Here is a 57,671-nt window from a genome sequence, read left to right as displayed (position 1 = left end):
GGACCGTGCTCAGCCGGTGGGCGATCACCACACAGGCGCAGCCGCGCCGCCGCAGGTTGTCCATCACGGCCAGCTCGGTCTCCGCGTCCAGCGCGCTGGTCACCTCGTCCAGCACCAGGATGCTCGGCCGGCGCACCAGCGCCCGGGCGATCTCCAGGCGCTGGCGCTGACCACCGGAGAAGTTGCGGCCGTCCTGCTCGACCTTGCTGTGGATGCCCCCGGGCCGGCGCGTCACCACGTCGTACAGGACCGCGTCCTTCAGCGCCTCCACCACGGACTCGTCGGGGATCGACGGGTCCCACAGCGCCACGTTGTCGCGGACCGAGCCCTCGAAGAGGAACACGTCCTGGTCGACGAAGGAGACGGACGCGGCGAGCGCGCCGCGGGGGATGTCCTCCAGCCGCCGCCCGTCGATCCGGATCACCCCGTCCCACGGCGCGTAGAGGCCGGAGATGAGCCGGGACACCGTGGACTTGCCGCTGCCGGAACCGCCGACCAGCGCCACCTGCTGCCCCGGGCCGACCGTCAGGTCGAAGCCGGTCAGCAGGGGCTGGTCCAGCGGGCTGTACCCGAAGGTGATGTTCTCCAGCTCGACGTGCCCGTGCAGCCGCCGCGTCGACTCGCCCCCGCCCGGCCGGGCGTAGAGCGGGTCGGCCTGGAAGTTCTCCACGTCCTTGAGCCGGGCCACGTCGGCCGCGAAGTCCTGGATGCGGCCCGCCACGCCGTTGAGCCGGGTGAGGGGCGCGGTGAAGCGGGTGACCAGCGCCTGGAACGCGACCAGCAGACCCACCGAGATGTGTCCCTCGACCGCCCGCATGCCGCCGATCCACAGGATGAGCCCGCTGTTGAACGTGGCGAGCGCCGGCGCGACCACGCCGAGCCAGGCGCTCGGCACGCCCAGCCGCTGCTGCTCCTCCAGCGTGGACGCGTGCTGTCCGGCCCACTTGCGGAAGTAGCCGTCCTCACCGCCGGTCGCCTTCATCGTCTCGATCAGCTGCAGACCGGTGTACGAGGTGTTGGTCAGCCGTGCGGTGTCCGCCCGCAGCTTCGCGGTACGGGTCGCGCGCAGCCGTACGACGAGGCGCATCGCCACGACGTTCAGCAGGGCCACGCCGATGCCGACGAACGTGAGCTGGGGGTCGTAGGTGTACAGCAGCACCGCGTACAGCACGACCACGATCGCGTCCACGCCGGCCGCCGCGAGGTCCCGGGCGAGTGTCTCGGCGACCTGGTCGTTGGACTGGAGCCGCTGCACCAGGTCTGCGGGGGAGCGCTGGGCGAAGAACGTCACCGGCAGCCGCAGCAGGTGGCGCAGGAAACGGGCGCTGGAGAGGGTGGAGGAGATGATCCGGCCGTGCAGCAGGTTGACCTGCTGGAGCCAGGTCAGCGCCAGCGTGAGCAGCACGCAGGTGGCCATGGCGGCGAACAGCACACCGAGCAGCGAGGTCTGTCCGCCGATGAGGAACATGTCGATGTACGTGCGGCTGAGCGCCGGCAGGGCCGCGCCGACCGCCACCAGCAGCAGGCTGGCCAGCACCGCCGCCGGGAGGGTGCCGGCGGTCCCGCGCAGCCGGGCCGGCATGGCGCCGAGCACGCCCGGCCGGCGCCCGCCCCTGGTGAAGCCGTCTCCGGGTTCCAGCACCAGCACGACACCGGTGAAGCTGCCGTCGAACTCCTCCATGGGCACGAAACGGCGCCCCTTGGCGGGGTCGTTGACGAAGACACCGCGCCGGCCGAAGCGGCGGCCCATGCCGTCGTAGACGACGTAGTGGTTGAACTCCCAGAAGAGGATGGCCGGTGCCCGGACCTCGGCGAGGGCGGCCAGGTCCATCTGCATGCCCTTGGCCGTCAGGCCGTAACCGCGGGCCGCCTTGAGCAGGTTGGAGGCGCGGGAGCCGTCGCGGGAGACACCGCAGGCGATGCGCAGTTCCTCCAGCGGGACGTGCCGGCCGTAGTGGCCGAGGACCATCGCGAGGGAGGCGGCGCCGCACTCGACGGCCTCCATCTGGAGCACGGTGGGGGTGCGGACCGTGCCGGTACGGGACTTGGGCGCCGGCCGCTTCGGGGGCGCCGCCCGTCTGCGGCCACGGGTTTCCTGGGCGGTGGTCACGGGAGGAGCCAATCGACGGGATGCTGGTCGGCGAGCCGGACGGAGGCGGTGGCGAGGGTCATGGAGTCCAGCCGGAACGGCGGCCCGTCGCTGGTGGACCACCGGTGACCGCTCTTCGTGGCCGCCTTGTCGAGCCGCACCAGGACGGCCACCGGGCGCCCCTTGCGGGTGAACTGCCGGCCGAGCTGGCTGTCGCCGAGGAACGCGGCGATCGACTGGGCGGACTGCGCGCTGCGGTCCACCGCCTGCACCTCGCCGCGCAGCACCCCGTACCGCTGCGCCGGTACGGAGGACACGGTGAGGTCGACCGAGGCGTGCGCCGGGACGGCGGCGGCGTTCTCGGCCGGCACGTACACGGTCGCGTACAACGGGTCGGAGGCGTGGGCGACCTTCTCGACCGCGGCGACATCGGCGCCGGTCCGGATGATCTGCCCGATGGTGGCGGCGAGCGTGGTGACGCGGCCGGCGGCGACGGTACGGACCACGGCTTCGCCCTGCTCCGTACGGACTTTGAGGACCGGGGCGTTCGCGGGCAGCCGGTCGCCCTGCCGGGCGAGGACGGCCGTCACCTGGCCGGACACCGGGCTCTGGAGCAGGTAACTGCCCTGACCGTGGGTGAGGACGGCGGGCGCGCTCACCGTGGAGGCGACCGAGCCGGTCACGGCCCACACGGAGGCCGCCGCCATGACGACGACGGTGACGCCGAGCGCGAGCCAGCCCTGCGGGCGGGCGAGCCGTACCGGAAGGTCCAGCTCCTCCGGCGACTGGAGCTTGGCGAGGGCCTGTTGGCGGAACTGCACGGAACTTCCCTCACCTGTGGGAGAGACGCAAGTGTTTCAGGGCATCCGAGAGCCCCGGAGCCGCAGGACGGCTCCGGGACTTCGGTGACACCAAGGTGCGATCAGAGGCCGGCGACGACGCCGTTGATCGGGGCGGTGTTCAGACCGGTGACACCCTCGACGGTGCCGACGACCGTGTTGACCAGGCCGTTGACGCCCGGGGCAACCTCGTTCACGGTGCCGAGGGTGCTGTTGAGGGTGTTCACGGACAGACCGCCGGAAACCTGGTCCAGCTCGGCGTCCGAGATCTCGACGGTCTCGACCTGGGGGGTGGAGTTCATGGTGGAACTTCCCTTCGTATGGATATTTCACAAGGGGGAGAGCGGCCCCCTCTGGGGACAGACGGACGGCCGCCGACCGCGGGCGCCGGGCACCCGTCTCCGGGGACCCGCCGGACCCCCGCGGTGCGATGGATCAAAGCACGCACGCGGGCCCCGCTTCCAATCAATCAGGCCCCTCACCTGGGCACTTGGCGTACGAGGGGACTCATCCGTGCAGGTGTGCGCACGTCACGTCGGCGACTCCTTCACATGCCGCACGGCATCGTCGCGTCCGCTGCCTTGCCCACCGGGCCGCGAATCCGGCACTCCTCGCCAAAGGCGTCGCAGGGGGCGTGCGGATGTGCAGATCCGCCGACGCCGGTGACGCGGGTGGGTATTGGATGTGCAGATTCCCTGAAGGGGAGATTCCGCTTCGTGTTCGGAGCTGACCGTTACCGATCGGTAGCCGAGTGTGTCAGCCCAGAATCGCGTAGACCGTGCTCGCGCGGGCGGCCAGCGCCCCTGAGACGGCGTCGGTCATGGTGACGTCCGCGAACGCCATCCGGCGGCCCAGCTTCGTCAGGACCGCCTCGATCAGGACGTCCGCGCCGGTCACCGCCCGCTGGAACGAGGTCGACTGCTGCACGGTCGTCATCGGCACGAATCCGCCCCGGGCCGCTGACACCGCGATCACCGTCGCCGTGTCCGCCCCCGCCATCAGCGCCTGACCCGACAGCCCCCCGCCCTCCCGGGCCAGCCGGTCCGACCAGGGCAGCCGCAGCACGGCCCGGTCCTCGCCCACCGCCTCCACGGTCAGCCCGAGATCGAGCACCCAGGGGGCGAAGTTGGCGGAGAGGATCTTGTCGGCTTCGGCGCTGGTCATCGTCATGGGACGGATTGTTCCCGGCCGTTCGCCGCGACACGCGCAGCACGGCCGGTCCACCGCTCCGATCCGGCCTCCGGAAAACGGAATTGAACACACCACGCGGCCGGTGCGTACCTACGGCCATCCAGGCGCCGCGATGACCACCCCCCGATACGAACTGCCCCAGCGGCAGACCCTCGCCCCCAGGAGGTCGAGAAGTTTGAGTCACAAGCGAATGCCCAAGCGCAAGGCAGCGATAGCGGTGGGCGGTGTCGCGGCCCTCGGAGCAGCGGCCCTCCTGCTGCCCAACGCCAACGCATCGCAGGACCAGAACGACGCGACCGCGGGCGGCGCGGCCGGTGCGAAGACGCTGAAGGCCTCCGACGCCTCGGACCTGGCCGCCCAGCTGCAGAAGATCCTCGGCGAGGCCTTCGCCGGGTCCTACTACGACAGCGGCAAGCAGCAGCTCGTCGTCAACGTGGTCAACGGCGACGACAACGTCGTCGTACAGGCGAAGAAGGCGGGCGCGGTCGTCCGCCAGGTCGAGAACAGCACCGCCGAACTCAAGGCCGCCGCCAGGACGCTCAAGACCAAGGCGACCATCCCCGGCACCTCCTGGGCCGTGGACCCGCGGACCGACAAGGTCCTCGTCACGGCCGACAGCACGGTCACCGGCGCCAAGTGGGACCGGCTCGAGTCCACCGTGCAGAGCCTCGGCTCCGGCATGGCCACCCTGAAGAAGTCCTCCGGCACCTTCAAGACCTTCGTCTCCGGCGGCGACGCCATCTTCTCCCAGGCGCAGGGCGGCAACGTCCGCTGCTCCCTCGGCTTCAACGTCACCGCCTCCGACGGCAGCCCGGCCTTCCTGACCGCCGGTCACTGCGGAGTCGCCGCCAAGGACTGGTCCGACTCGCAGAACGGCCAGCCCATCGCCACGGTGGACCAGGCGAAGTTCCCCGGCAACGACTTCTCGCTCGTCAAGTACAACGACCCCAACACCCAGGCGCCCAGCGAGGTCAACGTCGGCAACGGCCAGACCGTGCAGATCGGTCAGGCCGCCGACGCCACCGTCGGCGCGACCGTGTTCCGGATGGGCTCGACCACCGGGCTGCACGACGGCCAGGTCACCGGCCTGGACGCCACCGTCAACTTCCAGAGCGAGACCGACCCGAACGGCGTCGACACCGTCACCGGCCTCATCCAGACGAACGTGTGCGCGGAACCCGGCGACAGCGGCGGCTCCCTGTTCACCCAGGACGGCAGCGCCCTCGGCCTCACCTCCGGCGGCAGCGGCGACTGCACCAGCGGCGGCGAGACCTTCTTCCAGCCCGTGACCACCGCCCTCCAGGCCACCGGTGCCACCCTCGGCAACGGCGGCGCCGGCGACGGTGGCAACGGTGCCGGTGACGGCGGCAACGGTGCCGGTGACGAGGCGGGCGCGGGTGACGATGCGGGTGCCGGTGACCAGGCCGGTGCGGGTGACGATGCGGGTGCCGGTGACCAGGCCGGTGCGGGTGACCAGGCCGGTGCCGGCGATGGAGCGGGCGCGGGCGACCACGCCGGTGCGGGCGACCAGGCGGGTGCCGGTGCCGGTGACGAGTCGGGTGCCGGCGACCAGGCCGGGGCCGGCGGCGACCAGGCCGGCGGCGGTGCCGACCCGGCCGACCAGTCCGGCTCGGCCGGGCACCAGTCCGGCAACGGCGCGGCGGGCGACGGGTCGTCCTCCCTCACCGGCTCGCACTGAGCAGTCCGGACCCCACACTCCCCGACGGCCTCACCTCGGTTCCGACCGGCGGGGAACGGCCCGGCCCTCCTACGGGAGGGCCGGGCCTCGGCCGTGTGCGCCCGCGCGCCATCTCCGCCACCGTCCGGGCCTTGCTGATGGGCACGCTCAACCCGGTCCGGCTCGGACGCATCCGGAACGACAGCCACTGGCCGGGCGGGCGGACCGCGACGAACGACGTCACCTGCCGGCTCGGCAGCGCCGCCCGGTAACGGTCCTCGTACGCCGGGTCGTTCGGTGAGGGCACCGACACCCGGAGCGGGATGCCGAGCAGTTCGCCGGCCGGTCTGCCGGGCCTCCCGGCGGCGGCAAGCATGCCCGCGCGCGTCCTCCAGCGGCGTACCGGCGCGAGCGACAGCGCCGGCCGGCCGGGCGGCGCCACGCCGACCGCCGGGCGTCGCGGCACCGGTCCGTCGGACACGCCGACCACCTCCCTCGTCCGGCCGCGCGCCGCATCCGGGGACCAGACTCCCCCGCCGCGGGCGCCCCGCGCCAGGCGAACGTCCATGAGACTCACCCCCGCGCCAGGCGAACGTCCACGAGACTCACCCCTGCGCCCGGCGAGCGGCATGAGGCTCACTCCTGTGCCAGGCGAACGTCCACGAGACTCACCCCTGCGCCCGGCGAGCGGCATGAGGCTCACCCCTGTGCACGGCGAACGTCCATGAGGCTCACCCTTGTGTCCGGCGAGCGGCATGAGGCTCACCCCCCTGCCCGGCGGCGTCGCGGCACGGGACGCGGCCGGGCCCTCCGGGCGGTGCCGACCCGGCGTGCTCCGGCGTGTCGCGGTCGTCGGCCGAGGCGCACGGCCGTGCGGGAGAAGCACGGGTCGGTGTACGGACGCTTCATGTGCGCCCCCGCCGCGCCAGGATGGCCGATTCTGTGCGGTGGGCGAGGGAACCCGGTGTTCCGCGGGCCCTGAACGGCCGGGCGGCGCGCGGGCGGTACGCCGGGTGGCAAAGGCGTGTCGGCCGCGGACCGAAGCCCCCCGGAGCGTGTCGCTCAGCGCCCCGGCGGCGACGTACGGAGTGCCCGTTGGCCGAACGTCGCCCCAGATCAGGGAAGGTCCCGGCCAACCCGTCGAACAACCGAGCGGAGCGCCGGCCCGGCGCGGCCGGCAGCGGGACGGACCGTCCGCCGGAGCACCAGTGGCGCCTTTCTTCCCCCATCTTGTTTACGGATGCGGCGCCGGGGCACACGCGGGGCGATGTTGGGCCGTGGGTCCCTCCATGGAGGGTGGGCGAAGTGGCCGAGTCGTGACGCAAAAGCACCGCCAGAGTACGCTCCGTTCAACTTCAGGGGGTTGCTTGCATGTGACTCGCCGTGAAGACTGTGGCCGAGTTCCATCGAAACGAAGGTGTCGAGCGGTGTGCTTCATGCCAATCGTGGGGCGGCATGAGCTGTCACTGCGTATATTCACACCTCGTTCCGAACGGCCGGGGCAGGGGGCCTCGCTGTCCGTCGAAGAACCGGGAGGGTCCCGCGTGATCGTTGCGCGGGAGGAATCGCTGAGGGGATGGGGTTATGTCGGGTTGGCGTGCCGCACGACAGGGCTCACTGCGGGGCCGTGGCCGGCCGCGCGGCCGCCGCGTCCTGCGCCGCATGTGTCGAGAGCCGTGAACCCACCCCCGCATCAGACCGACGCCGGCTGACCGCGCACGAGGCGGGGCGCGTCCGCGCGCTGCTCCCGCCCGGTGCCCGGACGACCGTGCCGCAGTCGCGTCCCGGACCGCCCACCCCTGGCCGGCCGGGTCCGTCACACGTCCGCGCGCGTGACTTCTCCGTGCCCGCACGCGCCGGCCGATAGGAAGGAGGCAAGGTGATCAGCAAGCAATCGACGGGCGAACGCCTTCTCTTGGAGGAGTTGGCCGACCGCTGGCGGTGCTTACCCGAGGCCGGGCCGGTGCGGTACGACGAGACACAGCGGGTCTGGCAGGTGCTGGACCACGAGACCGTCGCCACCGTGCTCGCCGACCCGGCGACGTACTCCTCCGAACTCTCCGCCCTCGCCCCCACCCAGTCCGACTTCGAGACCTTCACCCAGGGCAACTTCGTCGCCATGGACCCGCCGGAGCACCGCAAGCTCCGCACCCTGGTGAGCCAGGCGTTCACCCCGCGGGTCGTGCAGGGACTCGGCCCCCGTATCGAGGCCGTCTGCGCCCGGCTGCTGGACGCCGTCGCCGACCGCGACCGGTTCGACCTGGTCGACGCGCTGGCCTATCCGCTGCCCATCATCGTGATCGCCGAACTGCTCGGCATCCCGGCCGGGGAACACCGGCTCTTCCAGGAGTGGGCGAGCGTCCTGTTCGGCGGCGACCAGCTCGGCGAGGCGCCCGACATGGCCGACCTGGAGCGGGCGCTGGAAGCCATCGCCCCCACGGTGCGCGAGATGAACGGCTACATGCTGGACCACATCCGCGCCCGCCGTGCGAACCCCGGGGACGACCTCACCAGCAGACTCATCGCCGCCGAGGTGGACGGCGTCCGCCTCGCCGACCAGGAGATGGTCGGCTTCGTGGCCCTGCTGCTGGTGGCCGGGCACATCACCACGACCGCACTGCTGGGCAACGCGGTCGTCACCTTCGACCGGCACCCCGGCACGGACGCCGCGCTGCGCGCCGACCCGTCCCGCATCCCGGCCGCCGTCGAGGAGGTGCTGCGCTGGCTGCCCCCCTTCCCGGAGCTGGGCCGCCGAGTCACCCGGCCCGTGGTCCTCGGCGGCCACGACATCCCGGCCGACACGATGCTGATGGCGCATCTGGGCGCCGCCAACCGGGACCCCGCCCGCTTCACCGCACCCGACGTCTTCGACGTGACCCGAAGTCCCAACCCGCATCTGACCTTCGGACACGGCATCCACTTCTGCTTCGGCGCGCCGCTGGCCCGGCTCGAGGCGCGGATCGCTCTTCACATGTTGCATGAACGATTCCGCACCCTGGTGATCCCCTCCTACGAGGACGTCGCCTACCAGAACCCGGCCGTCATCGTCGGCGTGCGTCATCTGCCCGTCGAGGTCAGCAGACCGTAGCCCCGGCGCGCGCAGCGCCCTCGGCCGGCCCCCACACCGCTCGGCGGGCCGGACCGGCACACCCGCACATGAGACCCACCCAACGGGAGTCCCCTTCTCATGCCGTACACCATCCCCGCCGCTCCGGCCGCCTCCCGGACGCCGTCCCTCTTACACCGGCAACTACAGGACCGCCTCGACGCCCTCGCCCGGATCCACCGGGTGCCCGGCGCCCAACTCGCCGTGCACACCGGCACCGACGTCTTCGCCGCGCACACCGGAACGGCCGACGTCACGACCGGCAGCCCGTTCACCGCGGACACCGCGGTCCCCCTCGGATCGCTCACCAAGCCCTACACCGCCGCGCTCGTCATGCTCCTGGCCGACGACGGCGACGTCGAACTGGACACACCAGTGGCCGAGTACCTCCCCGAGCTGAGCGGAACGCCCCGTGTGACGGTCCGTCAACTCCTCAGCCACACCGGCGGACTGCCCACCGGACCGGACTCCGACACCGCCGCCACGACCACCGCGACGCGCTACCTCACCGCCGTCTGCACCGACCGCGACCTGCTGTTCACGCCCGGAACCGACTTCTCCTACTCCAACGCCGGCTACGTCGCCGCCGGACGGCTGGTGGAGACGGTCACCGGCATGCCGTGGCACGAGGCGGTACGGGCGCTGCTCCTCGAACCCCTCGGTGTCCTCGCCGCGTTCGTCGACGACGCCTCACCCGGCCGCCCGGTGGCCGCGGGACACGCCGTCAACACCGCCACCGGACAGGCCGTTCCGGCCCGGCAGAACCTGGCCCCGCTGGAGGCGCCGGCCGGGGCGCTGCTCGCGAGCGCCCTGGACCTGGCCGCGTTGGGCAGCGCGCTGACCGGCCGCTCGGATCTGCTGCCGCCGGCCGTCGCCAAGGAGATGCGCCGGCCCGAGACCGCCGCCCGTCCCGGTACGCTCGCCGACGGCTGGGGCACCGGGCTCGCCCTGTACCAGAAGGACGGCCGTGTCTGGTGCGGCCACGACGGCAATGCCCAGGGCACGTCCTGCCATCTGCGCGCCGACCCCGAGAGCGGCGTGGTGGTCGCCTTCACGGGTAACGCCGGAGGTGCCACCGCACTCTGGCGCGACCTGGCCGGGGAACTCGGCCCGCTCACCGGCATTCGGGTGCCCGCCGCGGCGGACGTCGCGGACCGGGGCAGGCCCGTCGGCCCGCCCGACTGCACGGGCACCTACCGCAACGGCACCACGACCTACCGAGTCGCGCCCGGACCGGACGGCGCGCCGGCCCTGTCCGTGGACGGCGACGTGCCCCTTCGGCTGGTCTGCTACGCCGACCTGTCCTGCGATCTGCGCGATCCGGCCACCGGGCGCCTCGAACCCGGGGGCCGGTTCCACCGGGATCCGGCCACCGGCCGAGTCGACCGGATACAGATATCCGGGCGCACGGCACGCCGTACCGACGACGGCTGACCCGCGACCGGCACCGGCCCGGCCCGCCCCCACGTCCGGTCCTGCTCGCCCCGGCCACGGCCGGCCGGGATCCCGCTCCTTTCCTGCCGGCCCGCTCGTGCTCGGCAGGGGCTGCGTTCGGGATCCTGTGCGGTTCGGTCGAGGCCGTCGGGGGTCCGCTCCGGTCCTGCCCGGCACGCTTGTGGCCGGCTGGGGCGGAGTTCGGGTTCCGGTTCGGTTCGGTCGTGGTCGGCCGGGGTCCGCTGCCGTTTCGGCCGGTTCGGTGGAGGCAGGCCGGGGTTCCGCTTCGGTTTCGTTCGGCCCGGTCGTCGGCCGGCCGGGGCAGCGGCGGCACGCTCGGTCCGGTCGCCGTCGGCCCGGGCTCCGGTGCGGTCCCGCGCGGCACGGCCCACCCGGGCCGGGAGATCCGTGCCGGTCGGCTCCGTGGCCGGGAGCGGTCCCGCTCACGGTCCCCGCCCACGTCGGCGGGGGAGAGGCCGTCGGCCCCGACGGCCCGGACACCGCGGCGGACCACCGTCCGTACTCCGGCAGCGCCCGGCGGTCCCCTCGCCGCCCGGACGAGCCGCCCCGGCCCACCGGACACCGACCGCGGCCGCCGGAACAGGTCACCGACCGGCGGGCGTCCAGCCCCCACCCACAGCCACCACCACACAGCCACGGCCCTCGCACCAGGCCGCCGTCCCGGCCACCGCACCGCAGCACCGTCCACCGTCGCGCACACCCGGCGTGTCACCTCCGATCCGGCGCACCGCCCTGCGGCGATGCCGGGTTCGCCGCGTGGCCCGCGCCGTATCGTCCCGCTCTCCAAAGGACTTCACCCATGACGGACCTGCACGACAAGCCCGCACCGGCGTCCTCCCTGCCGCAGGCCACCCCCGCGGCCGGCGCGCCGGAGAGCGCGACGGCTCCGGTGGCCTCGACACTCGGGGAGCTGTTCACCGCGTGGGTGGCACGCACCCCGGAGGCACCGGCCCTCACCGACGGCCGACGGACCTGGACCTACCGCGAACTGGCCATGCGCGCCGACCGGTTGGCCGGGCACCTCATACGTCGGGGCGCAGCACCCGACCGGGTGGTCGCCCTGGTCCTGCCGCGCTCCATGGAACTGATCGCGGCGGAGCTGGCCGTGGCCCGGGCGGGCGCCGCCTTCCTGCCCGTGGACCCCGCCTACCCCGCGGAGCGCAGAGCGCTGATGCTCGCCGACGCAGCGCCCGCCGTCACACTGGACGACCCGCGCCGGGTGGCCGAGCTGCTCGACACCGGCGAACTGCCGGCGCCCGGCGAGCCGCCGCACACCGGGCACGCCCGGAGGCATGCGGTGGACGCCCACCATGCGGTGGACGCCGGCCGATCGGATGACACCGCACGCGGCGCTGCCGCCGACCGTGGTGCTGCCGTCGTCCACGAGGCTGTCGCCGACCACGCTGCCTACGTCATCTACACCTCCGGTTCCACCGGTACCCCCAAGGGCGTGACCGTCACCCACCGGGGCATCGGCGGATTCACGTCGGCCGCCGCCGAGCGCTACGCGGTGGGTCCCGGCGACCGGGTGCTCCAGTTCTCCTCGCCGAGCTTCGACGCCTCCGTGCTGGAGCTGTGCGTCTCCGTCCTGTCCGGTGCCACGCTCGTCGTACCACCGCGGGGGCCCTGGCTGGGTGACGAACTCGCCGCGGTCCTGGACGAGCACCGGATCACCCACGCCCTCATACCGCCCGCCGCGCTGGCCACGCTGCCCGGACCCGACGAGGGCACCGCCCGCCACCTGCGCACGCTGATCGTGGGTGCCGAGGCCTGCCCGGCCGGGCTCGTGGACCGCTGGGCCCCCGGTCGCCGGATGATCAACTCCTATGGTCCGACCGAGGCCACCATCGTCGCCACCTGGACCGGGCCGCTCACCGCCGGCCGCGGCACGCCGACGATCGGCAGCGCCCTGCCGCACACCCGGGTGTACGTCCTCGACACCGCGATGCGGCCCGTGCCGCCCGGCGCGGACGGCGAGTTGTTCGTCGGCGGCGACGCGGTGGCCCGCGGCTACCTGGGCCGTCCGGGCCTGACCGCCGCACGGTTCGTCGCCGACCCCTTCGGGCCGCCCGGTGCCCGGCTGTACCGCACCGGGGACCGGGTCCGGTGGACGGCCGAGGGGGAGCTGGAGTTCCTGGGCCGGCTGGACCGGCAGGTGAAGATACGCGGCTTCCGGATCGAACCGGGCGAGATCGAGGCGGCCTTGCGCCGGGCCGGCGCCGGCGCCGTCGGTGACACCGTGGTGGTGGTACGGGAGGACGAACCGGGCCACCAGCGCCTCGTCGGCTACGTCACCCCGGCCGTCCGTCACACCACCCCCGCCGCGACGCCGTCCGCCGAGCCGGCCGCGACGCCGTCCGCCGCCCCCGCCCCGGCGCACTCCCCGGAGGACACGACGACGTCCCCCGCCCCCGCCCCGGCGCACTCCCCGGAGGACACGACGACGTCCCCCGCCCCGGCGCACTCCCCGGAGGACGCGACGACGTCCGCCGCCCCGGCTGCATCAGCCCCTGCCCCGGCGCGCTCCCTCGACGGCGCCGACGTGTCCGCGGCGGACCCCGCCGCCTCCGCCCCCGGCCCGGTCCGCTCCCTCGACCCCGTCGCCCTGCGTGCCGCCGTCGCCGCTGTGCTGCCGGGGCACATGGTGCCCTCCGCCGTCGTGGTGCTGGACCGGATGCCGCTGACGCCGCAGCACAAGATCGACCGGAGGGCCCTGCCCGCTCCGGAGCGCACGGTCCCGACGGGCCGTGTCGCACCCCGGTCGGCCGAGGAGCGGGCCCTCGTCCGGATCTGGGCGGACGTCCTGGGCGTCGACGAGGTCGGGGTCACCGACGACTTCTTCGACCTGGGCGGCGAGTCGATACTCGCCGCGCGTGTCCTCGCCCGCGTCCGGGACGAGTGGGGCGTCCGGCTGACGGTGCGGGACGTTTTCACCGCGCGGACGGTCGCCGCTCTCGCCCCCCTGCTCGCCGACCCGTCGGCCGCCGCACCGCAGGAGCCGATCCCGCCGGCCCCGCACGGGGACACCCTGCCGCTGTCCAGCGCGCAGCGCCGGCTGTGGTACCTGGACGACCTCACCGCGGGCGGAACCGAGTACAACACCGGTGTCGCCCTGCGGCTGCGCGGCGCCCTGGACCAGGACGCACTGCGCCGCTCCCTGCTCCGGCTCGCGGCCCGGCACGCCACCCTGCGCACCACGTTCCCCACGGCCGACGGCCAGGGCGTCCAGCGAGTCGCGGCGGAGCCGGACCTGCCCCTGCGGACGGCCGACGTCTCCGACGTACCCGGTGCGCGCCGCACCGAGGCCGCCGACGCACTGCTCGCCGAGGAGCTGAGCCGCCCGTACGACCTGGCGGCCGGACCGCTCACCCGGGCCCTGCTCGTCCGGCTCGCCCCCGACGACCACCTGCTGCTCCTGGCCCAGCACCACATCGTCACCGACGGCTGGTCGGTGGGCGTCCTCACCCGCGAACTCGCCGCCCTCCACCACGCGGAGACCACCGGCGAGCCCGACGCCCTGGCGGAACCCGCCGTGCAGTACCCGGACTTCGCGCTGTGGGAGCGGGCGCAGCGGGCCGGTGACGCGGACACCGCCGACCTCGCCTACTGGAAACGGCATCTGGCGGGCATCCAGCAACTGGAGCTGCCCACGGACCGGCCGCGCCCCGCCGTGCGCACCACCGCCGGCGCCGCCCACCGGCACACCCTGCCCGCCGAGTTGACCGCCCGGCTGCGGCAGCTCGCCGCCGGCCGCGGCACCACGGTGTTCACCCTGTTCGCGGGCGCCGCCGCGCTGCTGTTCTCCCGCTACTCGGGACAGCGGGACATCGCGTTCGGCACCGTCACCAACGGGCGCGGCCGACGGGACCTGGAGGACGTACCGGGCTTCTTCGCCAACACGGTCGTGCTGCGGGGCGAGGTGGACGAACGCGCGACCGTGGACCGTTTCGTGGAATGCATGCGGACGACGGTGCTGGACGCCTTCGCCCACGACGGCGTCCCGTTCGACCGGGTGGTGGAGGAACTGGCTCCGGTCCGTGACCCCAGCCGCACCCCGCTGGTCCAGGCGCTCGTCGTGCAGCAGACCGCCCTGTCCCTGCCGCCCCTCTCCGGCGGCCTGCGCCTCACCGAACACCCGCTGCCCCGCCCCGCCGCCCGCTTCGACCTGGTATTGGAGTTCACACCGGACGCGGACGGCGGCTGGGTGCTGACCGCCGAGTTCAACACGGACCTCTTCGACACGGCGACCGTGGCACGGATGACCGCCCATCTGCACCGGCTGCTGCAGGGCATGGCGGACGGCCCCGGCCGCACGCTGGCCGAACTGCCCATGCTCTCGGCCGAGGAACAGCGCACCCTGGTGGACAGCTGGAACCCGCCCGCCCGCCCGGCACGGGAGACCGGGTACGGCACACTCCCCGGGCTGCTGCACGCCCAGGCGGCCCGCACCCCGGACCGTACCGCCGTCGTCTGCGGCCCGGAACGGCTGGACTACGCCGAGGTCGCCCGGCGCGCCAACCGGCTGGCCCGGCTGCTCGTCGCGCGCGGCGCGGGCCCGGAGACCCTGGTCGCGCTGTGCCTGCCACGCTCCGCCGACCTCGTGCCCGTGCTCTGGGCGGTGCTCACCTCGGGCGCCGGCTACCTCCCCGTCGACCCGGGCTATCCCGCCGAGCGCGTCCGCCTCATGCTCGACGACGCCCGGCCCGCCCTCGTCGTCGCCACCCGGGAGACCGCCTCCGCCCTGCCGGAGTGCGAACCGCTGCTCCTGGAGGACTGCGCCGCCGCCCCGGACGAGGCCGGGACCGCGCTCACCGACGCCGACCGGCTCCGTCCACTGCTGCCGGACCATCCCGCGTACGTCATCTACACCTCCGGTTCGACCGGCCGCCCCAAGGGCGTCGTGGTCACCCACCGCAGCGTCGCCGCGCTGGCGGAGTGGGCGGCGGAACGGTTCGGTGCCGAGGGGCTGTCCCACGTCATCGCCTCCACCTCCCTCAACTTCGACGTCTCGGTCTTCGAACTGCTCTGCCCCCTGGTGGCCGGCGGCACCGTCGAGGTGGTCGCCGACCTGCCGGCCCTCGCCGACGGCGCCGGACCCCGGCGGGCCGGGCTGCTCAGCGGGGTGCCGTCCGTCGTCTCCCGGCTGATCGCGGGCGGCACCGCGCCCGTGACCGCCGACACCGTCGTCCTCGCCGGTGAGGCCCTGCCCCTGCAGACGGTCCAGGAGCTGCGGGCCGCCATGCCCGGCTGCCGGATCGCCAACATCTACGGCCCCACCGAGGCCACCGTGTACGCCACCGCCTGGTTCGCCGGCGACCGGCTGCCCGAGCAGGCCCCGCCGATCGGCGGTCCGGTGGCACTCACCCGCGCCTACGTCCTCGACGGCTCCCTGCGGCCCCCGCCCGTCGGCGTCACCGGCGAGCTGTACCTCGGGGGCGGCGGCCTGGCCCGCGGCTACCTGAACCGGGCCGGACTGACCGCCGCCCGGTTCGTCGCCGACCCGTTCGGCGCGCCGGGGGAGCGCATGTACCGCACCGGCGACCTCGTGCGCCGCCGCCCCGACGGCCGGCTGGAGTACGTGGGCCGCATCGACCAGCAGGTCAAGGTGCGCGGCTTCCGCATCGAACTGGGCGAAGTGGAGGAGGCGCTGCGCGGCTGCGCGGGCGTGGCCGAGGCCGCGGCCGCCACCACCGACGGCGACGGCCCCCGGCGCCTGGTCGGCTATGTGGTCCCGGCCGCCGGCGAGCGCGCCGAACCCGAGGCCGTACGCCGGGAACTCGGCCGCACCCTGCCCGACTACATGGTCCCGACGGCCGTCGTCGTGCTGGACGCCCTCCCGCTCAACCCCAACGGCAAGCTGGACCGCGGCCGGCTCCCCGACCCCGGCCCCGCCGTCCGCGCGGTACGGCACGTCGCACCCCGCACGCCCACCGAGCGGACCCTCGCCGCGATCCTGGCCGACGTGCTGCGCCTGGAGCGGGTCGGCGTCGACGACAACTTCTTCGAACTGGGCGGCGACTCGATCCTCAGCATCCAGGTGGTGGCCCGTGCCCGGCAGGAGGGCCTGCCGCTGACCTCCCGGGACGTCTACCGGCACCAGACGGTGGCCGCCCTCGCGCGCTGCGCCGACGCAGCCGCGGGCCCGCGCGAGACCGTCACCGCACCGGAGGCGGCCACCGGCACCGCACCCCTGACCCCCATCCAGCACTGGCTGTTCGGCACCGCCGGCGCGCGCGCCGGCCACTTCTCCCAGGCGCTGTCCGTCCGGCTGCCCGACGACCTGGACCCGGCGGCCCTGGAAGAGGCACTGAACGACCTGGTCGCCCACCACGACGCCCTGCGCTCCCGCTTCACCCCCGGCGACGCGCCCGGCGCGGCCGGCTGGTGCATCGACGAGCGGGCGCCGCGCCTGACCCTGGCCCGGCACACCGGCCCGGAGACGGACACCCCGCACTTCGGCCCGTTCGACCTCGCCCGGGGACCGCTGCTGCGGGCCGTGCTGCACGACCACGGCACCGGCCGGCCCGCCGTGCTGCACCTCGCCGTCCACCACCTCGTGGTCGACGGGGTCTCCTGGCGGATCCTGCTGGAGGACCTGGACCGCGCCTACCGGGCCCGCCGCGCCGGCGCGGACGGCGCCGCGGCACTGCCCGCGAAGTCCTCGCCGCTGCGCCAGTGGGCCCGCAGGCTGAACGCCCACGCGGCGGACGGCGGCTTCGACGACGAGCGCGACTACTGGGCCGCGGCGGTCCCCGGCACCGAGCCCGCACTGCCCGCCGAACTCACCGGCGGCCCCGGCACCTACGCGGAGCAGCGCTCGCTGACCGTCCGCCTGACCCCCGAGGCGACCTCCGCCCTGCTGCGCACCCTGCCCGACACCTACCGCACCCGGGCCAACGACGTCCTGCTCAGCGCCCTCGGCCGGGCCCTGTGCGGCTGGAGCGGACGGACCCGGGTCGTGGTCGACGTCGAGGGACACGGCCGCGAGGAACTCTTTCCCGAGCTGGACATCAGTCGCACGGTCGGCTGGTTCACCACCCGCCACCCCGTCGCCCTGTCCGTCCCCGAGGACGCCGGCTGGGACGCCGTGCTGAAGAAGGTCAAGGAGCAGCTGCGCGCCGTACCCCGGCACGGCCTGGGCCACGACGTGCTGCGCCGGACGGCAGACCCCGGGGCGGCACCGCGTACCGCTCACGCGCAGATCAGCTTCAACTACCTGGGCCGCATGGACACGCCGGACGACCCCGAAGGCCTCTACCGCGGCACCGTGCGCCCGCTGGAGCTGGACGCCGACCCGGCGGCCGAGCGCCCGCATCCCCTGGAGCTGGTCGGGCAACTCGCGGACGACCGACTGGAGTTCACCTGGCTCTACAGCGACCGGCCGGGCCAGGAGGGCGCGGTCGCGGACCTCGCCGGGCGCTTCACCGACGCACTCGCCGACCTGGCCCGCTACGCCGCCGAGCCGGGAGCCGCCGGCCGCACCCCGTCCGACTTCCCGCTGGCCCGGCTCGACCAGCAGGCCGTGGACCGGATCACCGGCGCGGACCCGGCCGCGGTCGCCGACGTCCTGCCGCTCACGCCCACCCAGGCGGGCATGCTCTTCCACGGCCTGTCCCAGGACGACCGCGGCGTCTACGTCCAGCAGCTGACGTTCGTCCTGGACGGCGTGCCCGACCCGCAGGCACTCGCCGCCGCCTGGCAGCACGTCACCGACCGCGCCGAGGTGCTGCGCGGCCGGGTCGTCTGGCAGGACGTCCCCGAACCGCTGCTGGTGGTGCCGCGGCACGCGGCCGTGCCCGTCACCCACCTGGACTGGCGCGACCTGACGGAGGACGAGCGCCGCACCCGGCTGGAGGACCTGCTGGTCCGGGACCGCGCCGAGGGCATCGACCTCGGGCGGGCCCCGCTCCAGCGGCTCCTGCTCGCGCGTGTCTCGGCCACCGCCGTGCGCGTGGTGTGGTCCTTCCACCATCTGCTCCTGGACGGCTGGAGCATGTTCCAGGTGCTCTCGGACGTCTTCGCCCACCACGCCGGGGCCGGCCCCGGCACCCTCCCGCACCGCCCGCCCTACCGGGACTACGTGGCCTGGCTGCGGCACCGCGACCGGGCGGCGGCCGAACGGCACTGGCGGCGCCGCCTGTCCGGCCTGACCGAGGCCACCCCGCTGCCCTACGACCGCGAGCCGCGCGAGGCCCACCGCGCCGAGTCCACGCACGCGGTCCACGGCACCCTGCCCGCGGACGCCACCCGGGCGCTGCAAGAGCTGGCCCGCACCTGTGGGCTCACCCTGAACACTTTGGTGCAGGGCGCCTGGGCGCTGCTGCTGGCCCGGCAGGCGGGCCGGGACGAGGTGGTGTTCGGCACCACCGTCTCCGGGCGGCCGCCCGAGCTGCCCGGCGCCGACGCCATGACCGGCCTGTTCATCACCACGCTGCCCACCCGCGTCACCGTCCCCGGCGACGGCACCCTGCTCGACTGGCTGCGCGCGCTCCAGCACGACCAGAGCGAGGACCGGCGCTTCGATCACCTGCCGCTCAACCGGATGACGGCGTTCACCGGACTCCCGGACCGCGTAGCCCTGTTCGACAGCATCGTCGTCTTCGAGAACTATCCGGTGGACGACGACCTCGCCGCCGCCCACGGGCTGCGCCTGACCGGCCTGGAAGGTGTCGAGACCACCAACTATCCGCTCAGCCTCACCGCCTACCCCGGCGACGAACTGGCCCTGCGCCTCGGCTACGACCCCGAGCTGTTCGACGCCGGCACCGCCGCACGCATGGCCGAGTACCTGACCGTCCTGCTCACCGGCATGACCACCGGCGCCCGGCGCACCCCGGCGCGGCTGCCGCTGCTCGGCCCGGACCGCCGCGAGCAGGTGCTGCACACCTGGAACGACACCGGCACGGCCCTGCCCGACGCCACCGTCGCCGGCCTCTTCGCCGCGCAGGTGCGGCGTACTCCCGACGCCGTGGCCGTGGAAGCCGGGGACGAGCACCTCACCTACCGCGAACTCGACGCCCGCGCGGCCCGGTCGGCAGCCCGGCTGGCCGGACTCGGGGTACGGCCGGAACGGCCCGTCGGGGTGCTGATGGACCGGTCCGTCGAGCTGATCGTCACCCAGCTGGCGCTCGTGCGCACCGGCGGCGTGTACGTGCCGCTGGACGGCAGGGCACCGGCCGAGCGGCTGCGCCGGACCCTGGCCGAGGCCGGGGCCGGCCTGCTGCTCACCGACGCCGCCTGGGAGGAGACGGCCCGGCACCTGCTCCCCGGCGACCGCGTCCTGCGGGCCGACGACACCGCCGGCGCCGACGGTGCCGTGGGCGCGTGGACCGTTCATCCCGACAACGTCCAGTACCTCATGTTCACCTCGGGCTCCACCGGCACCCCCAAGGGCGTCGCGGTGCGCCAGCGCGACGTCGCCGCGCTCGCCCTGGACCGGGCCTTCACCGGGCACGACCGGGTACTCGTGCACTCGCCGCACGCCTTCGACGCCGCCACCTACGAGGTGTGGGTGCCGCTGCTCCGCGGCGGCACGGCCGTCCTCGCCCCGCCCGCCGGCCTGGACGCCGCCCAGGTCCGGCGTGCCGTCACCGAACAGCGCGTCGGCTGCCTGTGGCTGACCGCCGGCCTGTTCCGCCTCCTGGCCCAGGAGGACCCCGGCTGCCTGCGCGGCGCCCGCGAGGTGTGGACGGGCGGCGAGGCCGTGCCGGGCGCGGTGGTGCGCCGGGTCCTCGACGCCTGCCCCGGCCTGACCGTCGTGGACGGCTACGGCCCCACCGAGACCACCACCTTCGCCACCCGCCGCGTCTTCCGCGCCGGCGACCCGCTGCCGGCCGTACTGCCCATCGGACGGCCGCTCGACAACACCCGCGTGTACGTCCTCGACACCGCCCTCCAGCCACAACCCCCGGGCATACCCGGCGAGTTGTACATAGCGGGCGCGGGGCTGGCCCGGGGCTACACGGGCCGGCCCGGCGCGACCGCCGCCCGCTACCTCGCCGACCCCTACGGCCCGCCCGGCACCCGCATGTACCGCACCGGAGACATCGCACGCTGGAGCGACGACGGCGAACTGCACTTCGTCGGCCGCGCGGACGACCAGATCAAGATCCGCGGCTTCCGCGTCGAACCCGCCGAGATCGAGGCCCGGCTCACCACCCACCCCACCATCGCCGAGGCCGTCGTCTCCGTGTACCAGGACGGCGGACGCAAGCGGCTGGCCGCCCACCTCGTGCCGGCCGGCGCCACTGCACCGCCCCCCGCCGCCGAACTGCGCGCCCACCTGGCCGCCGGGCTGCCCGACTACATGCTGCCGGCCGCGTTCGTCACCGTGCCGGAGCTGCCGCTGACGGCCAACGGCAAGGTCGACCGGCGCCGGCTGCCCGCCCCCGACTGGTCGGCGGGCGGCGAGCACACCCACCGCGCCCCGCGCACCGAGGCGGAGCGGACCCTCGCCGGGATCTGGGCCGAACTGCTCGGCGTGGCACAGGTCGGCGTGGACGACAACTTCTTCATGCTGGGCGGCGACTCCATCCTCAGCATCCAGGTGGTCTCGCGGGCCCGTGCCGCCGGACTCGCGCTCAGCCCCCGCGACCTCTTCCGGCACCCCACCGTGGCCGAACTGGCCGCCGCCACCGGCGATGCCGCCCCCGCCGTCGCCGGCACCGAACCGGTCGACGGACCGGCGGACCTCCTGCCGATCCAGCACTGGTTCCTCGACCCGCGCCCGGCACAGCCCGCATTCTTCAACCAGTCCGTCGTCGTCGAGACGGCCGGCGCAGTCGACCAGGACGCCCTGCGCCGTGCCCTCACCACCCTGTGGACGCACCACGACGCCCTGCGCGCCCGGTTCCTCCCGGACGCCGACGGCGGCGAGGGAGCGTGGCGGCAGGACGTCGCCGCCTCCGACGGCCCGGTCCCCGAACTGCTCCAGGTACACGACCGGGCGGACGAGGAACGGGTCACCACTCAGGCGCACACCGGACTCCGGCTCGGCACGGGCCCGTTGTTCACCGCCCGCCTGTTCACCGCCGACGGCACCCGGCCCGCCCGGCTGCTGCTGATCGCCCACCACCTGGTGGTCGACGGCGTCTCCTGGCGGATCCTGCTGGAGGACCTGGAGACCGCCTACCGGCAGGCCGCGGCCGGCGAGTCCCCACGGCTGCCCGGCCGCACCACCTCCGTACGGGAATGGGCCCGCCGGCTCCGCGACGACGACCGCTTCGCCGCACAGCTCGCCCACTGGGAGCGCACCGCCCGGGCCTGCGCCGACCCGCTGCCCGTGGACTGCGCCGGCGGCAACACCATGGCCGACGTCCGCGAGGTCACCGTCCGGCTCGACCGCGAACGCACCGCCGGACTCCTGCGCCGCGTCCCCGGCGTCTACCGCACCCGCATCGACGACGTCCTGCTCACCGCGCTCGGCCGGGTCCTCGCCGAGTGGACCGGACGCCACACCGTAGCCGTCGGACTGGAGGGACACGGCCGCGAGGACCGTTTGTTCGAGGACGTCGACCTGTCCCGTACGGTCGGCTGGTTCACCTCGCTCTTCCCGCTCGCCCTGACCGTCCCGGCGGGGGACTGGGGCACCGCCCTGAAGTCGGTCAAGGAGCAGCTGCGGGCCGTACCCGACCGCGGACTCGGCTACGGCGTGCTGCGCCACCTCGCCCGGGACCAGCGGCTCACCGGCACACCCGAGCCCGGCATCAGCTTCAACTACCTGGGCCGCTTCGACTGGTCCGCCGGTACCGGCGCCCTGATCGGGGCGGTGCCCGGGGGACTGGACGGCGCCGAGGCACCCGGCGCCGAACGGCCCCACCTGCTGGACGTCGTGGCCCGGGTCGAGGACGACCGGCTGGAGATCACCTGGCACTACAGCGCCGGACGGCACCGCGCGGAGACCGTCACCGCGCTCGCCGAGGGCATGCTGCGGGCGCTCGGCGACATCGTCGCGCACTGCGACCTGCCGGAGGCGGGCGGCCGTACCCCGTCGGACTTCCCGCTCGCCCGGCTGGACCAGGCCGCCGTCGACCGGATCGCCGGGGACGGCCGGGACGTCGAGGACGTCCATCCGCTGACGTCGATGCAGTCCGGCATGCTCTTCCACAGTCTGCTGGACCCCGACGGCCGCACCTACGTCAACCAGGTGCAGCTCGTGCTGTCCGGCGTCACCGACCCGCACGCGCTCGCCACCGCCTGGCAGCACACCGCGGACGCCAATCCGGTGCTGCGCACCCACCTGGTGTGGCAGGAGACCGCGGAACCGCTCCAGGTCGTCCGGCGCCGGGCCACCGTGCCCGTCACCCACCACGACTGGTCCGGCCGGCCCGCCGACGATGGTGCGCGCGACCTGGACCGGCTGCTCGCCGAGGACCGCGAGGCGGGCATCGACCTCGGCACCGCCCCCCTGATGCGGCTGACGCTGATCCGCCTGGCACCCGACCGGGTCCGGCTGGTGTGGACGTTCCACCACGTCCTGCTCGACGGCTGGAGCGCGGCCCAGGTCTTCGACGAGGTGTGCGAGCGGTACGCCGCCCTGGCCTCGGGGCGCCGCCCGCAGGTGCCGGAACGCAGGCCCTTCGCCGACTACCTGCGCTGGCTGGCCGGGCGGGACACCGACCGCGCCGAGCGGCACTGGCGCACCGCCCTGGCCGGCTTCCAGGCCCCCACCGAACTGCCCCGGGACCGGCGGCCCGCCGACGCCCACGGGGCCGCCTCCTCCGAGTCGGTGCGGATCACCCTCGGGCCGGACGCCTCGGCACGGCTGCGGGAGACCGCCCAGCGCGCGGGGCTGACCCTCAACACGGTCCTCCAGGGCGCGTGGGCGCTGCTGCTGTCCCGCTACGGCGGCGGCTCCGACGTGGTGTTCGGTACGACCGTCTCCGGCCGGCCCGCCGAACTGCCCGGCGTGACCTCGATGGTCGGCCTGTTCATCAACACCCTGCCCACCCGGGCCCGCGTCGACGAACGGCGCCCGCTGCTCGACTGGCTGCGCGAACTTCAGGCGGCCCAGTCGGAGGCCCGGCGCCACGACTTCGTCTCGCTGGCCCAGTTGCAGGCCTGGAGCGAGGTGCCCGGTGGCACCGGCCTGTTCGACTCCATCGTGGTCTTCGAGAACTACCCCTTCGACGAGGCGGCGTTGGCCCGCTACGGCCTGGCCATGGAGCAGGAACGGGACCTGGAGCCGACGAACTACCCGCTCAGCGTGGTCGTCGCGCCCGGCGACACCCTCGCCGTCAACCTCGACTACGACCCAACCGCCTTCGACACCGGCACGGTGGAGGCCCTCGGCGCGAGCCTGCGCACCCTGCTGACCGGTATGGCCGCCGACCTGGACCGCCGGCCGGCCGACCTGCCGCTGCTGGACCCGGACGAAGGACGGGCCCTGGTGGGCCGGTTCGGCGGACGCGTGGCCGGCGTGCCGCGGGGCACCCTGCCCGAGGCGTTCCGGCGGCAGGCCGAGCGCACCCCGGACGCCCCGGCGGTCCGGCACGGCGACACCTGCCTCACCTACCGCGAACTCGACGCCCGCTCCAGCCGGCTGGCCCGGCGGCTCATCGCCGCCGGCGCCGGACCCGAGCGCTTCGTCGCCCTCTGCCTGCCCCGCACCGCCGACCTCGTCGTTGCGCTCCTCGCGGTGCTGAAGAGCGGCGCCGGCTATCTGCCGGTCGACCCGCAGTACCCGGCCGAGCGGGTCGCGTTCCTCTTCGAGGACGTACGGCCCGACGCGGTGATCACGGCCACCGAGACCGCCGGCCGGCTGCCCGAGGGGCCGTTCACCCGGATCCTGCTGGACGAGGAGCCGGAGCCCGGGGTGCCGGACCTCCCCGTCGGCGACGACGAACGGCGCACCGCCCTGCTGCCCGGTCACCCGGCCTACGTCATCCACACCTCCGGCTCGACCGGCCGCCCCAAGGGCGTCGTCGTCAGCCACGCCTCCGTACTGGCCCTGACCGACTGGGCGGCGGCCGAGTTCACCGGGCGCGGGCTGGAGCACGTGGTGGCGTCCACCTCGCTCAACTTCGACGTGTCGGTCTTCGAGATCTTCTCGCCGCTGCTGTCCGGCGGCTGCGTGGAGATCGTCCGTGACTTGCTGGCCCTCGCCGAACGCCCCGGGCCCTGGCGGGCCGGACTGCTCAGCGCGGTGCCCTCGGCCCTGGACCGGCTGCTCGCCGAGGACGCCGTGCGGATCACCGCCGACACCGTCGTCCTCGCGGGGGAGGGGCTGCCCGCCCGCACCGTCGGCCGGGTCCGCGAGGCCGTTCCCGGCTGCCAGGTGCGCAACATCTACGGCCCCACCGAGGCCACCGTCTACGCCACCGCGTTCACCTGCGACCCGGCCGAGCCCGACCGTGACCCGCCGATCGGCCGGCCGCTCGGCGGCACCCGCGCCTACGTCCTGGACGAGCGGATGCGGCCGGTGCCCGCCGGCGCGCCCGGCGAGCTGTTCCTCGCCGGAACCGGTGTCGCCCGCGGCTATCTGCGCCGGCCCGGCCTGACCGCGTCCCGCTTCCTGCCCGACCCCTTCGGCCCGCCCGGCGCGCGCATGTACCGCACCGGCGACCTGGTCCGCTGGACGGCCGACGGCGACCTCGTCTACCTGGGCCGCGGTGACGACCAGGTGAAGGTGCGCGGCTTCCGCATCGAACTCGGCGAGGTGGAGGCCGCGCTGGCCCGCCATCCGGCCGTGGCGGCGGCAGCGGCCCGGGTGGTCGAACACGACGGCCACCGCCGCCTGATCGGCTACGCCGTACCCCGAACCCCTACCCTGCCGGACCCCGCCGGTCACACGGCCCCCGGTCCGGCGGCCCCGGATCCCGCCGGCCACACGGGCTCGGGTCCGACGGTCCCGCATTCCGGCGGTCACGGGGCCACCGGTCCGGTGGTCCCGGATTCCGGCGGTCACACTGGCTCGGGTCCGGTGGTCCCGGATTCCGGCGGTCCCACGGCCACCGGCCCGGCCGGTCTGCCGGCGGCCGCCGAACTGCGTGCCTTCCTCGCCCGCAGCCTTCCCGACCACCTGGTGCCGGCCCTCGTCGTCCCGCTGGAGCGGCTTCCGCTCGGCGCCACCGGCAAGCTCGACCGGCGCGCGCTGCCCGTGCCGCAGTGGTCCGCCCCGACCGCCGGCGCGGCCGGCCGGCCGCCGCGCACCGAGGCGGAGCAGACCCTCGCGGCCATCTGGTCCGACGTGCTCGGCGTGCCCGAAGTCGGCGCCGACGACAACTACTTCACCCTCGGCGGCGACTCCGTCCTCGGCATCCAGATCGTCTCCGCCGCCCGCCGGGCCGGGCTCGCCCTGACGCCGCGGCACCTGTTCACCCACCAGACCCTCGCCGAACTCGCCGCCGCGGCAGGGCGGACGCCCGATCCCGCCGGCGCCGCCGTCGCCGCCGAGCAGGGTCCCGTGACCGGCGAGGTCCCGCTCACCCCCGTACAGCTCTGGCTCCTGGACACCCTCACCGGTGACCCCGCGCACTTCAGCCAGACGGTCTCCTTCGAGCTGGCCACGGACCCCGACGAGACGCTGCTGCGGGGCGCCCTGGCCGCCGTGCTGGAGCACCACGACGCGCTGCGGATGCGGTTCGAGCCGGCCGGCGCCGGACGGTGGCGGCAGTACGGCACCGCGCCCGGCGACCGTGACCCGTACCTGGAGGTGCACGACCGGGCGGCCCCGGACCAGGTGGCCGCTGCCCTGGGGCGCGGCTTCGACCTGGCCGGCGGGCCGCTGCTGCGGGCCGCGCTGTGCCGGTCCGGAGACGGCCGCCGGCCGGTGCTGCTGCTGGCCGCCCACCACCTGGTCGTGGACGCCGTGTCCTGGCAGCTCGTCCTGGAGGACCTGGACAGCGCCTACCGCGCGCTCCGGGACGGCGAGCGGCCCGCCCTCGCCCCGAAGAGCACCTCTTTCCGGGCCTGGGCGCGGCGGCTCGCCGAGCACACCGCGACGGGCGGCTTCGACGGCGAACTCGCCCACTGGCAGGGCCTGGACGCCGGCCCCGCCCTGCCCACCGACCACGCGGGCGGCGCGAACACCGTCGCCGTCGAGGAGAGCCTGACCGCCGGACTCGACGCCGAGGAGACGCGCCGGCTGCTCCAGGACGTGCCCGACGCCTACCGCACCCGCGTCAACGACGTCCTGCTGTGCGCGCTGGGCCGGGTCCTGGCCCGCTGGACCGGCCGCGACCGGGTGGCGGTGACCCTGGAGGGCCACGGCCGCGAGGAGCTGTTCGAGGACACCGACCTCGCCCGGACCGTCGGCTGGTTCACCACCATGCACCCCGTCGCGCTGGACGTGCCCCGGGACGCCGGCACCGGCACCGTGCTGAAGGCCGTCAAGGAGAACCTGCGAGCCGTACCGCACGGCGGACTCGGCTACGGGGCGCTCCGCCACCTCCACCCCACGGCCGCGTCCCGGCTGCCCGCACTGCCGCCGGTCTGCTTCAACTACCTGGGCCGGCAGGACCGCACCCCCACCGGCGGAGGCCTGCTGCACGCGCCGCACGGCGGGCTCACCGGCGGCATGGACCGCTCCGCGGACCGGCCGTACCTCCTCGACGTCCTCGGCCGGGTCACCGACGACCGGCTGGAGTTCACCTGGTCGTACTCCCGTGCCGTGCACCGGCACGAGACCGTCGCCCGGCTGGCGGCCGAGCTGACCGGCGAACTCCGTACGATCGTCCGGCACTGCACCGGACCCGGCGCCGGCGGCCGCACCCCCTCCGACTTCCCGCTCGCCCCGCTGGACCAGGCGGCCGTCGACCGGCTCGTCGGCGACGGAGCGGACGTGACGGACGTCTACCCGCTCACACCCACCCAGACCGGCATGGTGATGCACGGCCTGGACGACGCCGAACACGGCCTGTACGTCGAACAGATCACCTTCGTGGCGGACGGCGCCCGCGACCCGCGGACGCTGGCCGCCGCCTGGCAGCACGTCGTCGACCGCACCCCCGTACTGCGCACCTCCGTCGTCCTGCACGACGTGCCCGTGCCGCTCCAGACCGTCCACCGGGACGTGACCCTGCCGGTCACCGAACACGACTGGAGCGGGATCCCGGCACCCAGGCACGCCGCGGAACTGGAGCGGCTGCTCGCCGACGAGCGGTCCCGGGGCATCGCCCTGGACCGCGCCCCGCTGCTGCGGCTGGCCCTGGTCCGGCTGGGCCCGGACGCGGTCCGGGTGGTGTGGACGTTCCACCACGTCCTGCTGGACGGCTGGAGCGTCTTCCACGTCCTGTCCGACGTCATGGCCGCGCACGCCGCCCTGGTCCGCGGCGAACGGCCCCGGCTGCCCGAGCGCAGGCCGTTCGCGGACTACGCCGCCTGGCTCGCCGCCCGCGACACCCGGCAGGCGGAAGAGCACTGGCGTGGCGTCCTGGCCGGACTCGGCGCGCCGACCCCGCTGCCGTACGACCGCAGGCCCGCCAACGACGCCACGGCCCGCTCCGGCACCTGGCTCTCCAGCCGGCTGGACGCCGAACGCACGCACCGGCTGCAGGAGTTCGCCCGTCGGCACCGGCTCACCCTGAACACCCTGGTGCAGGGGGCCTGGGCGCTGCTGCTGGCGCGGTGGAGCGGGGAGCGGGAGGTGTGCTTCGGCACCACCGTCTCCGGACGGCCCGCCGGGCTGCCCGGCGCCGACACCATCACCGGCCTGTTCATCACCACCCTCCCCGCCCGCACCGAGGTCGACGGCGGCGCCCGCTGCGCCACCTGGCTGCGCGCGTTCCAGGAGGCCCGGGCCGAGGACCGCCGCCACGACCACCTGCCCCTCACCGCCCTGCACGCCCTCGCCGGACTCCCGGCGGGCACCGCGATGTTCGACAGCCTGGTGGTCTTCGAGAACTACCCGGTCGGCGACGCCACCGCCGGCACGCACGGGCTCGCCCTGCGCGACCTGGACGCCCGGGAGGCCACCAACTACCCCCTCACCGTGGTCGTCTCGCCCGGCGACCGGCTGACCGTCGAACTCGGCTACGATCCGCGGTACTTCGCGGAGGGCAACGCCGCCTCGCTGGCCGGACAGCTGCTGCACACCCTGGACGTCCTGGCCGCATCGGACGGCACCGCCCGCCTCGACGACCTCGACGTCCTGCCGGCGGCGCAGCGCGACCGGCTGCTGCACGGCCCGGCCCGCCCCGCGCTCGGACCGGTGCCCGCCGCCACCCTGCCCGCCCTCGTCGAGGCGGCCGTCGACCGCTGGCCGACCGCGCCCGCGCTCGACGTGGCGGGAGCGGCGGGAGCGGGGGACACGGTGCTGAGCTTCGCGGAGGCGGAGGACCGGGCCAACCGGCTCGCGCACCGGCTCATCGCCCGCGGCACCGGCCCCGGCGACCTCGTCGCGCTGCTGCTGCCCCGCTCGGCGGACATGGTGCTGGCGCAGCTGGCCGTGGTGAAGGCGGGCGCCGCGTTCCTGCCCGTCGATCCCGCCTACCCCGAGGAACGGATCGCCCTGATGCTGCGCGACGCGGTCCCCGTCCTCACCCTGGACGCCAAGGAGGTCGCCGGCCTGCTCGCCGCCCCGCCGGACGACGTGCCCGGGCACCGGCCCACCGACGCCGACCGGACCCGCCCGCTCGACCTGGACGACCCGGCGTACGTCATCTACACCTCCGGCTCCACCGGCACCCCCAAGGGCGTCGTCGTCACCCACCGGGGGCTCGCCGCGTTCTCCGCGGCGGAGGCCGCCCACTACCACGTGACCCCCGGCGACCGCGTGCTGGCCTTCGCCACGCCCAGTTTCGACGCCTCCGTGCTGGAGCTGTGCGCGTCCCTGCCGCACGGCGCCCGGCTCGTCGTGCCCCGGCCGGGCCCGCTGCTCGGCGCCGAACTCGCCGCCGTCCTGCGGGCGCGGCGCATCACGCACACCCTGCTGCCGCCGGCCGCGCTCGCCACGCTGCCGCCCGACACCCCCGGCACGCTGCCGGACCTGAAGACGCTGATCGTGGGCGCCGACGCGTGCGGACCCGAACTGGTCGCCCGCTGGGCGCCGCACCACCGCATGGTCAACTCCTACGGTCCCACCGAGGCCACCGTCGTCGGCACCTGGTCCGCACCGCTGGCCGCGGACGGCGCCGCACCGCCCATCGGCCGCCCGCTGCCCGCCACCGGCGCCTACGTCCTCGACGCCCGGCTGCGCCCGGTACCCGAGGGTGTCACCGGCGAACTGTGGCTGTCCGGACCGGCACTGGCGCGCGGCTACCTCGGCCGGCCCGGACTGACCGCGGCCCGCTTCACCGCCGACCCGTTCGGGCCGCCCGGCACCCGCATGTACCGCACCGGCGACCTGGTGCGCCGTGACAGCGGGGGCGAACTGCACTACCTGGGCCGCACCGACCACCAGCTCAAGCTGCGCGGTCACCGCATCGAGGCGGGCGAGGTCGAGGCGGCCCTGGTGCGCCACCCGGGCGTGCTGGACGCGGTGGTGACCCTACGGGAGGACGAACCGGGCATGCCGCGCCTGGTCGCCCACCTGCTGACGGCCCCCGGCGCCGAGCCGGCCGCCCCCGCGGAACTGCGGGCGCTGGCGGCCCGCTCCCTGCCGGGGTACATGGTGCCGTCCGCGTTCGTGGTGCTGGACCGTTTCCCGCTCACCGAGAACGGCAAGACCGACCGCGCCGCGCTGCCCGCCCCCGCACCGGCCGAGGAACACCGGCGGGCCGAGTACGTGGCACCCCGCACGCCCACCGAGGAGGCGCTGGCGGCCGTCTGGGAGGAGACCCTCGAGACGGCCGTGGGCGCCGAGGACGACTACTTCCTGCTCGGCGGCGACTCCCTGCGCGCCCTGCTCATCGCCTCCCGCGCCAACGACGCGTTCGGCGTCACGCTCACCCCCCGCGACGTCCTGGTCTCCCGGACCGTCGCCGCCCTGGCGGAACTTGTGGAGGAACAGATCCTGAGCGAACTCGAAGCGGCCGCGCACGGGGCCGACGGCCCGGATGCCGGGTTCGGGGCCGACGGCCCGGATGCCGGGTACTCCGCGTCCGGCTCCGGTACCGCGTCCGGCTCCCGTCCCGCGTCCGGCTCCGGTACCGCGTCCGGCTCCGGTACCGCGTCCGGCGATGCGGGTCCGGTCCCGGCAGACAGCCACGACATCGAAGACGCCGCGTCCGGCGGCCACGACCACGAACGGTGAGGATCCGACGACCATGACGTCTTCGACCCCTTCGCAGCCCTCCGGCTCCGAGCAGCCTTCCCGCTCCGCCCAGCCTTCCGGCGCCGCGCAGCCTTCTGGCGCTGTCCAGCCCTCCGGCTCCGCCCAGCCTTCCCGGTCCGGCCCGCCTTCCGGTTCGGCGCAGCCCTCCCGGCCGTCCCTGCGGGATCGGGCCGAGGCGCTGCCCGAGGAGTTGCGGGAGGCACTGCGGCGGCGGCTCTCCGGCCGGGCGGCCGGCGGGGCCGCGCCGGCCGCCCGGCCGGGCATCCCGCGCGCCGACCGCGACCGCCCGCTGCCGCTGTCCTTCGCACAGCAGCGCCTGTGGTTCCTGGACCGGCTGCGGCCCGGCGACGCCCGCTACAACAGCGCGGTCGCGGTACGCCTCACCGGCGCACCGGACCACGAGTCGCTGCGCGCCGCCCTGGCCGCCGTCGTGGCCCGGCACGAGGCCCTGCGCACCACCTTCGAGGAGACCGACGGCCGCCCGGTGCAGCGCGTGCACCCGGCGGCCCCGGTACCGCTGCCGGTCCGGGACGCCGGTGACCTTGAGGCGGACCTGCTGGCGGAGTACTCCCGGCCCTTCGACCTGCGGCACGGCCCCCTGCTGCGCGCCCTGTTGCTGCGCGAGTCCACGACCTCGCACGTCCTGCTGCTGACGGCTCATCACATCATCACGGACGGCTGGTCGATGGGCGTCGTCCTGGACGAGCTGTGCACCGCCTACGACGCCCTCGCGCACGGTGCCTCGCCGGACCTGCCACCGGTGGCCACGCAGTACCCGGACTTCGCGGCGTGGCAGCGCGCTCAGCTCTCGGGTCCCCGTCTCGAAGGCGAACTCGCCCACTGGAAGGGCAAACTGGCCGGCGCGACGGCACCGGAGCTGCCGCTGGACCGGCCGCGGCGCGGCGAGGAGGCCGGCGAGGGCGCCGTCCACACCTTCGCCGTACCGGCCCGCCTGACCGCACGTCTGCGCGACCTCGCCAGAGAACAGCACAGCACCCTGCACACCGCCCTCGTCGCCGCCGCCCAAGCGCTGCTGGCCCGCTGGTCCGGCCAGGACGACATCACCGTCGGTTCCCTCACCCCCGGCCGGTCCCGCACCGACCTCGAACGGACCGTCGGGTTCTTCGTCAACACCGTCGTGCTGCGCACCCCGGTGGACGTCTCCGGGTCCTTCCGCGACCTGCTGGCCCGGGCGGCCGAGACGGTGGGTGACGCGTTCGCCCACGGCGACACGCCGTTCGAGCGGATCGTGGAGGCGGTGGGCGCACCCCGCGAGGCCGGCCGCAACCCGCTGTTCGACGTGCTGGTCCTGCTGCACCCCGCCCCGCCCGCCGCGACCGCCCCGCGCGGGCTCGCCACCACCCCGGTCACCGTGCCCCGCCAGGCGGCCACCTTCGACCTGAGCATCGAGTTCGTGCCGGACGGGGACGGCCTGACCGGTCTGCTGGAGTACCGCACCGACCTGTTCGACACGGCCACCGCCGAGCGGATGGCAGGCCAGCTGATCCTCCTGCTGGACGGCGCCTGCGCCGCCCCCGACCGCCCGCTGGGCAGCCTGCCCCTGCTCTCCGCGGAGGAGACCCGGCGGGTCGTCCACGACTGGAACCCCGCCCCGCTGCCCGCGTCGGCCACCACGTACCCCGAACTGTTCGAACGCCGCGCGGCCCGGACCCCCGACGCCCTCGCCCTGGTCGCGGGCGGCGAACGGCTGGACTACGGCACGCTCGACGCCCGCGCCGACCGGCTCGCCCGCCACCTCGTCGCCCAGGGCGCCGGTCCCGAACGGCTGGTGGCGCTGCGGCTGCCGCGCACCGCCGACATGATCGTCGCGATCCTCGCCGTCTGGAAGTCCGGAGCCGGCTACCTCCCCCTGGACCCGGCCCTGCCCGAGGAACGGGTCCGGTTCCTGCTGGACGACGCCCGCCCGGCCCTCGTGCTGGACGAGGCCGCCCTGCGCGCCGTGCCCACGACCGCCCCCGGCCCGGACCCGGCCGACACCGGCCGGCGCACCCCGCCGGACCCGGACCACACCGCGTACGTCATCTACACCTCCGGCTCCACCGGCCGCCCCAAAGGCGTCGCCGTGCCCCACCGCGCGGCGGCCAACCTGCTGGCCGCCCACCGGGCCGGCTTCGTCGCCGAGGCGGGCGGCGGCCCGCTGCGGGTCGCGCTCACCGCGTCCTTCTCCTTCGACACCTCCCTCGAAGGCGTGCTGCTGATGGCCGACGGCCATCCGCTGCACCTGATCGACGAGGCCACCCGCATGGACCCGGCCGCCCTGGTCGAGTACGTCGTCGCGCACCGGATCGACTTCCTCGACGTCACCCCCTCCTACCTGCGGCAGCTGCTGCCCGCCGGACTGCTCACCGACCCCCGCCACCGCCCCCGGGTCCTCATGCTCGGCGGCGAGGCGGTCGGACCGGCGCTCTGGCGCGAGCTGGCCGCCCACCCGGACGTCACCGCCCACAACTTCTACGGCCCCACCGAGTGCACCGTCGACGCGCTGTCCTGCCGCATCGACGGAGGGAACCGCCCGCTGGTCGGCCGTCCCCTGCCCGGAGTGCGGGCGTACGTGCTCGACGACCGGCTCCAGCCGGTGCCGCCCGGAGTCGGCGGTGAGCTGTACCTCGCGGGCGCCCAGCTCGCCCGGGGCTACGCCGGCCGCCCGGGCCTGACCGCGGCCCGCTTCGTCGCCGACCCCTTCGGCGCGCCGGGACAGCGGATGTACCGCACCGGCGACCTGGCCCGCTGGACCGCCGACGGCCGCCTCGACTACCTCGGACGCGCCGACGACCAGATCAAGGTGCGCGGCCACCGTATCGAGCCCGGCGAGATCGAGGCCGCCCTGCTCGCGCTGCCCACCGTCGCCGCCGCCGCGGTCGTCGCCATGCCCGGCCCCCACGGCCACACCCGCCTCGCCGCCTACGTCGTCCCCGCGACCGGCACACCCCGGCCCGCCCCCGCCGAACTGCGGGCCGCCCTGCGCCGGGTGCTGCCCGACGCCCTGGTGCCGTCCTCCTTCACCGTGCTGGACACGCTGCCGCTGACCACCAGCGGCAAACTGGACCGCCGTGCCCTCCCGGCCCCCGAGAACACCGACGGAGAACGGGAGTTCGTCGCCCCGCGCACCCCCGGCGAGGAGACCCTGGCCGGCATCTGGGCCGAGGTGCTCGGAGTGGCCCGGGTGGGCGTCACGGACAACTTCTTCGAGCTGGGCGGCGACTCGATCCTCAGCATCCAGGCCGTCTCCCGGGCCCGTGCCGCGGGCCTGCACCTCGGCTCGCAGGACGTCTTCCGGCACCAGACGGTCGCCGACCTGGCCGCCGCCGCGGCCCACCGGACCGCCGCCGTGCCGGCGCCCCGCCGCCCGCACCCGGACGGACCCGCCCCGCTCACCCCCGTCCAGGAGTGGTTCTTCGCCACGCACGGACCGCTGCGCCACTTCAGCATGTCGATGCTGCTCGACCTGCCCCACGACCTCGACGAGCGGGCCCTCGGCCGGGCGCTGGACGCCGTGGTGGCCCGGCACCCGGCCCTGCACACCCGCTTCACCCGCGAGGACGGCACCTGGCGGCAGCACCCGGGCGCCGGCCCGGCCACCGGCCTCCTGACCCGCCACGCCCCAGGCACCCCACCCGCCGAGGCCGCGGAGACCGCCCGCTCGGCCCTGGACCCGGCCACCGGAACCCTGCTGCGCGCGGCCCTGCTGACCGGCGGCGAACGCCCGCGGCTGTTCCTCACCGCCCACCACCTGGCGGTCGACAGCGTCTCCTGGCGGGTGCTGCTCACCGACCTGGAACTGGCCTACCGGCAGGCGGCGGCCGGCGAGGAGCCCCGCCCGGAGCCCGAGCACACCCCGTTCGCCGAGTGGGCGCACACCCTGGCCGACCGGGTCCGGGCCGGCGACCTCGACGCCGACCTGCCGCACTGGACCGAGGAAGCGGCGCTGCCGCGCACCCCGCTCCCCGTCGACCTCCCCGGCACCCCGCTCGCCGGGTCCGTGCGCACCGTCCGCACCCGGGTGGACCGGGCCACCACCGAGGCGCTGCTGCGCCGGGTGCCGGGCGTGTACCGCACCCAGGTCAACGACGTGCTGCTGAGCGCGCTGGGCCGGGTGCTGGCCGACTGGACGGGCACCGACCGGGTGACCGTCGCCCTGGAGGGCCACGGCCGCGAGGAGGACCTCGCCGAGGGCGCCGACCTGTCCCGTACGGTCGGCTGGTTCACCACCCAGTACCCGGTCACCCTGACCCCGGCGGACGACTGGGGAGCCACCCTGAAGTCCGTCAAGGAACGGCTGCGGGCCGTGCCCCGCCGCGGGCTGGGCCACCAGGCGCTGGGCCACCTCGGCTCGCCCCGGCCGGAGGCACGCGCCCTGGGCGAACGGCCGCTGCCGCAGGTGTGCTTCACCTACCACGGCCAGTGGGAGGCGCCCGCCGGAGGCGACTTCGCGCCCGTCGCCGACGTACCGGGCCGGGACATGGACCCCGCGGCACCGCTGGACCACCTGCTCGACGTGTCCGCCCTGGTGGCCGACGGCGAGCTGGAGATCACCTGGCACTACAGCGACCGGGTGCACCGGGAGGGCACCGTCCGGGACCTGGCCGAGGGCATGGTGCGGGCGCTCGCCGGCATCGCCGAGCACTGCGCCCGCCCCGGCGCGGGCGGCCGTACCCCCTCCGACTTCCCGCTGGCCCGCCTCGACCAGGCCGGCGTGGACCGCCTCGCGGGCGACGGCCGGGACGTCGAGGACCTGCTGCCGCTCACCCCGCTGCAGGAGGGCATGCTCTTCCACCGGCTGGTCGGCGGACCCGACGACGTGTACGTCGACCAGGCCGCACTGCTGCTGGACGGGGTGACCGACCCGGACGCCCTCGCCCTGGCCTGGCAGCGGGTGACCGACCGCACCCCCGCCCTGCGCACCTCGGTGGTGTGGGAGGGCGTACCGGTGCCGCTCCAGGTCGTGCACCGCCGGGTCGAGGTACCCGTCACCCGGCTGGACTGGCGGGAGCTGGACGCCGCGGAACGGGCCGAGCGGCTGACCCGGCTGCGCGCCGACGACCTCGCCCGCGGCCTCGACCTCGGCACGGCCCCCCTGATGCGGCTCACCCTCGTCCGCCTGCCCGACGCCCGGCTGCACCTGCTGTGGACCTCCCACCACCTGATCCTGGACGGCTGGAGCCTCGCCCAGCTGCTCACCGAGGTCTTCGAGGAGTACGCGGCCCTCACCACCGGCGCCGCACCCCGGCCCCCGGCGCGCCGGCCGTTCGCCGACTACGTGCGCTGGCTGGCGGGCCAGGACTCCGCGACAGCCCGCACGTACTGGCGGACCGTCCTCGACGGGTTCGCCACGCCCACCCCGCTGCCCGCCGACCGGGTCCGCCGCGCGGGGCACGAGACCCGGTCCGCGGGCGTGCACACGGCCGCGCTGTCCGACGAGGTCTCCGCCCGGCTGGCCCGCACCGCCCGGACGGCCGGACTGACCCTCGGCACCGTGGTGCAGGGCGCCTGGGCGCTGCTGCTGTCCCGCTACAGCGCCGAACCGGACGTGCTGTTCGGGACCACCGTCTCCGGCCGCCCCGACGACCTGCCCGGCGCCGAGTCGATGGTGGGCATGTTCATCAACACCCTGCCCACCCGCGTCCGCGTCGACGGCGGCCGTACCGCCGCCGCCTGGCTCAGGGAACTCCAGGAGGCCCAGGCCGATGCGCGCCGGTTCGCGGCGGCGTCCCTCGCCGAGCTGACCTCGCTGAGCGACGTGCCCGCCGGGAGCGCGCTGTTCGACAGCATGGTCGCCTTCGAGAACTACCCCTTCGACGCCGCGCGTTCGGCCACGACCGGCATTCGCCTCGTGGACGTCTCCTCGCGCGACGCCACCAACTACCCGCTGGTGCTGCGGGCCTACCAGGGCGAGCGGTTCGGCTTCGACCTCGCCTACGACCCCGAGCTGTTCGACGCGACGACCGTACGCGACATCGCCGGCCGGCTGTGCCTGCTGCTCACCGAGCTGGCCGACGACCCCGGCCGGCCCCTGCGCGCCCTCTCCTGGACCACCGCCGAGGAGCGGCGGCGCATGCTGGCCGACTGGAACGGCACCGACGAGGGCCGGCCCGCCGACACCCTGGACGCCCTCTTCGCCGCCCAGGCCGCCCGCACCCCCCACGCCGAGGCCGTCACCTGCGGCGGCGAACGGCTCGACTACGCCACCCTGGACGCACGGGCGGGCCGTCTCGCCCACCGGCTCGCCGAACTCGGCGCCGGACCGGAGACGTTCGTGGCCCTCGCGCTGCCCCGCTCCACCGACCTCGTCGTCGCCGTGCTCGCCGTGCTCAGGACCGGCGCCGCCTACCTGCCCATCGACCCCGGCCTGCCCGGGGAGCGCGTCCGGCACCTGCTCGCCGACGCCGAGCCGGTCGCCCTGGTGACCACCCGGCGGACCGAGGCCGCCCCGGACGTACCCCGGATCCTGCTCGACGACCGGGACGTGCGCGCCGACCTGGCCCGCCGGCCGGCCGCCGGCCCCGCCGGCCGCGCGCGGCCCGAGAACCCCGCCTACGCCATCTACACCTCCGGCTCCACCGGCCGCCCCAAGGGTGTCGTCGTCCCGCACGCCAACGTGGTCCGGCTGTTCACCCGCACCCGGCACTGGTTCGGCTTCGGAACCGACGACGTCTGGACGCTGTTCCACTCCTACGCCTTCGACTTCTCGGTGTGGGAGCTGTGGGGCCCGCTGCTGCACGGCGGCCGGCTGGTGATCGTCCCCGAGGACACCGCCCGCTCCCCGGAGGACTTCCTGCGCCTGCTCGCCGACGAGCAGGTCACCGTACTCAACCAGACCCCGTCCGCGTTCTACCCGCTGATCCGCGCCGACGCCGAACTGCCCGACGTGAGCGCCCGGCTGGCCCTGCGCACCGTGATCTTCGGCGGCGAGGCCCTCGACGTGAGCAGACTCGCCGACTGGTACACCCGCCACCCGGACACCGCGCCCCGCCTGGTCAACATGTACGGCATCACCGAGACCACCGTGCACGTCACCCACGCCCCGCTGGACCGCCGGGCCGCCCGCCCCGGCACCGCCGGCTCCATCGGCACCGGCATCCCCGACCTGCGGCTCTACGTCCTCGACGACACCCTCCAGCCGGTGCCGCCGGGTGCCGTCGGGGAGCTGTTCGTCGCCGGCGAGGGACTCGCCCGCGGCTACCTGAACCGGCCCGGCCTGACCGCGGCCCGCTTCCCCGCCGACCCGTTCGGCCGGCCCGGCACCCGCATGTACCGCACTGGTGACCGTGCCCGCTGGCGGGCCGACGGCACGCTGGAGTACCTGGGCCGCGCCGACCAGCAGGTGAAGATCCGCGGCTACCGCATCGAGCCCGGCGAGATCGAGGCCGCCCTGCACGGCCACCCGGGCGTCGGCGCCGCCACCGTCGGCGTGTACGAGGACACCGCCGGGACCCGCCGGCTCGTCGCCCACGTCGTCGGCACCGGCACCGGCACCGGCGACCGCGCCGTCCCGCCGCCGTCCGCCGCCGAACTCCGTGCCCACCTCGAAGGGCTGCTGCCCGCGCACATGGTGCCGGCCGCCTATGTGCCGATGACCGCGCTGCCGCTCACCGTCAACGGCAAGCTCGACCGGCGCGCCCTGCCCGCACCCGGACCCGACGGCTTCGCCGCCGACGGCACCCGGACCCCCCTGCGCACCCGCGCCGAACGGCTCGTCGCCGCAGCCTGGGCGGACGTGCTGGACACCGACGAGGTCGGCGCCGACGACGACTTCTTCGCCCTCGGCGGCGACTCCATCCTCGCCGTCCGCGTCACCTCCCGGCTGCGCGCCGCCTTCGGCACCGACGTCTCACCCCGGCTGCTGTTCACCCACTCCACGCTGTCCGGCCTCGCCGCCGCGCTGGACGAGTCCGGGGCCGGCGACAGCGCCGATGTCATCCCGGCCACCGCCCCGGACACCCCGGCACCGCTGTCGTACGCGCAGCAACGCCTCTGGTTCCTCGACCGGTTCGAGCCGGGCAGCACCGAATACACCACCCTGTCCGTGCTGCGGCTGCGCGGACCGCTCGACCTCACCGCCCTGCGGACCGCCCTGGACGGCCTGGTCGCCCGGCACGAGGCGCTGCGCACCACCTTCGCCGAACACGACGGCCAGGCCCGCCAGTTCGTCCACCCGCCGCGGCCCGTGGACCTGCCGGTGACGGACCTCCCGGACCACGCAGCCCTGGACGACCTCCTCGACCGGGTGGCCGCCACCCCCTTCGACCTGGCCGCCGGACCCCTGCTGCGAGCCCTTCTGGCGCGGCTCGCCAGCGACGAACACGTCCTGGTCCTGGCCGTGCACCACATCGTCACCGACGGCTGGTCCATCGGCGTACTCGCCCGCGACCTGGGCGAGCTGTACACGGCCGCCCTCACGGACCGCCGCCCCGAGCTGCCCGAAATCCCGCTGCGCTACAGCGACTTCGCCGCCTGGCAGCGCTCCCGTGCGGACCGCGCCGAGGCCGGACTCGCCCACTGGCGCCGGGCCCTGGACGGCGTGAGCCCGCTGGAACTGCCCACCGACCGGCCGCGCCCCGCCGTCCGCACCCGCGACGGCGCCCTGGTGACCTTCACCCTGCCCGCCGCGCTGACCGAGCGGCTGCGCGAAAGGGCTCGGGAGGCCGACGCGACCCTCTACATGGCGCTGGTGGCAGCCTGCCAGACCCTCCTCGCCCGCTGGGCGGGCCAGGAGGACGTCACCGTCGGCACCGTCACCGCAGGCCGGGAGCGGCCCGAACTGCACGACATGGTCGGCATGTTCGTCAACACGCTGGTGCTGCGCGCCCGGATCCGGCCCGGCCTGACGTTCCGCGAGCTGCTGACCGAGGTACGCACGACCGTCCTGGAGGCGTTCGCCCACCAGGAGGTGCCCTTCGAACGGGTGGTCGACGCCCTCCGGCCCGAGCGGGACACCAGCCGCACCCCGCTGTTCCAGGTCATGGTCGCCCTGCACAACCTCGGCGCCGAGCCGCCCCGACTGCCCGGTCTGACGGCGGAGCCGGTGACCCCGCCGGTGCGCACCGCCACCTTCGACCTCGCCTTCGACTTCGTGGAGGGCGACGACGGCCTCACCGGCCACCTGGAGTACAACACCGGCCTCTTCGACACCGACACCGCCGAACACCTGGCCGCCCGGCTGCGCCTGCTCCTGGAGGCCGCCGCCGCGGACCCCGGGCAGACCCTCGGCCGTCTGCCGCTGCTGACCGACGACGAGCACCGGCGGATCCTCCGGCTCGGGCAGGGCACCCGGCTGCCCGAGCCGGACACCACCTTCCCGGCCCTGTTCGAGGCCCAGGCCGCCCGCACCCCGCACGACACCGCCCTGGCCGCCCGCGACACCACCCTGGACTTCGCCGCCCTGAACTCGCGCGCCAACCGGCTCGCGCACCATCTCATCGCCCTCGGCGCCGGCCCCGAGGACGTGGTCGCCGTACGGCTCCCGCGCACCTCCGACCTGATGGTGGCGCTGCTCGCCGTCCTCAAGGCGGGCGCCACCCTGCTCTGCCTCGACCCCGCACTCCCGCAGGAACGCCAGGATCTCCTCGTCGCCGACGCCCGCCCGCACACCCTGCTCACCGACCTCGCCGCCGTCCCCTGGGACCGGCTGCCCGCCCACGACCCGGCCGACAGCGACCGCGTCCGGCCCCTGCTGCCGCAGCACACCGCCTACATCGTCTACACCTCCGGCTCCACCGGCCGCCCCAAGGGCGTCGCCGTCGAACACCGGCAGCTGGTCAACCTCTGCCACGACCACCGCGCGCACCTGCTCGCCCCGCACACCGGCGGCGGACGGCGGCTGCGGGCCGCACTCAGCGCCTCCTTCTCCTTCGACACATCCTGGGAAGGCCCGCTGCTCCTCGCCCTCGGCCACGAGGTCCACCTGATCGACGAGGACACCCGCCTGGACCCGCATGCGTTCTGCGCCCAGGTCGCCGCACACCGCCTCGACCTCGTCAACGTCACCCCGTCCTTCCTGCGCGAACTGACCGCCGCCGGGCTGCTCGCCCCCGGCCGCCACCACCCGGGCCTGCTGCTCGTCGGCGGCGAGGCCGTCACCCCGGCCGGCTGGCGCGAACTCCTGCGCGCCGAACGGCACCTGGGCGTCACCGTGTACAACATGTACGGGCCCACCGAGACCACCGTCGACGCCGTCTACGGCCGCTGCGCCGACCGGCCCGACCGCCCGGCCATCGGCCGCCCCGGCGGCAACCTGCGCGCCTACGTCCTCGACGGCGCCCTGCGCCCGGTACCGCACGGGACACCCGGCGAGCTGTACCTGGCCGGCGCCCAGGTGGCCCGCGGCTACCTGAACCGGCCCGGTCTCACCGCCGCCCGCTTCGTCCCCGACCCCTTCGGGGCGCCGGGGGAGCGCATGTACCGCACCGGTGACCGCGTCCGCTGGGACCGGGACGGGCTGTTGGAGTTCCTCGGCCGGGTGGACGAACAGGTCAAGATCCGCGGGTTCCGCATCGAACCCGGCGAGGTGGAGGCTGCCCTCCTCGACCACCCGGACGTCACCGACGCCGCGGTCACCGCACGCGAACACGCCGGCCGCCTCATGCTCGTCGGCTACGTGGTGCCCGTGGCCGGCCGCACCCCGTCGGCCGACGCCCTGCGCCTCGCACTGCGCCGCACCCTGCCCGACCACATGGTGCCCGCCGCGTTCGTGCCGCTCGCCCGCATCCCGCGCACCACCAGCGGCAAGACCGACCGGCGCGCCCTGCCCGCACCGCCCGCACAGCCCGACGGCACCACCCCGTACGTCGCCCCCCGGCCCGGCACGGAGGAACGCCTCGCCGCGATCTGGGCGGAGGTGCTCGGCGTCGCACGCGTCGGCGCCCACGACAACTTCTTCGCGCTCGGCGGCGACTCCATCCTGAGCATCCAGATCGTCTCCCGCGCCCGGCAGGCCGGACTGGCCCTCACCACCAAGGACGTCTTCCGTCACCAGACGGTCGCCGAACTCGCCCTGCGGGTACGGGAGCCGGTGCCGAGCCGGGCCGCCGCCGAGGAGCCGGCCGAGGCGCCGCTCACCCCGATCCAGCACTGGTACCTGGACGGCCGCGACCCCGGACAGCGGCTCCGGTTCACCATGACCCAGCGCCTCGAACTCGCCCCCGGCACCGACGCGACGGCGCTCCGGGCGGCCGTCGACGCCCTCGTACGCCGGCACCCCGCCCTGCGCACCCGGTTCCGCCGCACCGCCGACGGCTGGCGCCAGGACGTGCTGCCGGCGGTGCCGGACGGCGTCTTCACCCGGCACGACGTGGCCGCACCCGACGGCACGGTGCCGGAGGCCGAGGTCCAGCGGCTGACGGACGAGGCACAGGCCGCCCTCGACCCCACCACCGGGCGGGTCGTCCGCGTCCTGCACTTCGACCCCGGCCCGGACCGGCCCGCTCAACTGGTCGTGACCGCCCACCACTTGGTCATCGACGGCGTCTCCTGGCGGATCCTGCTCACGGACCTGGAGACCGCCCACCGGGCGGCGGCGGCCGGCCGGCCCGTCGAACTGCCCGCCACCGGCACGTCCTACGGCCACTGGGCCGCCCGGCTCGACCGGCACACCCGCGCCGGCGCCCTCGACGCCGACCTGCCGTACTGGACGCGCACCGCCGCCGCCCCGGCCGCACTGCCCGCCGGCCGGCCCGGCCCGAACACCCACGGCACCGCCACGACCCTCACCGTCACCCTGGACGCGGAGACGACCGACGCCCTGCTGCGCAAGGTCCCGGAGACCTACCGCACCCAGGTCAACGACGTCCTGCTCAGCGCCATCGGCCGCACGCTGGCCCGCTGGTGCCGACGCGACACGGTCCTGCTGGGCGTCGAGGGCCACGGCCGGGAGGACCTGTTCGCGGACGTCGACCTGTCCCGGACCGTCGGCTGGTTCACCGCCGAGTTCCCGCTCGCCCTGCGCGTCGCCCCGGACGCCGGCTGGCACCACACCCTCCGCTCGGTCAAGGAACAACTGCGTGCGGTCCCGCTGCACGGCCTGAGCCACGGCGCCCTGCGCCACCTCCGGCCCGGCAGCCCGCTCGCCGCGGCCCCCGCCCCGCAGATCGGCTTCAACTACCACGGCCGATGGGACACCGACGGCACCGGCACCGGCGGCCTGCTCCGCGGCGCACTGCCCCCGGCCGGCCGCGACACCGACCCGGAAGAACCCAGGCCCTACCTCCTGGACATCACCGGCGTCGTCCAGCAGGGCCGCCTCGAACTCGGCTGGACCTACCCGCCGGCCGTCTACGACGAGGCCACCGTCCGCCGGCTCGCCGACGACACCCTCGCGGCCCTGCGGGAGATCGTGACCCACTGCGCCGCCCCCGGGGCCGGCGGCCGCACCCCCTCCGACTTCCCCCTCGCCGGCCTCGGCCAGGACCGGCTGGACCGGCTCGTCGGCACCGGCCGGCACGTCGAGGACGTCCTGCCCCTGACCCCGCTCCAGTCCGGCATGCTCTTCCACGGCCTCGTGGACACCGAGCACGCCTACTTCGACCGGACCGCCGTGACCCTGTCCGGCATCGCCGACCCGCAGGCCTTCGCCGCCGCCTGGCAGCAGGTCGCCGACCGCACCCCGGCGCTGCGCACCAGCGTCCACTGGCACGGCCTGCCGCACCCGGTCCAGGTGGTCCACCGCCGTACCGAACTGCCCGTCACCCACCTCGACTGGCGCGCGCTCACCACCGCCGAACGCGCCGAGGCCACCGAGCGGCTGCTCGACCGGGACCGCGCGGCCGGCATGGACATCACCACCGCGCCGCTCACCCGCATCACCCTGGCTGCCCTGCCCGGCGACGAGGTGCTGCTGGTGTGGTCCACCCACCACATCGTCCTCGACGGCTGGAGCACCGGACAGCTGCTCACCGAGGTCTGCGAACGCTACGCGGCGCTCACCGGCGGCCCGGATCCGGCTCCCCCCGTACGACGGCCCTTCGCGGACTTCCTGCACTGGCTGCGCGAGCAGGACGGGACGGCGGCCGAACGGCACTGGGCCGACGCCCTGGCCGGGTTCACCGCCCGCACCCCGCTGCCGTACGACCGCACGCCCGCCGAGGCCCACCGCGCCCGCTCGGCCGCCGCCGTCCACCGTGAACTGGATCCCGAGGTCTCCGGGCGGCTGCGGGAGACCGCCGCCCGCGCCGGGGTGACCGTCAACACCGTGGTGGAGGCCGCCTGGGCGCTGCTGCTGGCCCGCTCCGGCGGCCGGGACGACGTGGTCTTCGGCACCACCGTCTCCGGCCGCCCGGCCGAACTGCCCGGCGTCGAAAGCATGATCGGCATGTTCATCAACACCGTCCCGACCCGGGTGCGCATACCCGCCGGTCCGGTGCTGCCGTGGCTGCGCGACCTCCAGGAACGGCAGAGCGACGCCCGCCGCTTCGACTTCCTCGCCCTGCCCCGTATCCAGGCCGCGAGCGAAGTCCCGCCCGGCGAGGCGCTGTTCGACAGCATGGTGGTGTTCGAGAACTACCCCGTGGACGAGTCGGCGACGGCCCGCACGGGCGTCCGGGTCGAGGCGGTCCGCGCCGACGACGCCACCACCTTCCCCTGGTGCCTCCGTGCCCACCTGGCCGAACGGCTCGGCTTCGACCTGGCCTACGACCCCGCCCTGTTCGACCCGGGCACCGCAGAGCGGGCCGCGGACCGGCTGGCCGGCCTGCTCACCGCCCTCGCCGACGGCTTCGACACCGACCTGGCGGCCCTGGACCTGCTCACCGCGGCCGACCGCGAACTGCTGGCCGCCTGGAACACCACCGCCCGCCGGGCCGCCCCGCGCAGCCCCGTGGACCTGTTCGCCGAGCAGGCCCGCCGCACCCCGGACGCGCCCGCGGTGCACGACGGCGAGCGACAACTGACGTACCGCCAGCTGAACGACTGGGCCCACGCACTGGCCGGACGGCTGCTGGCCGGCGGGCTCGCTCCCGAGGACCGGGTGGCACTGCTGATGGACCGCTCCGCCGAACTGGTCGTCGCCCAGCTCGCGGTGCTCCTGGCCGGCGGCTCCTACGTCCCGGTCGACACCCGTGCCCCCGCGGAGCGCCGCCGCACCCTGCTCACCCAGGCGGGCGCGACCGTGCGGCTCACCGCCGCGGAGGTGACCGCCGCACGCGGCGCGACCACGGGGGAGGAGACGCCGTCCGGCGCTCCCACCGGGACCGTCGCGGGGCCGGCGGGCGTCGCCGAGCGGTCGCCGCACCGTACCGGAGCGTCGGAGGTGCAGGTGCCGTCCGGGTGCCTTGCCGGGCCGGCGCCGGCCGTCGACCCCGACCGGCTGGCGTACGTCATGTTCACCTCCGGGTCCACCGGTCTGCCCAAGGCGGTCGCGGTGCGGCACCGGGACGTGGCGGCGCTGGCCACCGACAGCCGGTTCGCCGACGGAGTGTGCGACCGCGTGCTGCTGCACTCGGCGGTGGCCTTCGACGCCGCCACCTTCGAGGTGTGGGCGCCGCTCCTGAACGGCGGCTGCGTGGTCGTCGCCCCGGGCGAGAGCGTCGACGCACCCCTGCTGCGCCGGCTGGCCGCCGACGGCGGGCTGACCGCGGTGTGGCTGACCGCCGGTCTGTTCCGGCTGCTGGCCCAGGACGCCCCCGACTGCTTCCGGGGCCTCACGCAGGTGTGGACCGGCGGTGACGTCGTGCCGGCACCGGCCGTGCGCCGGGTGCTGGCCGCCTGCCCCGGCCTGACCGTCGTGGACGGCTACGGACCCACCGAGACGACCACCTTCGCGACCTGCCACGCCCTCACCGACCCCGCGGCGGTCCCCGGCACGGTTCCGATCGGCCGGCCGCTGGACGACATGCGGGCACACGTCCTGGACGCCCGGCTGCGACCCGTACCGCCCGGCTGCCCGGGCGAGCTGTATCTGGCCGGCGAGGGCGTCGCCCGCGGCTACCTGGGCCGCCCCGGCGACACCGCCGCCCGCTTCCTAGCCGACCCCCTGGGACCGCCCGGCACCCGCATGTACCGCACCGGCGACCTGGCCCGGCGCCGCCCGGACGGCACCGTCGAGTTCCTCGGGCGCGCCGACGACCAGGTGAAGATCCGCGGGTTCCGCGTGGAGCCCGGCGAGGTCGAGGCCGCGCTCGGCGCCCACCCGGACCTCGAGGACGTGGCGGTCCTCGCCCGGGAGGACCGCCCGGGCGCCAAGCGGCTCGTGGCGTACGTCGTCGGACCGGCCGGCCGGAACGGCGAGGAACTGCGGGCCTTCGCCGCGCGCACCCTGCCCGACTACCTCGTCCCGGCCGCCTTCGTCCCGCTCGCCGCCCTCCCGCTCAGCCGCAACGGCAAGGTCGACCGGGCCGCCCTGCCCGCGCCGGACCAGGTGCCGGGCCGTACGCGGGTCGAACCGCGCACCGAGGCCGAGCGACGCACGGCGGCCGTCTTCGGCGAGGTGCTGGGCACCGAACCACCCGGTGCGGAGGACGACTTCTTCCAGCTGGGCGGCGACTCGATCCTCAGCATCCGGCTCGCCTCCCGCCTCGCCGAGGCCTTCGGCACCGACCTCACCCCGCGCGCGGTGTTCACCCACCCCACGCCGGCCGCCCTGGCCCGCCTGCTCGGCGACCCGCGGGACTCCGCCCGCCCGCCGCTCGTCCCCGTCGCCCGGGACGCGGTCGCGCCGATGTCCCACGCCCAGCAACGCCTCTGGTTCCTGCACGAGTTCGAACCCGGCGGCGCCGAGTACGTCACCGCGCTCGCCCTGCGGCTGCGCGGCACGCCGGACACAGGCGCGCTGCGGGCCGCCCTCACCGCCGTCGTCGCCCGGCACGAGTCGCTGCGCACCACCTTCGACAGCGTCGACGGGCACGGCGTCCAGCGCGTCCACCCGCCGCGGGACGTGCCGCTGCCCGTGCACGACCTGTCCCGGCTCGACGACGCGGCACGGGGACCCGCGCTGCGCCGGCTGCTCGCCGAGGAGCGCGCCCACCCCTTCGACCTGCGCGAGGGCCCGCTGCTGCGGGCCCGGCTGGCCCGGCTCGACGCGCACGACCACGTCCTCACCCTCGCCCTGCACCACATCGTCACCGACGGCTGGTCCACCTCCGTCCTGCTCGGCGACCTCGCGCACTTCTACCGCGCCGAACTCGGCGTGACGGAGGCGGACTTGCCGCCACTGCCGGTGCAGTACGCGGACTACGCCCACTGGCAGCGCACGGCCGGTGACGCCGAGGCCGACGAGCACCTCGCCCACTGGAAGGAGCGACTCGCCGACATCGCACCGCTGGAGCTGCCCACCGACCGGCCCCGGCCGCCGGTGCGGACCAGCGCCGGTGCGACCACCCGCCTGGTGGTGCCCGCCCCGACCGTGCGGCGGCTCACCCGGCTCGCCCGGAACCACGGCACCACCCTGTTCACCGCGCTCGTCGCCGCCGCCCAGGCCTACCTCGCCCGGCTCTCCGGGGCCGAGGACATCGCCGTCGGCACCGTCACCGCCGGCCGCGACCGGCCCGAGGTCCAGTCCCTCGTCGGGTTCTTCGTCAACACGCTGGTGCTGCGCTCCCGCGCCGAGGCCGGCCGGCCGTTCACCGGTTTCCTCGGCGACGTACGGCAGACCGTCCTGGACGCCTTCGCCCACCAGGACGTGCCGTTCGAACGGGTCGTGGACGAGGTGCAGCCCGTCCGTGACACCAGCCGCAGCCCGCTCTTCCAGGTGATGGTCGTCCTGCAGAACACCCCGGCAGCCGCCCTCGACCTGCCCGGCCTGGAGGTCACCGACGTCGAACCGGACTCGGAGCAGGCCGCGTTCGACCTCACCCTGGAGTTCGCCGAGAGCGGCTCCGGTGCCCTGCACGGCCTGCTCACCTACAACACCGACCTGTTCGACGCCGCCACGGCCGAACGCATGGCCGGACAGCTCGGCACCCTGCTGCACGCCGTCGCCGAGGACCCCGGCCGCCCGCTCGGCGCGCTGCCGCTGACCTGCGACGACGAGCTGAAGACCCTGCTGGAGCAGGGCCGTGGCACCTTCCGCCCGGTGCCCGAGACCACCCTGCCCGCCCTGTTCGAGCGGCAGGCGGCCCGTACGCCGGACGCGGTGGCCCTGATCGACGGCGACCGCGAGCTGACCTACGCGGAGGCCGACAGGGCCGCCAACCGGCTGGCCCACCGGCTCGTCCGGGACGGCGTCGGACCCGAGCGCGTGGTGGCCCTCGCGCTGCCCCGCTCGGCGGCGACCGTGGTGGCGCAGCTCGCCGTCGCCAAGGCCGGCGGAGCGTTCCTGCCCGTGGACCCCGCCTATCCGGAGCAGCGCCGGGACTTCATGATCCGGGACGCCGGCGCCCACCTCGTCCTTGGCGACCCGGCCGAGGTATGGACCGCCGACGGGCCGGAGACGGCACCCACCGACGCCGACCGCACCAGCGCGCTCACCCCTGCCCACCCCGCCTACGTCATCTACACCTCGGGCTCCACCGGCACCCCCAAGGGCGTCGTCGTCACGCACCGCGGCCTCGCCTCCTTCGCGGCGGCAGCCGCCGAGCAGTACGCGGCGGGCCCGGGCGACCGGGTGCTCCAGTTCGCCTCCCCGAGCTTCGACGCCTCCGTGCTGGAACTGTGCGTCTCCCTGCTCAGCGGGGCCGCGCTGGTGACGGGCGAGGAAGGGCCGCTGGTCGGGGAACGGCTCGCGGAGGTGCTCGCCGAACGGTGCATCAGCCACACGCTGATCCCGCCGGCGGCGCTGGCCACGGTGCCGCCGGAGACCGCCGCCGCCCTGCCCCGCCTGCGCACCCTCATCGTCGGCGCGGAGGCCTGTCCGGCCGACCTGGTCGACATCTGGGCCCCCGGCCGCCGGATGATCAACTCCTACGGCCCCACCGAGGCCACCGTGGTCGCCACCTGGACCGGCCCGCTCGCGCCCGGCGCCGGCGCACCGCCCATCGGCCGCCCCTCCGGCGGCACCCGCGTCCATGTGCTCGACACCGCCCTGCGCCCCGTACCGCCCGGCGTCACCGGCGAGTTGTACGTCGCCGGGCCCGGCCTCGCCCGCGGCTACCTGGGCCGGCCGGGACTCACCGCCCAGCGGTTCCTGCCCGACCCGTTCGGCGCGCCGGGGGAGCGGATGTACCGCACCGGGGACCTCGTCCGCTGGACCGCCGACGGCCGGCTCCGGTTCGCCGGACGCGCCGACGACCAGGTCAAGCTGCGCGGCTTCCGCATCGAACCCGGCGAGATCGAGAGCGCGCTGCGCCGCAGCCCCCTGGTCCGGGACGCCGTGGTGGTCGTACGCGCGGGGGAGACACCCGGCGCGCCGGACCGGCTGGTCGCCTACGTCGTCCCGTCCCGGCCCTCCGGCACCGCTCCCGGCGGCACGGAGCCCGGCGGCACGGCCCCCGGCGGCACGGAGCCCGGCGGCACGGAGCCCCGCGGTAGGGCGTCCTCCAGCGGGGAGCCCCGCGCGTCCTCCGGCGGGGAGCCCCGCGGTACGGAGCCGTCCGGCGGGGTGCCGTCCGGTGCGGGATCCTCCCGGGACACGCCGGCCGGCACCGCGCTGCCCGTCGGGGAACTGCGGCTTCACCTGGCCGGGCTGCTGCCCCCGCACATGGTGCCGTCGGTCTTCGTCCGGCTCGACCGGCTGCCGCTCACCCCGAACGGCAAGACCGACCGGCGGGCCCTGCCCGCGCCCGGTCCCGCCCAGGCCGGGGACGGACCGCGGACCGCGCCGCGCACCGACACCGAACGCCGTGTCGCCCGTATCTGGGCCGACGTGCTCGGCATCGAGGAGGTCGGCGCCGACGACAACTTCTTCGCGCTCGGCGGCGACTCCATCCTGAGCATGCAGGTCGTCTCGCGGCTGCGCCGCGACGGCCTGCACGTGGCCACCCGGGACCTGTTCACCCACCAGACCGTCGCCGAACTCGCCACCGTCGTCCGTACCGCGCCCCGGCGCTCCGCCGAGGGCCCGGTGACCGGCGAGGTGCCGCTCACCCCGATCCAGGAGTGGTTCCTGACCACTCACCGCGCCGCCCACCACCACTTCAACCAGTCGGCACTGCTGGAACTCGACGGCCGCCCCGACCCGCAGGCGCTGCGCGCCGCGCTCGACGCCCTGCTGGAGCACCACGACGCCCTGCGCATGCGCTTCACCCGGGACGAGCACGGCTGGCGGCAGTACAACCCGCCGCCCGCCACCGGCCACGACGTCCTCGTCCGGCACGACCTGACCGGGCTTTCGGCCGAGGACGCCGACGCGGCCATGGCGAAGGCCGCCGACGAACTGCACGCGAGCTTCGACCTGGCCCACGGCCCGCAACTGCGGGCGGCCCTGTTCACCGGGGGCCCGGACCGGCCGGTGTTCCTGCTCCTCGTCGTGCACCACCTGGTGGTGGACGCCGTCTCCTGGCGCATCCTGCGCGACGACCTGGAGACCGCCTACCGGCAGGCCCGCCACGGCGGTCCGGTCACCCTGGGGGAGCGCGGCACCAGCTTCCGCGAGTGGTCCCGGCGCCTGGCCGCCCATGTCGCCGAGGGCGGCCTCGACCACGAACTGCCCCACTGGGAGCGGGCGGTGGACAGCGAGCCGGCCCCGGCGGACCCGGCCCCCGCGGCCGAGGCCGGACCGGCCGCCACGGTGAGTGTGGAACTCGACGAGGACGACACCGCGGCCCTGCTGCGCTCCGCGCCCACCGCCTACCGCACCCGGGTCAACGACGTGCTGCTCGCCGCCCTCGCCCTGGCGCTGGCCCGCTGGACCGGACACGACCGGGTCCGTGTGGACCTGGAGGGGCACGGCCGCGAGGACCTGCTCGACGGCGTCGACCTCTCCCGTACCGTCGGCTGGTTCACCACCGTCTACCCGGTCGCCCTCCAGGTGCCCGACCCCGGCGACCTCGGACCGGACCGCGACTGGCGGTCCCTGGTCAAGTCGGTGCGCCGCCAGCTGCGCGCCGTGCCCGGCAACGGCATCGGCTACGGAGCCCTGCGCACGTTCGGCACCGCGGAGGTCCGCGGGCGCCTCGGAGCCCGGGCCCACAGCCAGGTGGTGTTCAACTACCTCGGCCAGTGGGACGCCCGCCCCGAGGCCGCGGACGGCGGCCTGGTCCGCGCCGAACACGGCTCCTTCGGACAGGACCACGACCCCCGGGACCCCGGCTCCCACCTGGTGGAGGTGGTGGGCGCGGTGCAGCACGGCCGGCTCGCCTTCACCTGGCACCACCGGCCCGGGGTCCACGACACGGCGACCGTGCGCCGGGTGGCCGAGGAGTTCGCCGCGGCCCTGCGCCACCTCGCCCGGCACGCCCGGGGAGGCAGGTGACGGCCCGCCCGCCCCGTGAGGCACCGCCCCGGCGCGCCGCCCGGCACGGTCCCCGGGCCCCCCGCGCCCCGACGACCCGCGACCGCCCGAACCGGACGAGGAACGACCGACTGAGACCGGCGGACGACCGCCGCAAGACCGACGAACGACCGACGAACCACCGACTGAGACCGACGAAAGAAGGCGACATGGACGAGAACACCCGCTACCAGGTGCTGCGCAACGACGAGGAGCAGTACTCCCTCTGGCCCGCCGACATCGAGGTGCCCGCCGGCTGGCAGCCCGTCGGCAAGGAGGGCACCGAGGCCGAGTGCTCCGCCTACGTCGACGAGGTCTGGACCGACATGCGGCCCAAGAGCCTCCGCGAGCGCATGGAGAACGCGGGCGGCTGACGCCCCGCCCCGCCCCGACCGACACACCGGCACACCGACACGGGCCGGGCCGGCGTAACCACGCCGGCCCGGCACCCCACCCCGCACGCGCCGTCGCCCCCGCGCGCCGCCGTGCCCGCCGGCGTCGCCGCCTCCACGCGTCGCCGCCCCCCACGCGTCGCCGTCCCCCGGCGTTGCCGTCTCACCGCCCACGCGTCGCCGTCCCGGCGCCCCACCGCCCTCGGCCCCCACCGCACCGCATCTCACCCGAGGAGCCCGCCATGACCCCCGTCCTGCGCACCGAACGCCTGGACTTCCTCCCCTACCGACCCGAACACGAGGACCACTTCGTCGCCCTGCTGCGCGACGCCGAGGTGTGCCGCTGGATGGGACAGGACCTCGTGCCCGAACCGCAGCTGCGCGAGCTGTTCCGCGCCATCCTCACCGACGTCTACCCCCAGGGCCGGTTCGACGTGTGGGGCCTGTGGACGGCGGGCGCCTACGTCGGTCACGCCGAGGTGAAACCCACCGGCAACGTCGACGGCCACGAACTCGTCACCGCGCTCGCCCCCGGTTACTGGGGGCGCGGCCTGGGCGGCGAGGCGGTGCGGGGCCTGCTCCGGCACGCCGCCGACAACCTCGGGCTGACCGAGGCGTACGGCATGGTCGGCGCCGAGAACACCGCCAGCCTGGCGATGTGCCGCCGTCTGGGCTTCCGGCACGTCCGGGACGTCGTGGCCGACGACGGCTCCGTCACGAAGCTGCTGGTCATCCCCACGAAGGACCCGGAGACGCCGAGGGACCCGGAGCCGGCGAGCGCTTCCCACACGGCCCGGTCGGCGTCGGACGCCGCCGGGATGCCGGACGCTGGGATGCCGGGTGCGGCCGGGGCGGACGACGATGTGAAGGGCGTCCCCGGGGCGGCGTGGGCTGGGAGCGCGTCGGACACAGCCCGCGCGGCGGCCGTCGCGGACGGTGCCGGTGCCGGGCCCGTCGCGGACGGTGCCGGTGCCGTCGAGGGCTCCGTATGAGCCGGGCTCCGCTCGGCGAGGGGGCCGCCGACGCGGCGGCCCCCCGGCCGGCCCCGGGGCTGTGGCGGAACCGGGACTTCAATCTGCTGTGGACCGGTCAGTGCCTGTCCGACCTGGGCGGCGCCATGGTGGAACTCGCACTGCCCCTGCTGGTGCTCCAGCAGACCGGGTCCCCGGCGCGCGCCGGCCTCGTCGGCACCGCCGGGCTCGTCACCACCCTGGTGTTCCGGCTGCCGGCCGGTGTCCTCGCCGACCGTCTCGACCGGCGCCGGCTGATGATCGCCTGCGACCTGCTGCGGCTCGTCGGCTACGCCCTCCTGGGCTGGGCGGTCACCAGGGGCACCGCAAGTCTGCCGGTCGTCCTCGCCGTGGTGGTCACCGGTGCCGCCGCCACGGCCGTCTTCAGCACCGCCGAGCACGCCTCCGTGCGCAACCTGGTCCGCCCCGGCCAGCTCACCGGCGCCGTCGCCCGCAACGAGGCCCGCACCTACGGCGTCGCGCTGGCCGGTCCGCCGCTCGGCGGCCTGCTGTTCGGGCTGGGCCGTGCCCTCCCCTTCCTCGGCAACGCGCTGAGCTACGTGCTCTCCCTGCTGGCCGTCTCCCTCATCCGGCGGCCCCTGCAGGAGGCCCGGCCGGAAGCGGCGGCCCCGTCCGCCGACGCCTCCGCCGCACAGGGCCTGCGGTTCCTGCTGGAACACCCCTTCCTGCGCGCCCTGCTGGTGATCGCCGCTCCGCTGAACATGGCCTTCACCGGCATGATCTTCGCGATGACCCTCGCCCTGCGCCGGGCCGGCGTCTCCCCGTTCCTGGTGGGCCTCGCAGGCACCGTCTTCGCGCTGGGCGGCCTCCTCGGCGCCCTCGCGGCGCCCGCCCTCCAGCGGCGGCTGCGGCTGCCGGCCCTGATCAGACTGCTGTGCTGGGCGACCGCCGCACTGATGGCGGTGAGCACGCTGCTGGCGGGCACCGTCCTCGCCGCCGTACCCCTGGCCGCGGCCGTGTTCCTCGGCCCGACGGCGAACGCGGCCCTCTTCGCCCACCAGGCCGCCGTCACACCGGACCACCTGCAAGGCCGCGTGGTCAGCGGCGTGCTGCTGGCCGCCGGCTCGGCCGCCGCGCTCGCCCCCGCCCTGGCCGGCGCCCTGCTGGCCCGTTTCAGCCCGGTCGCCGCCATGCTCGTCTTCCCCCTGCTGGTCACCGCCGCCGCGGTGACGGCCACCTTCGGCAAGGGCATCCGCGCCATGTCCGCCGAGCCGGCGCGCAGGGGCTGCGCCGACGGTCCACACGCGCTGTAATGGCCACGTGGTGAGTGAGGGCGCTGCGGCGATCAGCGGCACGAGAACGGAGCGTGCTGAAGCCGCCCTTGTGCCCCTCATGGCCGCCCCGCCCACCCCCGACCGGCTCCGCCGTGTCCTCGAACAGGCCCTGGTGTTCGCCGGGGCGTCGTTCGCCGGGGTGTACACGCCCGGCGACGACCCCTCGGTGCTCGTCCTCGCCGAGTCCGCCGGCCTGCCGCGGACCCTGTACGGCCTGCGGGACAGCTATCCGGCGGCGGGCGCCTCCCCGGTCGCCGAGGCCCACCGCAGCGGACGTGCGCACTGGCTCGGTCCCGCCGAACTGGCCGCCTTCCCGGACGCGCGCCGCACCCCGTCCCCGGACTTCTCCCTGGCCGCCCTGCCGCTCGGCCTGGCGGGCAGCGGCTGTCTGCTTGCCGTCGGCGAGCACCCCGGCGGCTTCGGCGCCGACGACCGGTCCTGCCTGGAACTGATCGCCCACGCCGTCGCCGTACCCGCCCCGGTCGCCGCCGGCGACACCGGTGAACTGCCGACGGACGCCTTCAGCCTGGCCATGGACTCCGGCCGGGTGGAGGTCGGCGAGGCGATCCTGCGGGGGTTCGGGATCGCCCGGGAGGACTTCGACGGCCGGGTGGAGACCCTGCTCGGCCGTGCCCTCCCCGAGGACCTGCCCGCGCTGATGTCCGTGGTCGAGGCCGACCACATGTCCATCGGCGACCGCGAGCTGGAGTTCCGGATCCGGCAGCCCACCGGCCAGCCCAAGTGGCTACGGCTGCGCGGCCGGCTGCTGCCCGGTGGCGAGGGCCGGCCGGCCCGCCTCGTCGGCACCGTCGCCGACGCCTCGTCCCAGCGTTCCGACGTCACCGACGTGGCCCGGGTGCAGCGTCTGGCCGCCGCGCTCGCCACGGCCGGCACCGTCAAGGACGTCGGCCAGGCCGTCGTCGCCGCCCTGCGTAGGCCCCTGCAGGCCGACCGCATCGCCCTGGCCGAACTGGAGAACGACCGGCTCGTCGTCACCGTCCTCGACCCGCCCGAACCCGAGGCCTGGCCCGAGCTGTGGCGCTCCGAGTGGCGCACCGAGTGGCCCGACGCGCCGGTGCGCGCCATGCCGACCCTGGCCGCCGCGCTCCGCGAGGGCCGGGCCCGGATCTGGCCCGCCGGCTCGGCACTGGAACCCGCTCTCGCCGAGGTCGGCCCCGGCGGCCTCGCCGTCCTGCCGCTGCCGGCCGGCGGCCGGATGGCCGGCGCCTGCCTGGTCGGCTGGGACCGGCCACGCGAGTTCGCCCCCGACGAGCGCGCCCTGCTCACCGCCTGCGCCGCGCTGACCGGGCAGGCCCTGCTGCGCGCCCACGCCTTCGACGCCGAGCACGAACTCGTCGGCATGCTCCAGCGCACGCTGCTGCCGCGCCGGCTGCCCCGGCTCCCCGGCGCAGTCGCCGTCGCCCGCTATCTGCCCACCAACGAGGGTCTGGAGGTCGGCGGCGACTGGTACGACGTGATCCCGCTCGCCGACCACCACGTCGCCCTCGTCATCGGCGACGTCCAGGGCCACAACGCCGGCGCCGCCACCCTGATGGGCCAGATGCGCACCGCGCTGCGCGCCTACGCCGTCGAGGGCCACGCCCCGGACGTCGTCGTCGCGCACGCCAACCGGCTGCTGCTGGACATGGAGACCGACCTCTTCGCCACCTGCGCCTACGTCGACGTCGACATGGAGCAGGGCACCGCCTGGTGCGTGCGCGCCGGGCACCTGCAGCCCGTGCTGCGCCACCCGGACGGCACCGCCGAGATCCTGCAGGCCGAGGGCGGCCCGCCGCTCGGTGTGCTCGCCCAGGCCGAGTTCCCGATGACCCCGCTGCGGCTGCAGCCCGGCGCGGTGCTCGCGCTGACCACCGACGGCCTGGTGGAGTCCGCAGACGCCGACCTCGACGCCGGCATGGCCCGGCTGGCCGCGGAACTGGCCGCCGCCGACCCCACCCACCTCGGCCTGGTCGCCGACGCCCTGCTGGGCCGTGCCCACCGAGGCGACGACGTGGCCCTGCTGCTGATGCGCTACGACGGCATGGCCGTACGGCCGCTGCGGGAGAGCTGGACCGTGTGGCGGGTGCCCGAGGCGGCCCGGCACGCCCGCCGCTTCACCCGGCGCACCCTGCGCACCTGGGGCATCTCGCCGGACACTCTCGACGCCGCCCTGCTGGTCGTCTCCGAGCTGGTCACCAACGCCCTGGTGCACACCGGCGGGCAGGTCCGTCTCGACCTCAGCCTGATCAACCACCGGCTGCGGCTCGCCGTCGCCGACGCCTCCCCGCGCAGCCCGGTGAAGCCCACCAGCATCGGCTGGGAGGCCACCGGGGGCCGCGGCATCCTGCTGGTGGAGGCCGTGTCTGCGGCCTGGGGAACGGTCCCGGTCAGCGGCGGCAAGCAGGTGTGGGCCGACCTGGTACTGGACGGCTGAGACCACGCGGGCACGGCGTGCTCGCCGGCGGCCGAGTCCCCGCGGGCACGGGGCGTTCGCCGGCTGCTGAGTTCCCGCGGGTGGGGTGCGTTCGCCGGCTGCTGGGTTCCCGCGGGCACGGCGTGCTCGCCGGCGGCTGACCGCCACTCGGGTGCGCGTGCGGCCGCCCACGGCAGGTCGGCACCGGCGCGCCCGGCGCCCGTGCCTAGGGTCGGTTGGCGTGTCGCACACCTTCGAAGAACTGGTCGCGAAGCAGCTCGCGGCCGACGCCGCCCAGGCCCAGGTCCAGGAACTGCGGGACGCCTACGGCCCGCCCGCCGAGCGAGGGATGACGGGCGCCCAGTCGGGCACCTACGAGACCGCCCTGCGTGCCTGGCGGGACCTCGCCCGCGATCTGCAGACGGCGGTGAGCGAGTACGCGCGGGACACCGGCCGTCCACGGGCCGAGATCGAGGCGGAGGTGGAACGGGCGGCGGCGGGGACGGAGGATAGCTGAACCCGGCCACGGGGGCGCGGTGGCCGCCGCCGGCCGGCTGACCGCCGCAGGTCCGCGCATCCGGCACGCCGCTCCGGGTACCCGACGGCCATGAACACTGCCATGTACGAAGCAGCCGCGGGCACTCAGGTCTTCGGATACGCCCTCATCCTGGTCGCCGGAGTGGCCTGCGTCCTGGGACTGCTCTGGGCCTTCCGGCTGGGCGTCAAGGTGCGCGAGCGCGAACCGGCGCCCCCGCGGCCCGACGAGCAGCCCAAGATGCCGGCGTCCGGGCCGGTCCACGAGGTCAGCGAGGTCCGGGAACCCGACGAGGTGCCCCGGGCCGCCGACGAGAGCGAACGGCTCACCCCGCACCAGCTCGGCAACGCCGGCACCCGGCGTGCCGAGGACCAGCGCCGCTCACGCTGGTCGCCCGGTTCCAGCGGGTCCTTCGGCGGCGGTGGCGGCGGCCGGACGTGAACCGGCGCCGGGGCCGGGAGTGTTTGCGGGCCGTGCGACCCGGGGACCCGGTCGGACGAACCACGCACCCCCGGGCCGGGTCGGCCCGGCGAACCGTTCCCGCCGCAGGCGGGGCGCAGAAGGAAGATGAACGACGTGACCGCGCATCCGAGTGAGAAACCGGCCATACCCCACGCGGAGACGGGATGGGCGAAGGCCCAGCGCCGACGGGACCCGGCGGTACGCACCTGCCTGCCCGCCGTCCTGGACCGGACCCCGGACGGCCGGACGGGCCCGGGCACCGAGGACAACATCGTGCGAGGCGAGGACTGAGTGCGAGGCGAGGACTGAAACCTCCGCACACCCCGCCCGGCGACCGAAATCCGGCCTTTCCCGCCCGCCCGCCCGGCCGCCACCCTGCCCGCCGGTCGCCACTCCCGCCCGCCCGGCCGCCGCTCCCGCCCGCCGCCGTGTCCCGCCCGGTGCGCCGCACCCCTCCGGTGAACACCGCCGGCACCCGAGCCGCGTTCCCCGTTAAGGTGTGGCGAATGAACGCTCCGGTGCTGCTCCCCGGGCCGGGCACCCCCGCCGCGACCGGGACGACCGAGGTCCGGTCGTGAACATCCTCGTGACCGGCGCCGCCGGCTTCATCGGCTCCCACTACGTCCGCAGGCACCTCGCCGCGGACCCGACCGGCGCGTCCCGCATCACCGTGCTGGACGGACTGACCTACGCCGGCACCCTCACCAACCTCCCGCTCGGCCACCCCCGGCTCGACTTCG

Annotated in this window: 17 protein-coding genes (2 of these 17 running past the window's edge); 13 read left to right on the top strand and 4 right to left on the bottom strand. The window is 75.4% G+C overall.

From position 1 onward, the window contains the following. The 4 genes from JK359_RS20985 to JK359_RS20970 form a co-directional block, all read right to left on the bottom strand. On the bottom strand, positions 1–2,110 hold the 5' portion of the coding sequence (locus tag JK359_RS20985; RefSeq protein WP_201837795.1) for an NHLP family bacteriocin export ABC transporter peptidase/permease/ATPase subunit. 113 nt of this gene lie to the left of the window's left edge; the window shows 2,110 of its 2,223 coding nt (coding positions 1–2,110); its start codon is at positions 2,108–2,110; the stop codon falls past the left edge of the window. Continuing rightward, positions 2,107–2,910 carry an HlyD family efflux transporter periplasmic adaptor subunit gene (locus JK359_RS20980; protein WP_201837793.1) on the bottom strand — a complete coding sequence of 268 codons (804 nt, stop codon included), beginning with the start codon at positions 2,908–2,910 and terminating at the stop codon, positions 2,107–2,109. The genes JK359_RS20985 and JK359_RS20980 overlap by 4 nt, the downstream gene beginning before the upstream one ends. A 101-nt stretch (positions 2,911–3,011) precedes the next feature. After that, positions 3,012–3,230 carry a type A2 lantipeptide gene (locus JK359_RS20975; protein ID WP_201837791.1) on the bottom strand — a complete coding sequence of 73 codons (219 nt, stop codon included), beginning with the start codon at positions 3,228–3,230 and terminating at the stop codon, positions 3,012–3,014. 454 nt (positions 3,231–3,684) lie between these two features. Further along, on the bottom strand, positions 3,685–4,098 hold the full coding sequence (locus JK359_RS20970) for a PaaI family thioesterase (RefSeq protein WP_201837789.1): 414 nt from the start codon (positions 4,096–4,098) through the stop codon (positions 3,685–3,687). A 211-nt stretch (positions 4,099–4,309) separates the two neighbouring features. On the opposite strand from JK359_RS20970, the gene JK359_RS20965 reads away from it, so the two are divergent. The 13 genes from JK359_RS20965 to rfbB form a co-directional block, all read left to right on the top strand. After that, positions 4,310–5,818 (top strand): S1 family peptidase, encoded by a 1,509-nt coding sequence (locus JK359_RS20965; protein WP_201837973.1) that lies wholly within the window; start codon positions 4,310–4,312, stop codon positions 5,816–5,818. A 1,858-nt stretch (positions 5,819–7,676) separates the two neighbouring features. Continuing rightward, the gene (locus JK359_RS20960; protein WP_201837787.1) at positions 7,677–8,885 is read left to right on the top strand and encodes a cytochrome P450; all 1,209 of its coding nucleotides are present in this window, start codon (positions 7,677–7,679) and stop codon (positions 8,883–8,885) included. Between the two features lie 99 nt (positions 8,886–8,984). Further along, entirely contained in the window at positions 8,985–10,337 is a 1,353-nt protein-coding gene (locus JK359_RS20955; RefSeq protein WP_201837785.1) for a serine hydrolase domain-containing protein, read from the top strand. 820 nt (positions 10,338–11,157) lie between these two features. After that, positions 11,158–30,489 carry a non-ribosomal peptide synthetase gene (locus tag JK359_RS20950; protein WP_236678190.1) on the top strand — a complete coding sequence of 6,444 codons (19,332 nt, stop codon included), beginning with the start codon at positions 11,158–11,160 and terminating at the stop codon, positions 30,487–30,489. Positions 30,490–30,502: 13 nt separating this feature from the next. Continuing rightward, positions 30,503–50,806: a non-ribosomal peptide synthase/polyketide synthase gene (locus JK359_RS20940; RefSeq protein WP_201837783.1), complete on the top strand. Its 20,304-nt coding sequence runs from the start codon at positions 30,503–30,505 to the stop codon at positions 50,804–50,806. A gap of 188 nt (positions 50,807–50,994) precedes the next feature. Continuing rightward, complete coding sequence (locus tag JK359_RS20935) at positions 50,995–51,198, top strand: MbtH family protein (protein ID WP_201837780.1); 204 nt, start codon at positions 50,995–50,997, stop codon at positions 51,196–51,198. 260 nt (positions 51,199–51,458) lie between these two features. After that, positions 51,459–52,208, top strand: coding sequence for a GNAT family N-acetyltransferase (locus tag JK359_RS20930; protein ID WP_307788206.1), 750 nt, complete (start codon positions 51,459–51,461; stop codon positions 52,206–52,208). Further along, on the top strand, positions 52,205–53,500 hold the full coding sequence (locus JK359_RS20925) for an MFS transporter (protein WP_201837771.1): 1,296 nt from the start codon (positions 52,205–52,207) through the stop codon (positions 53,498–53,500). The genes JK359_RS20930 and JK359_RS20925 overlap by 4 nt, the downstream gene beginning before the upstream one ends. Before the next feature lie 10 nt (positions 53,501–53,510). After that, positions 53,511–55,955 (top strand): SpoIIE family protein phosphatase, encoded by a 2,445-nt coding sequence (locus JK359_RS20920; protein ID WP_201837971.1) that lies wholly within the window; start codon positions 53,511–53,513, stop codon positions 55,953–55,955. Positions 55,956–56,175: 220 nt separating this feature from the next. Next, positions 56,176–56,451: a hypothetical protein gene (locus JK359_RS20915; RefSeq protein ID WP_201837769.1), complete on the top strand. Its 276-nt coding sequence runs from the start codon at positions 56,176–56,178 to the stop codon at positions 56,449–56,451. 90 nt (positions 56,452–56,541) lie between these two features. Then, positions 56,542–56,910 carry a DUF6479 family protein gene (locus tag JK359_RS20910; protein WP_236678188.1) on the top strand — a complete coding sequence of 123 codons (369 nt, stop codon included), beginning with the start codon at positions 56,542–56,544 and terminating at the stop codon, positions 56,908–56,910. 126 nt (positions 56,911–57,036) lie between these two features. Further along, positions 57,037–57,222, top strand: a complete 186-nt coding sequence (locus JK359_RS20905) for a hypothetical protein (RefSeq protein WP_201837766.1) — start codon at positions 57,037–57,039, stop codon at positions 57,220–57,222. Positions 57,223–57,505: 283 nt separating this feature from the next. Further along, a protein-coding gene (rfbB, locus tag JK359_RS20900; RefSeq protein ID WP_201837764.1) for a dTDP-glucose 4,6-dehydratase crosses the window boundary here: on the top strand, positions 57,506–57,671 show its beginning. 806 nt of this gene lie beyond the right edge of the window; the window shows 166 of its 972 coding nt (coding positions 1–166); the start codon lies at positions 57,506–57,508; the stop codon falls past the right edge of the window.

The organism is Streptomyces actinomycinicus (genome assembly GCF_016741775.1).
GTDB classification, from domain to species: Bacteria; Actinomycetota; Actinomycetes; order Streptomycetales; family Streptomycetaceae; genus Streptomyces; species Streptomyces actinomycinicus.
This window is presented reverse-complemented; position numbering and strand designations above follow the sequence as displayed.

What these genes read in the sequence shown, in the direction of transcription:
- JK359_RS20930 (WP_307788206.1), top strand. Translation starts at nt 51,459, where the DNA reads ATGACCCCCGTCCTGCGCACCGAACGCCTGGACTTCCTCCCCTACCGA.
- JK359_RS20975 (WP_201837791.1), bottom strand. Translation starts at nt 3,230, where the DNA reads ATGAACTCCACCCCCCAGGTCGAGACCGTCGAGATCTCGGACGCCGAG.
- JK359_RS20925 (WP_201837771.1), top strand. Translation starts at nt 52,205, where the DNA reads ATGAGCCGGGCTCCGCTCGGCGAGGGGGCCGCCGACGCGGCGGCCCCC.
- JK359_RS20970 (WP_201837789.1), bottom strand. Translation starts at nt 4,098, where the DNA reads ATGACGATGACCAGCGCCGAAGCCGACAAGATCCTCTCCGCCAACTTC.
- JK359_RS20905 (WP_201837766.1), top strand. Translation starts at nt 57,037, where the DNA reads ATGAACGACGTGACCGCGCATCCGAGTGAGAAACCGGCCATACCCCAC.
- JK359_RS20935 (WP_201837780.1), top strand. Translation starts at nt 50,995, where the DNA reads ATGGACGAGAACACCCGCTACCAGGTGCTGCGCAACGACGAGGAGCAG.
- JK359_RS20950 (WP_236678190.1), top strand. Translation starts at nt 11,158, where the DNA reads ATGACGGACCTGCACGACAAGCCCGCACCGGCGTCCTCCCTGCCGCAG.
- JK359_RS20940 (WP_201837783.1), top strand. Translation starts at nt 30,503, where the DNA reads ATGACGTCTTCGACCCCTTCGCAGCCCTCCGGCTCCGAGCAGCCTTCC.
- JK359_RS20910 (WP_236678188.1), top strand. Translation starts at nt 56,542, where the DNA reads ATGAACACTGCCATGTACGAAGCAGCCGCGGGCACTCAGGTCTTCGGA.
- JK359_RS20955 (WP_201837785.1), top strand. Translation starts at nt 8,985, where the DNA reads ATGCCGTACACCATCCCCGCCGCTCCGGCCGCCTCCCGGACGCCGTCC.
- JK359_RS20965 (WP_201837973.1), top strand. Translation starts at nt 4,310, where the DNA reads ATGCCCAAGCGCAAGGCAGCGATAGCGGTGGGCGGTGTCGCGGCCCTC.